The organism is Pseudarthrobacter sp. MOO14 (assembly GCF_058267675.1).
In genome coordinates this window covers 2,773,799-2,829,160 of sequence record NZ_CM177849.1, presented here as the reverse complement: position 1 = coordinate 2,829,160, position 55,362 = coordinate 2,773,799, and the positions used below count along the sequence as shown (strand labels likewise).

The 55,362-nt window shown below is 66.5% G+C and carries 51 protein-coding genes and 3 pseudogenes (2 of these 54 only partly in view); 16 read left to right on the top strand and 38 right to left on the bottom strand.

The features are described from left to right. Together AC4EEV_RS13235 and AC4EEV_RS13230 are read right to left on the bottom strand one after the other, a co-directional pair. On the bottom strand, nt 1-529 hold the 5' portion of the coding sequence (locus AC4EEV_RS13235) for a 4-carboxy-4-hydroxy-2-oxoadipate aldolase/oxaloacetate decarboxylase (protein WP_491329167.1). The gene continues 167 nt to the left of window position 1, outside the view; the window shows 529 of its 696 coding nt (coding positions 1-529); its start codon is at nt 527-529; its stop codon lies off the left edge, out of view. Nucleotides 530-575: 46 nt separating this feature from the next. Further along, nucleotides 576-1,784, bottom strand: a complete 1,209-nt coding sequence (locus AC4EEV_RS13230) for an aspartate transaminase (protein ID WP_491329166.1) — start codon at nt 1,782-1,784, stop codon at nt 576-578. 332 nt (nt 1,785-2,116) lie between these two features. Here AC4EEV_RS13230 and AC4EEV_RS13225 point away from each other — a divergent pair, with 332 nt between their 5' ends. From AC4EEV_RS13225 to AC4EEV_RS13205, 5 genes are all read left to right on the top strand, one after another. Next, nucleotides 2,117-2,680 carry a hypothetical protein gene (locus tag AC4EEV_RS13225; protein ID WP_240617826.1) on the top strand — a complete coding sequence of 188 codons (564 nt, stop codon included), beginning with the start codon at nt 2,117-2,119 and terminating at the stop codon, nt 2,678-2,680. A 322-nt stretch (nt 2,681-3,002) separates the two neighbouring features. Continuing rightward, nucleotides 3,003-4,382, top strand: a complete 1,380-nt coding sequence (locus tag AC4EEV_RS13220; RefSeq protein ID WP_133831227.1) for an MFS transporter — start codon at nt 3,003-3,005, stop codon at nt 4,380-4,382. 253 nt (nt 4,383-4,635) lie between these two features. Beyond that, nucleotides 4,636-5,496, top strand: coding sequence for an SDR family NAD(P)-dependent oxidoreductase (locus tag AC4EEV_RS13215; protein WP_491329165.1), 861 nt, complete (start codon nt 4,636-4,638; stop codon nt 5,494-5,496). 123 nt (nt 5,497-5,619) lie between these two features. Beyond that, entirely contained in the window at nt 5,620-5,919 is a 300-nt protein-coding gene (locus AC4EEV_RS13210) for a DUF4193 domain-containing protein (protein ID WP_018763281.1), read from the top strand. A 125-nt stretch (nt 5,920-6,044) separates the two neighbouring features. Continuing rightward, nucleotides 6,045-7,115, top strand: a complete 1,071-nt coding sequence (locus AC4EEV_RS13205; protein WP_491329164.1) for a quercetin 2,3-dioxygenase — start codon at nt 6,045-6,047, stop codon at nt 7,113-7,115. A 53-nt stretch (nt 7,116-7,168) separates the two neighbouring features. Here the strand turns inward: AC4EEV_RS13205 and AC4EEV_RS13200 are convergent, their stop codons facing one another. Genes AC4EEV_RS13200 through AC4EEV_RS13185 form a run of 4 tightly spaced genes read right to left on the bottom strand, consistent with a single transcriptional unit; the run spans nt 7,169 to nt 11,955 of the window. Next, nucleotides 7,169-8,404 carry a DUF3500 domain-containing protein gene (locus AC4EEV_RS13200; protein ID WP_491329163.1) on the bottom strand — a complete coding sequence of 412 codons (1,236 nt, stop codon included), beginning with the start codon at nt 8,402-8,404 and terminating at the stop codon, nt 7,169-7,171. Then, complete coding sequence (locus AC4EEV_RS13195; protein ID WP_491329162.1) at nt 8,382-10,115, bottom strand: FAD-dependent monooxygenase; 1,734 nt, start codon at nt 10,113-10,115, stop codon at nt 8,382-8,384. The genes AC4EEV_RS13200 and AC4EEV_RS13195 overlap by 23 nt, the downstream gene beginning before the upstream one ends. After that, nucleotides 10,115-10,996, bottom strand: coding sequence for a fumarylacetoacetate hydrolase family protein (locus AC4EEV_RS13190; RefSeq protein ID WP_491329161.1), 882 nt, complete (start codon nt 10,994-10,996; stop codon nt 10,115-10,117). The genes AC4EEV_RS13195 and AC4EEV_RS13190 overlap by 1 nt, the downstream gene beginning before the upstream one ends. Before the next feature lie 59 nt (nt 10,997-11,055). Beyond that, on the bottom strand, nt 11,056-11,955 hold the full coding sequence (locus AC4EEV_RS13185; RefSeq protein WP_491329160.1) for an alpha/beta hydrolase fold domain-containing protein: 900 nt from the start codon (nt 11,953-11,955) through the stop codon (nt 11,056-11,058). A 234-nt stretch (nt 11,956-12,189) separates the two neighbouring features. Between AC4EEV_RS13185 and AC4EEV_RS13180 the strand changes: the two genes are divergently transcribed. Then, nucleotides 12,190-12,942 (top strand): MerR family transcriptional regulator, encoded by a 753-nt coding sequence (locus AC4EEV_RS13180; RefSeq protein ID WP_491329159.1) that lies wholly within the window; start codon nt 12,190-12,192, stop codon nt 12,940-12,942. Nucleotides 12,943-13,003: 61 nt separating this feature from the next. Here the strand turns inward: AC4EEV_RS13180 and AC4EEV_RS13175 are convergent, their stop codons facing one another. The 4 genes from AC4EEV_RS13175 to AC4EEV_RS13160 all read right to left on the bottom strand — a co-directional run bounded on the left by AC4EEV_RS13175 (nt 13,004) and on the right by AC4EEV_RS13160 (nt 16,789). Further along, nucleotides 13,004-14,017: a bile acid:sodium symporter family protein gene (locus AC4EEV_RS13175; RefSeq protein WP_133831233.1), complete on the bottom strand. Its 1,014-nt coding sequence runs from the start codon at nt 14,015-14,017 to the stop codon at nt 13,004-13,006. Nucleotides 14,018-14,146: 129 nt separating this feature from the next. Then, nucleotides 14,147-14,734 carry a P-loop nucleotide/nucleoside kinase family protein gene (locus AC4EEV_RS13170; RefSeq protein WP_491329158.1) on the bottom strand — a complete coding sequence of 196 codons (588 nt, stop codon included), beginning with the start codon at nt 14,732-14,734 and terminating at the stop codon, nt 14,147-14,149. Between the two features lie 55 nt (nt 14,735-14,789). Then, the gene (locus AC4EEV_RS13165; RefSeq protein WP_491329157.1) at nt 14,790-16,085 is read right to left on the bottom strand and encodes an MFS transporter; all 1,296 of its coding nucleotides are present in this window, start codon (nt 16,083-16,085) and stop codon (nt 14,790-14,792) included. A 56-nt stretch (nt 16,086-16,141) separates the two neighbouring features. Then, entirely contained in the window at nt 16,142-16,789 is a 648-nt protein-coding gene (locus AC4EEV_RS13160; protein WP_491329156.1) for a bifunctional 4-hydroxy-2-oxoglutarate aldolase/2-dehydro-3-deoxy-phosphogluconate aldolase, read from the bottom strand. Between the two features lie 91 nt (nt 16,790-16,880). On the opposite strand from AC4EEV_RS13160, the gene AC4EEV_RS13155 reads away from it, so the two are divergent. Continuing rightward, the gene (locus AC4EEV_RS13155) at nt 16,881-17,693 is read left to right on the top strand and encodes a DeoR/GlpR family DNA-binding transcription regulator (protein WP_491329155.1); all 813 of its coding nucleotides are present in this window, start codon (nt 16,881-16,883) and stop codon (nt 17,691-17,693) included. A 99-nt stretch (nt 17,694-17,792) separates the two neighbouring features. Here the strand turns inward: AC4EEV_RS13155 and AC4EEV_RS13150 are convergent, their stop codons facing one another. The 6 genes from AC4EEV_RS13150 to AC4EEV_RS13125 all read right to left on the bottom strand — a co-directional run bounded on the left by AC4EEV_RS13150 (nt 17,793) and on the right by AC4EEV_RS13125 (nt 24,345). Next, nucleotides 17,793-19,352: an acyl-CoA synthetase gene (locus tag AC4EEV_RS13150; RefSeq protein WP_491329154.1), complete on the bottom strand. Its 1,560-nt coding sequence runs from the start codon at nt 19,350-19,352 to the stop codon at nt 17,793-17,795. A 7-nt stretch (nt 19,353-19,359) separates the two neighbouring features. Further along, nucleotides 19,360-20,688 carry an MFS transporter gene (locus tag AC4EEV_RS13145; protein ID WP_491329153.1) on the bottom strand — a complete coding sequence of 443 codons (1,329 nt, stop codon included), beginning with the start codon at nt 20,686-20,688 and terminating at the stop codon, nt 19,360-19,362. Between the two features lie 107 nt (nt 20,689-20,795). Further along, entirely contained in the window at nt 20,796-21,251 is a 456-nt protein-coding gene (locus AC4EEV_RS13140) for a MaoC family dehydratase (RefSeq protein WP_018763272.1), read from the bottom strand. 43 nt (nt 21,252-21,294) lie between these two features. Then, complete coding sequence (locus AC4EEV_RS13135; protein ID WP_491329152.1) at nt 21,295-22,509, bottom strand: acyl-CoA dehydrogenase family protein; 1,215 nt, start codon at nt 22,507-22,509, stop codon at nt 21,295-21,297. A 1-nt stretch (nt 22,510) separates the two neighbouring features. Next, complete coding sequence (locus AC4EEV_RS13130; RefSeq protein WP_491329151.1) at nt 22,511-23,404, bottom strand: amidohydrolase family protein; 894 nt, start codon at nt 23,402-23,404, stop codon at nt 22,511-22,513. 2 nt (nt 23,405-23,406) lie between these two features. Next, a complete protein-coding gene (locus AC4EEV_RS13125) occupies nt 23,407-24,345 on the bottom strand; it encodes an SDR family NAD(P)-dependent oxidoreductase (protein WP_491329150.1) in 939 nt (312 codons plus the stop codon). 131 nt (nt 24,346-24,476) lie between these two features. Between AC4EEV_RS13125 and AC4EEV_RS13120 the strand changes: the two genes are divergently transcribed. Further along, nucleotides 24,477-24,944, top strand: coding sequence for a MarR family winged helix-turn-helix transcriptional regulator (locus AC4EEV_RS13120; protein WP_133831446.1), 468 nt, complete (start codon nt 24,477-24,479; stop codon nt 24,942-24,944). A 686-nt stretch (nt 24,945-25,630) separates the two neighbouring features. Here AC4EEV_RS13120 and AC4EEV_RS13115 read toward each other — a convergent pair. The 4 genes from AC4EEV_RS13115 to AC4EEV_RS13100 form a co-directional block, all read right to left on the bottom strand. Continuing rightward, nucleotides 25,631-25,840 (bottom strand): hypothetical protein, encoded by a 210-nt coding sequence (locus AC4EEV_RS13115; protein ID WP_133831239.1) that lies wholly within the window; start codon nt 25,838-25,840, stop codon nt 25,631-25,633. Nucleotides 25,841-26,685: 845 nt separating this feature from the next. Then, nucleotides 26,686-27,258, bottom strand: coding sequence for a hypothetical protein (locus AC4EEV_RS13110; protein ID WP_491329149.1), 573 nt, complete (start codon nt 27,256-27,258; stop codon nt 26,686-26,688). Nucleotides 27,259-27,323: 65 nt separating this feature from the next. Next, nucleotides 27,324-27,692, bottom strand: a complete 369-nt coding sequence (locus AC4EEV_RS13105; protein ID WP_491329148.1) for a hypothetical protein — start codon at nt 27,690-27,692, stop codon at nt 27,324-27,326. 124 nt (nt 27,693-27,816) lie between these two features. Continuing rightward, complete coding sequence (locus AC4EEV_RS13100; RefSeq protein ID WP_285246854.1) at nt 27,817-28,152, bottom strand: hypothetical protein; 336 nt, start codon at nt 28,150-28,152, stop codon at nt 27,817-27,819. Nucleotides 28,153-28,326: 174 nt separating this feature from the next. Here AC4EEV_RS13100 and AC4EEV_RS13095 point away from each other — a divergent pair, with 174 nt between their 5' ends. Further along, complete coding sequence (locus tag AC4EEV_RS13095) at nt 28,327-29,037, top strand: DUF2625 family protein (RefSeq protein ID WP_491329147.1); 711 nt, start codon at nt 28,327-28,329, stop codon at nt 29,035-29,037. A 22-nt stretch (nt 29,038-29,059) separates the two neighbouring features. Here the strand turns inward: AC4EEV_RS13095 and AC4EEV_RS13090 are convergent, their stop codons facing one another. Beyond that, complete coding sequence (locus AC4EEV_RS13090; protein WP_491330886.1) at nt 29,060-29,308, bottom strand: hypothetical protein; 249 nt, start codon at nt 29,306-29,308, stop codon at nt 29,060-29,062. 610 nt (nt 29,309-29,918) lie between these two features. Here AC4EEV_RS13090 and AC4EEV_RS13085 point away from each other — a divergent pair. Continuing rightward, a pseudogene (locus tag AC4EEV_RS13085) lies at nt 29,919-30,317 on the top strand (recombinase family protein); the annotation flags it as partial. A 335-nt stretch (nt 30,318-30,652) separates the two neighbouring features. After that, nucleotides 30,653-30,757, top strand: a pseudogene (locus AC4EEV_RS13080) (hypothetical protein); the annotation flags it as partial. A gap of 72 nt (nt 30,758-30,829) precedes the next feature. On the opposite strand, the gene AC4EEV_RS13075 reads toward AC4EEV_RS13080, so the two are convergent. Genes AC4EEV_RS13075 through AC4EEV_RS13065 form a run of 3 tightly spaced genes read right to left on the bottom strand, consistent with a single transcriptional unit; the run spans nt 30,830 to nt 35,513 of the window. Then, nucleotides 30,830-31,798, bottom strand: coding sequence for an alpha/beta hydrolase (locus tag AC4EEV_RS13075; RefSeq protein ID WP_491329146.1), 969 nt, complete (start codon nt 31,796-31,798; stop codon nt 30,830-30,832). Continuing rightward, nucleotides 31,795-32,787 carry an alpha/beta hydrolase fold domain-containing protein gene (locus tag AC4EEV_RS13070; RefSeq protein ID WP_491329145.1) on the bottom strand — a complete coding sequence of 331 codons (993 nt, stop codon included), beginning with the start codon at nt 32,785-32,787 and terminating at the stop codon, nt 31,795-31,797. The genes AC4EEV_RS13075 and AC4EEV_RS13070 overlap by 4 nt, the downstream gene beginning before the upstream one ends. Next, nucleotides 32,784-35,513, bottom strand: coding sequence for an alpha-L-rhamnosidase (locus AC4EEV_RS13065; RefSeq protein ID WP_491329144.1), 2,730 nt, complete (start codon nt 35,511-35,513; stop codon nt 32,784-32,786). Before AC4EEV_RS13065 ends, AC4EEV_RS13070 begins: the two co-directional genes overlap by 4 nt. A gap of 151 nt (nt 35,514-35,664) precedes the next feature. Between AC4EEV_RS13065 and AC4EEV_RS13060 the strand changes: the two genes are divergently transcribed. Beyond that, complete coding sequence (locus AC4EEV_RS13060; RefSeq protein ID WP_018763253.1) at nt 35,665-36,495, top strand: IclR family transcriptional regulator; 831 nt, start codon at nt 35,665-35,667, stop codon at nt 36,493-36,495. A 23-nt stretch (nt 36,496-36,518) separates the two neighbouring features. On the opposite strand, the gene AC4EEV_RS13055 is transcribed toward AC4EEV_RS13060, so the two are convergent. The 9 genes and pseudogenes from AC4EEV_RS13055 to AC4EEV_RS13015 form a co-directional block, all read right to left on the bottom strand. Next, nucleotides 36,519-38,018, bottom strand: coding sequence for a glycoside hydrolase family 43 protein (locus tag AC4EEV_RS13055; protein ID WP_491329143.1), 1,500 nt, complete (start codon nt 38,016-38,018; stop codon nt 36,519-36,521). Between the two features lie 85 nt (nt 38,019-38,103). Next, entirely contained in the window at nt 38,104-40,458 is a 2,355-nt protein-coding gene (locus AC4EEV_RS13050) for a glycoside hydrolase family 95 protein (RefSeq protein WP_491329142.1), read from the bottom strand. A 68-nt stretch (nt 40,459-40,526) separates the two neighbouring features. Continuing rightward, entirely contained in the window at nt 40,527-40,991 is a 465-nt protein-coding gene (locus AC4EEV_RS13045; protein WP_491330885.1) for a DUF8821 family protein, read from the bottom strand. A gap of 216 nt (nt 40,992-41,207) precedes the next feature. Beyond that, nucleotides 41,208-41,714, bottom strand: a pseudogene (locus tag AC4EEV_RS13040) (family 43 glycosylhydrolase); the annotation flags it as partial. A gap of 50 nt (nt 41,715-41,764) precedes the next feature. Next, on the bottom strand, nt 41,765-44,056 hold the full coding sequence (locus tag AC4EEV_RS13035) for a family 78 glycoside hydrolase catalytic domain (protein WP_491329141.1): 2,292 nt from the start codon (nt 44,054-44,056) through the stop codon (nt 41,765-41,767). Between the two features lie 37 nt (nt 44,057-44,093). Next, nucleotides 44,094-45,101 carry an oligopeptide/dipeptide ABC transporter ATP-binding protein gene (locus AC4EEV_RS13030; protein WP_491329140.1) on the bottom strand — a complete coding sequence of 336 codons (1,008 nt, stop codon included), beginning with the start codon at nt 45,099-45,101 and terminating at the stop codon, nt 44,094-44,096. Continuing rightward, complete coding sequence (locus tag AC4EEV_RS13025; RefSeq protein WP_491329139.1) at nt 45,098-47,203, bottom strand: dipeptide/oligopeptide/nickel ABC transporter permease/ATP-binding protein; 2,106 nt, start codon at nt 47,201-47,203, stop codon at nt 45,098-45,100. The genes AC4EEV_RS13030 and AC4EEV_RS13025 overlap by 4 nt, the downstream gene beginning before the upstream one ends. Then, nucleotides 47,200-48,153 (bottom strand): ABC transporter permease, encoded by a 954-nt coding sequence (locus AC4EEV_RS13020; protein WP_133831258.1) that lies wholly within the window; start codon nt 48,151-48,153, stop codon nt 47,200-47,202. Before AC4EEV_RS13020 ends, AC4EEV_RS13025 begins: the two co-directional genes overlap by 4 nt. 65 nt (nt 48,154-48,218) lie before the next feature. After that, on the bottom strand, nt 48,219-49,775 hold the full coding sequence (locus AC4EEV_RS13015) for an ABC transporter substrate-binding protein (protein WP_491329138.1): 1,557 nt from the start codon (nt 49,773-49,775) through the stop codon (nt 48,219-48,221). Between the two features lie 218 nt (nt 49,776-49,993). Between AC4EEV_RS13015 and AC4EEV_RS13010 the strand changes: the two genes are divergently transcribed. Continuing rightward, a complete protein-coding gene (locus tag AC4EEV_RS13010) occupies nt 49,994-51,253 on the top strand; it encodes a glycoside hydrolase family 1 protein (RefSeq protein ID WP_491329137.1) in 1,260 nt (419 codons plus the stop codon). 62 nt (nt 51,254-51,315) lie between these two features. Here the strand turns inward: AC4EEV_RS13010 and AC4EEV_RS13005 are convergent, their stop codons facing one another. Then, nucleotides 51,316-51,612, bottom strand: a complete 297-nt coding sequence (locus AC4EEV_RS13005) for a hypothetical protein (RefSeq protein WP_491329136.1) — start codon at nt 51,610-51,612, stop codon at nt 51,316-51,318. Then, nucleotides 51,612-51,983, bottom strand: coding sequence for a hypothetical protein (locus AC4EEV_RS13000; protein WP_491329135.1), 372 nt, complete (start codon nt 51,981-51,983; stop codon nt 51,612-51,614). Before AC4EEV_RS13000 ends, AC4EEV_RS13005 begins: the two co-directional genes overlap by 1 nt. Before the next feature lie 203 nt (nt 51,984-52,186). Between AC4EEV_RS13000 and AC4EEV_RS12995 the strand changes: the two genes are divergently transcribed. Then, nucleotides 52,187-53,125, top strand: a complete 939-nt coding sequence (locus AC4EEV_RS12995; RefSeq protein ID WP_491329134.1) for a methyltransferase family protein — start codon at nt 52,187-52,189, stop codon at nt 53,123-53,125. On the opposite strand, the gene AC4EEV_RS12990 is transcribed toward AC4EEV_RS12995, so the two are convergent. The 3 genes from AC4EEV_RS12990 to AC4EEV_RS12980 form a co-directional block, all read right to left on the bottom strand. Then, entirely contained in the window at nt 53,100-53,537 is a 438-nt protein-coding gene (locus AC4EEV_RS12990) for a universal stress protein (RefSeq protein WP_109044011.1), read from the bottom strand. The genes AC4EEV_RS12995 and AC4EEV_RS12990 overlap by 26 nt on opposite strands. Before the next feature lie 34 nt (nt 53,538-53,571). Beyond that, nucleotides 53,572-53,856, bottom strand: coding sequence for a hypothetical protein (locus tag AC4EEV_RS12985; protein ID WP_133831263.1), 285 nt, complete (start codon nt 53,854-53,856; stop codon nt 53,572-53,574). Nucleotides 53,857-53,948: 92 nt separating this feature from the next. Next, nucleotides 53,949-54,671 (bottom strand): AAA family ATPase, encoded by a 723-nt coding sequence (locus AC4EEV_RS12980; RefSeq protein WP_491329133.1) that lies wholly within the window; start codon nt 54,669-54,671, stop codon nt 53,949-53,951. 104 nt (nt 54,672-54,775) lie between these two features. Between AC4EEV_RS12980 and AC4EEV_RS12975 the strand changes: the two genes are divergently transcribed. Then, entirely contained in the window at nt 54,776-55,072 is a 297-nt protein-coding gene (locus AC4EEV_RS12975) for a hypothetical protein (RefSeq protein ID WP_018763239.1), read from the top strand. A 51-nt stretch (nt 55,073-55,123) separates the two neighbouring features. Continuing rightward, nucleotides 55,124-55,362, top strand: partial view of a carboxylesterase/lipase family protein gene (locus AC4EEV_RS12970; RefSeq protein ID WP_491329132.1) — the start only. Its footprint extends 1,309 nt past the window's final position; the window shows 239 of its 1,548 coding nt (coding positions 1-239); the start codon lies at nt 55,124-55,126; its stop codon lies beyond the right edge, outside the window.

Here is a 55,362-nt window from a genome sequence, read left to right as displayed (position 1 = left end):
CATCCTTGCGGACCACCACCACGCCGTCGGCATCACCCAGCAGGACATCGCCCGGGTAGACAATTTCGTCGCCGAACACCAGGGGATGGTTGATCGGGCCAATGGTTTCCTTGACAGTCCCCTTGATGCAGACACTGCCGGAGAACACCGGCAATCCGAGTTCAACCAGGTCCTTGGTGTCGCGGACACCTGAATCCGTGACCATACCCGCCAGGCCTTTCGCCTTCATGGCGTTGCCCAGCACGTCGCCGAATGTCCCGGCTTCCTCGTACTCACCTGCTGCCACCAGGACAACGTCACCCTTCCGGGCGTAGTGAATGGCCACCTGAAGCATCAGATTGTCCCGCGGTGCACAGACCACGGTGACGGCGGGGCCACAGAAGGACATGCTGCGGTCGATCGGCTTGATCTTCGAACTCAGCGCACCTTTGCGGCCCTGTGCTTCATGCACTGTGGCAGAGGAGAACTTGGAAAGTCGCTGAACGGCATCTTCGGAAGGGCGGTCGAATTTCGTTTTGACATGGATCATGGGGTACTCCTGTTTTGTAGAAAGCGTGGGCAGAGTAGTGGTTGGGTCAGGCCAGCGCCCTGACGGCCTTTTCGATGGCAGCGATGGCATCGTCGATCACCGGCAGCCCGGTGGCATAGGAAATCCGGAAGTAGGGGCTTAGTCCGTACGCCGATCCCTGGATGACGGCAACTGACGCCGCTTCCAGCAGGTACAGCGTGAAGTCCTCGTCGTTGCTGATCTGCCTGCCATCGGGCGTCGTCTTGCCGATGACACCGGCGCAGTTGACGTACGCGTAAAAGGCGCCTTCCGGCGTCGCGCACTGCAGGCCATTGACCGCGTTCAGCCCGGAGACTGCCGCATCACGCCGTTCGCGGTACACCTCCACGCTTTCGCGGACGAATGCGTGGTCTCCGGTGAGTGCCGCGGCGGCAGCCGCCTGGCTGATCGAGGACGGGCAGGAGGACATCTGGGACTGCAGCTTGTTGATGGCAGCCACCAGGGGCGCCGGTCCGCCGGCGTAACCCAGCCGCCATCCGGTCATCGCGTAGGCCTTGGAGACCCCGTTGGTGACCAGCACACGGTCCTTAAGCTCAGGGGCAACAGCCACGAGACTGGTTATGGGCTCTTCGCCGAAGTGGATCTCGTCGTAGATCTCATCGGTGAGGACATAGACGCCAGGGTGGTCCTTGAGGACCGCGGCGAGGCCTTCCAGTTCTTCGCGGGAGTAGACGGCTCCTGTGGGGTTGGATGGCGTGTTGAGGATGACCCACTTGGTGTGCTCCGTCAGTGCGCCTGCCAGCGTCTCAGGGGTTAGTTTGAAACCGGAGTCCTCACCACAGGAAACGATGACGGGGGTGCCTTCGTTGGCGAGCACCATGTCCGGGTAGGAGACCCAGTACGGCGCGGGAATGACGACCTCGTCGCCCGGATTGAGGGTGGCCATGAACGCGGTGAAGATGACCTGCTTGCCGCCTCCCCCGATGGTGATTTCGCCGGCGGTGTAGTGCTGCCCGGTTTTGCGGTGCAGCGTCTGCAGGATGGCCTTTTGCAGTTCGGGCGTCCCGGTGACCGAGGTGTACTTGGTTTCACCACGGTCGATGGCCGCGACGGCAGCGTCCTTGATGTGCTGCGGCGTGTCGAAATCCGGCTCGCCGACCGTCAGGTCCAGGATCCGGCGGCCCTCGGCCTTGAGCTCCCTGACACGGGCCGCCGCGGCAACGCTGGGTGAGGATTTGATACGGGTTACGCGTGATGCGGGCACGAATTCAGGCATGGTGTCTTCCAGGCTTCCGGTACGGATGGGGGTGGTTCATTTGAGCCTAGGGAAGGAGCCGCCCCCTTGGATAAGACCTAAAGTGCGTGGACAGATAAGCAGCCCTTATGACGGAGCACTTAGAACTTTCGCCTATTGCTCCACGCACTTTCGGTATTGCCCTGCCGGCTTGCCTGGGGCGTAGCCTGCAGGGTGGATAACGGGCCCACCGAACGCAACGCGTCGCTCCCTCCCGCGACGCCTTCAATGCGATGGGCCGAACCGCAGGAGAGGTACGCCTGCCGCCGGGAGGCCGCGCGGCATGCAAACTCAAACGGAGACAAGGAGCAGAGGTGCCCGGCAGAGAAATTCACGATCGGATACCTCCGCGTACAGCCGGCACCGGAACGGGCGCGGCCGGCGTGGCAGCGTACCGGTACCGCGGCGTCCCGAAGCCGGACCCCGCGACGGCCCGAGCCCAACAAGCCTTGGCCGTGCTGGCCCAGCTGAGGACGACCCTCGCACTTCGGTCCAGCAGGGTACGTGCCCTCACCGCCGAGTTGGGTGATTGCCTTGCCCAGGCCGTGTGCGATGGCGTGAAGGTTGCCGCGGTTGCGAAGGCCGCCGGACAGCCTGCAGCCAGTATCCGGTCTGCCGCCCTGGCACGCGGCGAACTGTACCCGTCCGGCCAGACCCGAAGCGGGCATCTTCATCTCATTGCGGGATTGGCGTCGGAGCTTGCGGCAGCCGAGGGCGCCCGGAGTGCAGCGGAAGACGAACGAACGCGGGTACTGGCTTTGGCCAGGAAATCCCGGCTCCTCGACGACTACCAACTTGCCGGGGCAAGCGGGCTCAAGTCCGACGAAATCCGCAAAATGACCAGGGGCGTCGGCTTGCGTGTGGCCCAGCCGCAGTAATCGTCCCGCCTGATCCCCGGCCGGCGGGCCGGCGGGCCTTCCGCTCTCCCATCCCCATTCCACGGCGGGCTTCCGTGTTGTCCAAGGTCTCCGGCTCGTCGACTCCAAGCCATAACGAATCGCTATGTAGGTACATAAAAGCCGACTTTGTGTGACCCATACCGCAAACGTTAACTTGATGTTTGAGGCCGGTCCGCAAAGCCGTCAACACGATTTGCGAGAGAGCTCACAGCAGGACCAACAGGACATTCCATTCAAGATCTCTTTCCGAGAGCCCAGGTTTAGCGGCAACCGGTGTTCACCCATCACCCACGGAGACGAAATGACAGAAACCACACTTCCCAGGAAGACCCCGGTCAAGGCCGCAATCGCGGCCTGGATCGGCACGACGTTGGAGTACTACGACTTCGCGGTGTATGGCACCTCGTCGGCGTTGGTTTTGAACGTGCTCTTCTTTTCACCCGATCTTCCCCAGGGCCTCAGCGTGCTGCTCGCCATGATCACCTTCGCGGTCGGCTACGCGGTACGCCCCCTCGGCGCCCTCATCCTGGGACCGCTGGGCGATCGTCGCGGCCGCAAGTTCGTCATGATGATCACACTGTTCGGCATCGGCGGCTGCACCTTCCTGATCGGGTGCCTGCCCACGTACGCCCAAATCGGTCCTCTTGCTCCGATCTTGCTCGTGCTGATCCGCGTCATCCAAGGACTGTGCCTTTCCGGTGAGCAGCCCAGTGCCATCACCATGAGCCTGGAGCATGCTTCCGAAGGCCGGCGCGGGTTCCTCGCGAGCTTCACCACCTTGGGTTCCTCCTCCGGCACGCTGCTCACCCTGCTGGTGTTCATCCCGATCGCCGCCATGCCCTCGGAGCAGTTGCTGAGCTGGGGTTGGCGGCTGCCGTTCTGGGCCTCCGCCCTCGTCGTCGTCGCTGCCTACCTGATCCGCCGCCACATCGAGGAGCCGCCGGAGTTCGTAAAGGCCCAGGCCGCCAAGGTGAACGCTGCTCCCCTCCGGCATCTTCTGCGCTTCCACTGGCGTGCTGTGCTGCGGATCGTGTTCTGTGCCCTCATCGCGGGCACCAGCTACATGATGCAGACCTTCTCGGTGGCGTTCGGTACCGCCGGATACAAGCTGGATAAGCCGACCATGCTCCTGACGACTACCGTCTCGGCCGTGATCGCGCTCGGCATCACACCCCTGGCTGGATTCCTTGTGGACAAGATCGGCCGCAAGACGATGTTCCTCATCGCAACGGGCGGCGTGGGCGTCACGATGGCGCCCTATCTGTGGTCAATCACGACCGGCAACTGGTCGCTGATCTTCCTGTTTGGCATCATCAACTACTCCCTTTTCTACTCGATGGTGAACGCGTCCTGGCCGTCATTCTTCGCAGAGATGTTCCCCGGCCGGCTGCGCGTCTCCGGACTCGCCCTTGGGACCCAGGTCGGCTTTGCCATCTCGGGCGTCATCGGCCCCGTTCTCTCGACAGCACTCGCTGGCCCCGACCTGAAGGATTGGGTCGGACCGTCCATGGTGGCGCTCGGGTTCATGGTCCTGGCAGGAGCCTCAGCCCTCACCGCCAAGGAGACCAAAAAGTACACCCTCAAGGAGCTCGACGAGGTGCAGCAGAGCGAACGGGAAACGTCCGTCCTCACGGCCGCGGCCATGTCCCCAACCTCAGCTGCCCGCGGCCTCGCCGGTTAGACCGAAAAGCAGGATGACGGGATATCTCCCTTGAGATGATCACGGACTCGCTGTACGTCCCACAACGTTGATTCCGTTGTGAGCAAGTGAAGACCTCTTAGTGACGGCACCGACAGCCAACCACTAAGGGGTCTTCCTGTTGCCAGGGCCGCCGCACCACAAATACCCGCGTACCCTGGTTCCAGTCCGGAAGACCCTGGCCCGCCGCCCCAATAAGTGCTGGGATAGTGCTGGCGATGTGGAGGCGATGGCGATGGCACGGTTGGACGGGCGGATTGCGGTAGTGACCGGGGCGGCCGGCGGTATTGGACGGGCGGTTGCTGCCGGCCTTGCCCGCGACGGGGCCGCCGTCGTGGTGGTGGCCCGCAGCCAGGCCCGCGCCCTGGCGGCCATGGCGGATATCCGGACGCGCGTCCCGGCCGCGGAGCTGGAGCCCCTGGCCTGTGACCTGTCGCTGCAATCGTCCATCCGTGAGGCCATGGCCGAGCTGAAATCCCGTCACGGCCGGGTGGACGTCCTGGTGAACACCGCCGGCGTATTCCGGAAGGAACGCCAGGAAACCGCGGAAGGGCTGGAGCTCACCTTTGCCACGAACGTGATGTCCTATTTCCTGGTGACCGGACTCCTCCTGGATGCCCTCAAGAAGGGTGCCACAGCTGCCCTGCCGTCACGCATCATCAATATCGCCTCCAAATACGGCAACGTCAGGCTCCCGTTCGATGACCTGCAGACCGCCACGGGCAAATACAGTTTCCTCCGTTCCACGCCGCCCACCATGCTGGCCCGGATCCTGCTGACGCAGGAGTTCGCCGAACGGCTGCGCGGCACGGGCGTGGTGGCCAATGCGGTGCACCCGGGACTGGTGCGGAATACGGGGCTGCTGCAGGACGTGGGCGGTCCGTTGCGCCGGCTGACCAACACGCTGGGCAAATCGGCGGAACGGGCCGCGGACACGCCGCTGTGGCTGGCAACCTCGCCCGAGGCTGCAGCCGTGACCGGCAAGTTGTGGGCGAAGCGGAAACAGCTTCCCACCCCGGGCATGGGCTCGGACCCGGAAGCCAGGCGGCGGTTGTGGGAGGCGTGCGTGCGCCTGGCCGGTACGGATTTCGCGTGAACGGCTCCCGGACGGCAACGGACGGGCCAACGTAGCGGGCAGGGAATTTGTTGACGCGCCCCTGCGTTGTCGATCTGTCCAGAACAATCTGGACAACTGCAGCTCGACAGGAGAAAACACCACATGTCAGTTGACTACGACGCTCCGCGGGTTACTCCCGAGGAAGAGCCGAACGTCGCTTTGGAGGAGCTGAAGTCCGATAAGTCCGGCCGCCGGGAGGCCAGTCCCGACATGGACGAGACGGACCTCGCGGACAGCTTCGAGCTGCCCGGCGCGGATCTTTCCAACGAGGAACTCCTTATCCAGGTGGTCCCGGTGCAGGCCGATGAGTTCACCTGCATGTCCTGCTTCCTGGTCCACCACCGCAGCCAGCTGGCCCGGGAAAAGGACGGCAAGAAGTACTGCAAGGAATGTGAGGGATAGCCGGCAGGCAGGCCGGCCAGGTACGGATTCCAACCATTGGAATCCGGGCTCGTGGACGGAGCGTGTGGAAGCCATGATGTAGGTCACGCTCCGGCAAGGGCCGGCCGACTGGAAAGAAGGAAACCATGTCCCTCAGCGTTGAGGAAATGAACAAGCAACTCCCGGTGGCCAACGCGCTGCCCGGCGAGGCAGTCCCGTATTACATGGCGTCCGGTGAGGGCGCACGCTACGAGATCAACGGCCAGCTGGTGACAGTCATCGCCCGCGCCGCCGATACCGGAGGGATCTTCAGCGCAGCCTACGTTTCCGGCGGCATGGGAGCCGAATCCCCCTTTGTCAGCCACAGCATCGAGCACAAGACGCTCTACGTGTTCGATGGAATCCTGCACGTCTGGCTGCCTGGCGAGAGCCGGATCCTCACGCCGGGCGACTCGGTGGTCATCCCCCCGAACACTCCGCACGCCTACCGGATGGCGAGCCACTACACCCGGTTCCTGAACTGGATGACTCCCGGCGGCGGCGAAAAGTACTACGAGCGGGTGGGAACGCCCATCGATTCGCACGTCCCGCCGGCCAGGCCCGGACACAAGGCCAGCCTGCAGGAGCAGGCCGAGGTGGGCGCCGAGTTCGGCATCACGTTCCCCGACGTTGAGCGCGTGGCGGCGTCGTTCAAGCACGACGCCGGCCTGCCGCCCACGCAGAGCCCCTACTTCCTTAGCGCCGGCGAGGGTGAGCGGCTGGCCAGCTACCAGACGATGTTCACCTACCTGTCCCGGCCCGCCAACACCGGCTCGAACTACTTCGCCGTGCACACCAAGGGCGCCAAATCCCCCTACATTCCGCTGCACTTCCACTCACAGCACACGGAGAACTTCCTCTGCACCGAAGGCCGGATGTGGCTCTACGCCAACGGCCGCGAGATGCTGCTGACCAAGGGTGACTTTGTGCACGCCCCCGCGGGCACCGTCCACTCGTTCGCCCTCGACGCCCACAACACCCAGATGGTGGGGTTCCTGACGCCCTCGGTCTTCAACGGGTTCTTCGAGTACTTCAACCAGCCCACCGAGGACTACATGTACACCGAGGGCGGCGAACCCTACATGGACATGGAGGGTTTCGGCCGCGCCCAAGCCGAAATGGACCTGACGGTGGTGGGGCCGCCGCCCCAGCGCCGCGCAGCCCTGGACATCCCCTAAGCCGCACCACAGAAGGCCCGGACTTCCGAGAGGAAATCCGGGCCTTCCCTGTGTTACCGGGTGGTTTGCCTGACGAGTTCCCGGCCGTAGTCGTTGCCGTTGGGCGTGCGGACCACGGTGTGCATGTGGAACGGGGCAGGTTCGTCGTTGCTGAGGAACACGCCGGTGTGGTGGTCCAGTTCCAGCACCACCACAGGGCTTTGCAGGCGGAAGTAGAAGGCCTCCCCGCCTTCCCAGCCGCCGATCCAGCTGAAGTACGTTTCGCCGTAGTGCTCGCGGATTTCGCGGCGACGGGCTGCGCGCGGGCCTTCCGGGAGGTACGCGATGAAATCATCCACCACCGCGTCCAGCAAGGCGCGCGCCCCGGAGGGCATATCAGCAGCCCGGATGCCCTCGTACGGGATCACCCGGTTGTCCTGGAAACAGCCGCCCAGGTGCCGTTCGTCCCCGGGGTGAAGGCGGCCTTCCGGCATGGCAGGGTCCACCATTGCCCCGTAGACAACGGCGCGGGAGCGCAGCTCGGCGGGCAGGGCGCCCATCAGTTCCCGGGCCAGGGCGATGCGGTCCTTGAATACTTTGACGCCCCGGTGCGGGCCGGCGTCGATCATGTCCGGCTCGGCGCCCATGAACACCGGCGAGATGACCAGCTGGGTGCCTGCTACCAGGCAGTTCAGCGCCGCATGGTGGCCAAAGAGCTGCCACCCCCACGGTTCGGTTTCTGACGGCCCGCCGTAGAGGGCGAAGTTGTAGCTGAACTCGTTCATCAGCAGCGGTAGCTCCACCAGGTCGCCCAGGAAGCCGTTGATGCGCATCAGGTTCCGCACCAGTTCGAACCCTTCGGCGCTCAGGCTGGCTTCCACCACGCCAAGCACGGCGTCGCGCACCGCGGGTTCCAGTTCATCGAGCCGGAGGCCGGTGTCGTGCTGCATGAACTCCGGGTTGGCCCAGCTCTGCCATTCGGGGGCGTCCACGGCGTGGCTGAGCTTCCGGGCCCGGTCAGCGTCCAGGGTGCCCAGGAGCTTGCGGGCTGCCGCCACCATCTGCGCGGTGGGCGCTTCTTCGCCGGGCCGCGCCGGTGCGAGCGGGTACAGGCCTTCCCGCCGGACGCCGTCGCTGGTGATCCCGGTGAAGGGCTGCGGGTAGAGTTGCTGCCACCCTTCGATCATGGGCCCGGCGAACGAATCGGTCTTGGCGGCTTCCGCGTACGCGCGGGCGTCCAGTCCGCGGATCCCAGCGACGCGCGGGTGGTCCGGGGAGAACAGGTAGTCACGGAAGGACGGCGTCTGCACGGATGCTCCTGGTGGTCTCGAGGGAAGTGGGCGACCAGCCGGCCGCCACGGACAAGGCGGCGCCTGCGGCCGCGGCGGAATTGCCCCGCCACGCCACGTGCTGGTCCGGGCGGACCAGCAGGGTGCCGGCACCCCATACCTGCGAAAGGTGCGTGCCGTCGTCGGCTGGTCCGACGACGGCGATGGTCACCGGGCAGCCGGTGCGGGCAGCCGCCGCCAGCACCGGCTGGAAGGCTTCCGCCGCCGGCACCCCGGCCAGCGCGCCGGCGTCGGCCAGCAGCGTGAAGCCGATTCCCAAGTGGCTGTACAGGGAGGTGCCGTCCGCCAGCCAGGCGTGCGGCAGCAGGGCGCCGGGGGTGGCTGAGGGAAGGTAGTGGATGGGGTCCTCGGCGGGGGCTGGCAGGGCGTCCGGCACCACCAGGGTTGAGTCCGCGTACGAATAGCCGAGCACCAGGCCCAGTGAGTCGAACTCGCTCTGCTTTATGGCCAGTGCCGCATTGGCGGCCCGCCGCGCCGCGTCGCCCCGTGCCCCTGGGGCCGCGAGGTGGGTGTCCGCGAAGTGGTACGCCAGGGCCTTGCCGTTTTCGGCGGCGTCCCGGATGGTGCGGGCGGCCACCGGTCGGCGCTCCTCCCCATAGCTGGGCAGGAGTCCGGGGCCGGCCCATCCGTTGATGGCGGCGGCGAGCTTCCAGGCCAGGTTGGCGGCGTCGCCGATGCAGGTGTTGAAGCCGTGGCCGCCCCACGGTGGGTTCAGGTGTGCGGCGTCGCCCACCAGGAAGATGCTGCCGTGGCTGTACTCCGGGGCCAGCAGCATCCGGGCGGTCCACGGGTCGGTGGCCACCACGTCAATGTCCACCTCCGCGCCCACGAGGGAGCGGACCATCGCGGCGGCATCTTCCGTGGTGACGTTGACGGCGGGATCCACGCCCTGGACGATCGCCCACCAGGTGCCTTCCAGGTCCATGGGCCCCACCATGCCGGAGGTTTCGGACCCCACCACCCAGTACTGGACGGCCGGGTCCAGTGCGATGGCGGATGCCAGGGACTGCGAGCGGAACAGGATGCTGACGTTGGACAAGGCCGCGGAGCCGCCTTCCAGCCGCAGCCCCAGGCTGCGGCGGACGGTGGAGGACCCGCCGTCGGCTCCGATCAGGTATTGTGCCCACAGCGTGCGGGAGGTGCCCACCGCATCGGTGACGACGACGGCGTGCGGCCCGGTGGCATCGCCGCCGGCGGGGCCGGCATCGGTGACAGACCACCCGGTGACGAAGGTGACCAGGGGGTTGTCCGTTGCGGCGTTGCGGAGGACTTCCTCAAGGACCGGCTGCGGCACCTGCTGGCCGCACTCGGGTTGCGGGCCGTACCGGCCGGGGACCAGTTGGAAGGCGTTGCGGAACCGGCGCAGTTCGTGGGCGGCGGAGCCGGTGAGCCCGGTGCAGAAGATCACGTCCTGCCCGTGGTCCACCGGCAGCGGCGCCGCGTCCCGAAGCAGGTCCGCGAGCCCAAGCCGACGCAGGTGGGTCATGGTGCGGGCGTTGGTGGTCTTGGCCCGCGGCCTGGTGTGGTCCACGGCGGTGCGGGGTTCGATGACGGTGCTGGCGATGCCGCGGGAGGCGAGGTCCAATGCCAGGAAGAGCCCGCTGGGGCCGCCGCCGGCGATGAGGACCTGCACCTCCGCCGGAAGGTCTGCAGCGTGATGGGATGCGGTCATCAGGCACGGCTCCGCAGGGAAAGGTCCCCCACCGGTGTGGTCAGTGTGCCAAGCTTCTCGATCTCCACTTCCACGGTGTCGCCGGGCTGGAGGAGCCACTGCGGGGTGCGGGCATAGCCAACGCCGTCGGGGGTGCCGGTGGCGATGACGTCGCCGGGGTGCAGCGTGAACGTCTGGCTGATGAGGGCAATGATGGCGGGGACGGAGAAGATCATGTCCCGGGTGTTGCCGTTCTGGGCCTCGATGCCGTTGACGCGGGTGCGGACCTGCAGGCCTTCGCGGAGGTCCCCCACCTCATCGCGGCTGACCAGGGGACCCAGCGGCCCGCTGAAATCGCCGTTCTTGCCCAGGGTCCACTGCGAGGTGAGCTTCTGGGCCCTGCGGGAGGTGATGTCGTTGAACGTGGAGTAGCCAAAGACGGCGTCGCCGGCGGCGGATTCGTCCACTGACTCGACCCGGCGGCCGATGTAGGCGGCCACTTCGCCCTCCCAGTCCAGCCCGTCTTCACCGGCGGGGACGGGGACCGGGACGTTGCCCACCGACAGGGACGCCGTCCAGCGGGCGAACAGGGTGGGGTACGGGGGCAGTTCCTGGTCCTTGAAGCTGCCTTCGGCAACGTGTGCCTTGTAGTTCAGCCCGACGCAGATAACCCGGGCCGAGGCCGGGACCAGCGGCACCTCGGTGACGCTGGCGCGCTCCAGCCAGGCGCCGGCGTCGGACGCTTCACTGCCTGCCGCGCCGGCAACCAGGCCCGCGGCCTTGTCCTGCCAGCCCTCGGCGTCGGCCCAGAATCCGGGGACGGGTACGAGCGGGAGGAGCCGGGAACCGGCGAGGGCGGCTGCCCAAGGTTCGCCGTGGTGGGTGGTGCCGATGAACTGCATGGAGGCCTTTCAGGTCCGGTTCCCGGAGTGCGCGTACACACCGGGCAAGGGTTGGGAAATCAGTGCAGGTCCGCCTGGCGGCGGAAGAACTCGATGGTGGCGGCGGTGGCCTGTTCCGCGGCCGTGGTGCTGCGGTCCGGGAGCTGCCACATGTGGTCCGCGTCCTCCAGCAGGAGGAGGTCGACGACGTTTCCGGCGGCTTCCAGCGCGGCGGCGAAGGTGGTGGACTGTTCCACGGGGACGAAGCGGTCGGCCGTGCCATGGATCAGCAGGAACGGCGGCGCGGCCGGGTGTACGTAGGTGGCCGGACTGGCGGCGCGTGCTGTGGCGGGGGCATCCGCCGGCTGGGCACCGATCAGGAGGGATTCACGGGAGCCGGGGTCGTCGGCGCTTGCAACGGCGTCAGGCCGCGCCTGGGACCCCATGGCCACTAGGTCCGTGGGCGGGTACCAGGCCACGACGCCGGCCACGCGGCTGTCCCCGTCAGCGTCGGGGCTATGGGTAGGGTCCACAAAATCCGCGCCTTCTGCCGTCAGGCCGAGGAGACTGGCCAGGTGGCCGCCGGCGGAGTCACCCCAGGCGTAGATCCGGTCCGGGTCCACCCCGTACCCGGCAGCGTGGGCCCGGAGCCAGCGGACGGCTGCTTTGGCGTCCAGCAGTTGCGCCGGGAAGGTGGCGGTGTCCGTCAGGCGGTAGTCGGCCGAAGCCACCACGAAGCCGGCGGCCGCGAGCTGCTCGATAGGGCTGAGCCCGAACCCGTCCACGCCAGGTCCCAGGGAGGACCGCTCCCCCGTCCGCCAGCCGCCGCCGTGGAAATGGACGACGGCGGGCAGGCCGGCCTGGCGGCTGCCCCCGCCTCCCGGGGGCGCCGCCGCCGGAAGGTAAAGGTCCAGCAGCAGCGGGTCCGCGTTCTGTGGCCGGCCGAACTCGATCCCCCGGAGGATCCGCAGTGCCGTCATCGTTGACTCCATGTGTGCCGCGCCGTTTCTGTCCTGTTGCCTCTGTCCCGGCGTTGCCGGGCGCCGGACCAAGGTGTGGTCCGCGTTCATGGACTCAACTGTGGGGCATGGGCGGGTCCGGATGCGCGGGTGGTTTCACTGAATGAAACTGGTTCGGGGCCGGAGCCCGTTGTCACGAAATTTTGGCATGGCCGGGGTTGAACCTGACGTGGCGTCAGGTCCTACGGTGGCGGTATGGAACAGCTGGACGAACCGCTCTGGAGCATTGGGAAGCTGGCCGCGGCAACGGGCGTAACCGTGCGGGCACTGCACCATTACGACAGCATCGGCTTGCTCCAGGCGAGCGCCAGGACCAGCGCAGGCCACCGCCGGTACACGGAGCAGGACCTGCGGCGCCTTTACAGCATCAGGACGCTGCGTTCGTTGGGGGTTCCACTCGGCGGGATCGCTGCGGCACTGGACCGTTCCGGCGGCCCGGACGCCCTGCAGGGCCTGCTGTTGCGGCAACTTGAAGCTTTGGCCGGCCAGGCCGCGCAGCTGGAGCAGCTCCAGCGGACCATCAGGGAACTGTTGGAACGCATCAACAGCCACGGGCACGTCGGCCCCGGCAACTTCACCACCATTTTGGAAAGGATGACCATGTTTGAGAACTACTTCACCAGCGACCAGCGCCGGGAGCTCGATGAGCGCCGCGCACAGTTGGGGCAGCAGGGGACGGATGACTCACGGAACGAGTGGGTGGGCCTGGTGGAGGAGGGTCTGCGGCAGGTGTCCGCCGGCGTCGCCGCGGATGCCCCGGAAGCCCGGGAGCTGGTGCGCCGCTGGGATGAGCTGGGTTCGCGTTTCCACAGCAGCGAGGGCACCAAGGCGGCCGCCCGCAGCATGTGGAACGAGAACAGTGACGAACTGAGCCAGGCACTGCCCTGGACCGCGGGGCAGATGCAGTCGCTGGTTGCCTACCTGCAGGAGGTCCGCGATGCCGGGTAAGCCTGCGCAGGGTTGCCCACCGGACGGTTGCAGCTGACCGGGAGCCGGCCCGACGATTCGGTCAGCGTGTTTCCTGCGCCGGTGCCTGGTCCTTCAACGGACGCCTGGCGAGCCAGGCGGCCACGATGGCGCCGGAGATGTTGTGCCACAGGGAGAAAACGGCGGACGGGAGTGCAGCGAGCGGGGTGAAGTGCGCGATGGCCAGCGTCGATGCAAGGCCGGAGTTTTGCATCCCCACTTCGAACGCCAGGGCACGGCGGGCCTTGTCGTCCAGGCGGCCCAGCTTGCCGGCCAGGTAGCCCAGGCCCAGGCCGAAACCGTTGTGGAGCACCACGGCAAGGAACACGATGGCCCCGGCGTCGAGGATCTTGTTGGCGCTGCCGGCCATCACGATGGCCACGATCAGGGAGATCACGACGGCGGAGGCCCAGGGCAGCGCCGGCAGCACCTTCGCGACGAGCTTCTTGAGGAACAGCCGGGCCAGCAGTCCGGCGACCACGGGCAGGAGCACCGTCTTGACGATGTCCAGCACCATGCCGGCGGCGTCGATCTGCAGGTACGACCCGGCCAGGAACAGGACCAGCAGCGGCGTGACGATCGGGGCGATCAGGGTTGAAACGGAGGCGACGGCGACCGAGAGGGCAACGTCGCCCTTAGCCAGGAACGCCATCACATTGGAAGCGGTTCCGGAGGGTGCGCAGCCCACCAGGATGACGCCGACGGCGAGTTCGGGGTTGAGGTTGAGGGCTCCGGCGATGAGCCAGCCGGCACCGGGCATGATGACGTAGTGCGCCACGATTCCCAGCGCCACCGCCCACGGCCGCTTGGCCACCGCCGCGAAATCCGGCGGGGTCAGGGTCAGGCCCATGCAGAACATGATGATGCCCAGCAGGTAGGGCACGCCCTGTCCCATGGGCTTGAAGACTCCGGGGAGCAGGAAACCGGCGATGCCTGCGGCCACCACCAGGAGCGGGAACACCGTCACCGCGATGCGGGCGATCCGGCTTTCCGCTTCCAGCGCAGGGTTGGCGGGTGCCCCGTCCGGGGAATTCTGGGGTTTAGTTGCCTCAAGCATCCAATCATGGTGACACCGGCCGGCCAGGCTCCGCCAATTGATGACCGGGAAGGGTAACAACGGCGGAGCCGGGCACGAAAAAGGGAAAGCGGACGACGGCGGTCGTCCGCTTTCCCTTGCCCCTCGGCTTCAGGCCGCCCCTACCTCCAGCGCAGCGGCGAAGGCAGTGACGTCAACGGCAGCGCCGCTGTTGTCAAAGTCCAGGTGGCGGGCGCCCTTCCATCGGCAGGAATCGCCCTGGGCACCAGCCCAGAACGTTTCCCAGTTGGAAAGTTTCCACTCATCGCGCGGGGACCCCCGGGCAATCAGCCTCCGGCGGAGGGCCTCTCCTGCCAGCCGGACGTGCACCACGACAAGATCCGCCTCGGGCCAGTCGTGGTCGACCCGCACCTTGGACAGGTAGTCGTCGTCCGGAAAGAACTTTCCAAAGGGCGCGTCGAGCACCACGGAATTGCCTGCCCTCAGGTTGTCGCGGGTGAGGTCCAGGATGGACGCGTATTCCAACGGCATGATGGTGTTTTGGTAGAAGTCGCTGTTGTCCCGCTCGTGGGGATCGGAGCCGTTGAGGGTCAACAGCAACTCAGTGAAGCGGATGGTTGCGGTGTCCTTGTCGATGTGGGCGGCACCGAAACGCTCTGCGAGGTGCCGGCTGACACTGGACTTGCCTGAGCCTGCGGGACCGATCACAAAGAACACTTTGGGGATGGTACTGGTCAACTGCCTGTTCTTCCTTGAACTGTGGAACGTGGCTTTGGAACCCGAAAGATCCGGTCTACGCCACCGGGGCGGGACGTCGGTCCTTGACGAAGAAGCCGTATGACACGGCGCCCACGATCAGCAACACGCCGCCGATCAGGAACACCAGGGTGTAATTGCCGCCTGTCGCATCAAGGATAAGGCCGGTGACGATTGGCGCCACGGCAGCTCCAAGGAAACCACCGAAATTCTGGATGGCGCCCAGGGAAGCCACCTGGTTGGGTTCCGCGATATCAGAGGCCAGTGTCCACAGCACGCCGATGGGAACCTGGGCAGCAAAGTAGCCCAGGGACAGCAGGACGATCGCCAGTGTGGTGTTCTCCACGTACGCCACCGGCAGCACCGCAGCTGCCGCCAGAAGGGCGCCGCCAACAATCGGGATCTTGCGGGCACGGACTACGGGGACTCCGCGGGCAATTGCCTTACCGGAGAAGATACCGCCGGCAAGCACGCCGGCAATACCGCACAGGAACGGCAGGCCGGCCAGCCAGCCGATTTGGCTGAGGCTGAAACCGCGGGCGGTCTGCAGGTAGCTGGGCAGCCACGTGAGGTAGACCCACACCGTGTAGAAGATGCCAAATGCGCCAATGACCATGAACCAGGTGTTCTTCTTCGTGAGCAGCTCACCCCACCCGGCCGGCTTCTCCTTGGGCTGCAGCCGCTCCTCGAACTCTTCACCCTTGATGATGAACTGCTCCTTCATGGTGGGATCGCGGTAGATCCGCAGCCACACCAGGGCAACGACGACGCCGAGGGCGCCGATGACCAGGAACATGCCCCGCCAGCTCATGGTCAGCATGAGGAAGGTCAGCAGTGGCGGGGCAATGGCGTTGGCAATCTGTGAACCCGTGTTAACGATCGAGACGGGCAGTGCGCGCTCAGTTTTGTTGAACCACTTGTCGGCCACCTTGAGGCCGGAGGTGAAGAACGGCGATTCTGCCACACCCAGAGCGACTCGGGCCGCATAAAGAAAGCCGAAGGAGTTGGCCATGGAGGAAAGCATGGAGACGATGGACCACAGGCCCGCGGCCCAGGCGAACATTTTCTTGGGACCGAACCGGTCGACAAGGTAGCCGGCCGGCAGGTTGGCAATGGCGTAGGGCCATGAGAAGGCAGAAAGCAGCAGCCCCATCTGGAGGGCGTTTAGGCCGAACTCCTTGGCGATGGTGGTGTTGGCGATACTGAGGTTGTTGCGGTCCAGGTAGTTGACGATGCCGCCAATGACGAGCAGTGCGATCAGGTACCACCTGATCCGCACGTTTCGCCCTGGCTTTTCCCTGGACGGGCGGATTTCTGCTGAAGCTTGGCTCATGCAGCTCACTCCTTTGTGTTCTGTCGGCAACGGGCTGCCGGTGCTGGGGTGCCGCCCTAGTGGCGGGCTTGTTCGATTGCTGCGAGGAAGGTGCGCGCGGCTTCCGCCACCTTGCCGTAGTCGCCATCCTGCTGGGCCGCCTTGGTGACAAAGCTGCCAACACCGACGGCGGTGACCCCGGCCGCGAACCATGACGCCACATTGGCGGGGCTGACGCCGCCGGACGGCATGATTGGCGCTTGGGGCAGGGGCGCCAGAATGGTCTTGACGAAGGACGGGCCGCCGAGTTCGGCCGGGAACAGCTTCACAATGTCTGCACCCGCCTCCAGCGTGTTGAGTACTTCGGTGGGGGTGAAGGCACCGCTGGCGCTTACGGCTTGGTAGCGGTTTGCCGTCGCAATCATCCGCGGGTTGAGCTGCGGGCTGACCAGCAGCCGGGCCCCGGCCGAGACGGAAGCGTACGCGGCTTCCGCGTCCAGAACTGTCCCCGCCCCAACTACGATCCCTTGGTCGCCGTACTTGTCCGCCAGGCGCTCGATGACACCAAGTGCGCCCGGGACGGTCAGCGGAACTTCTACGGCGCGGATGCCGCCTTCGATGGCCGCCTCGGCAACGCGGTACGCCTCGTCTGCCGAATCGAGGCGCGCGATGAGCAGGGCGCCTGTACGGACGATGGTCTCTAGGGTCTCAAATTTGTTTAACATCGATTAATAGATTAGCCCAAAGATTCACAAATGGGAACAGTCTGTGAAAACTTGTTAAGCTGAAGCCACGCCATCCCAAGGAGGGAATTCCGTGAGCCCCACCGCACGACCCCTGATCCCCGAGCAGCGTCACCAGGAAATCCTGCGCCTTCTCCGGCGTGAAGGCGTCTTGAGTATCCGGAGCCTCACGGACTACATGAACGTGTCCCATATGACCGTCCGCCGGGACATCACGGCACTGGAGGAACAGGGCCAGGTGATTTCCGTCCAAGGCGGAGTGCGCCTGGCGGAGTGGACCAGCCAGGAACCGCCCCGGGAACGGGAGTTCAGGGCGCAACTGGAACTTCCCCGCAAACAGGCCATCGCCGAACTCGCCGCCGCATCCGTGGAGGACGGCATGGTGGTCTTCCTGGACGCGGGGACCACCTGCCAGTCCGTGGTGCCGTACCTCGCCGGCAGACAGGGAATCACCGTTGTCACCAACGATTTCTATGTAGTCACCAGCCTGTTCGCCCACCCGCACGTCGAAACCATCCACACCGGCGGGGCGGTGGACCCGTCGAGCGCCTCGAGCTGTGGACGAATTGCCGCCGACGTGGTCAAGTCGGTCAACATCGACCTGTGCTTCCTCAGTACCGGCACCTGGAATATGGCCCGGGGCATCACCACGCCGTCCATGGACAAGGTGGAAGTAAAGCTGGCAGCCCTCGAATCCTCGTCCTCGTGCTTCCTCCTGGCCGACAGCACAAAGTTCGGCACAGTGTCGCGTTTCAATGTGGCGCCGCTTGAAAGGCTGGACGGCGTGGTCACGGATGACCAGTTGCCGCAGGAAATGCAGGAAAATATCCGCGACCTGGGGGTCGCCGTCCAGGTCGCCAGGCTCAGCAACGCCGCGTCCGCTTAGTTCGGATAGCCCGCAACCGCCAAGTCCGGGGACGGTGACGTTAAAAGGGGCAGGTGCCCGGCCCGGATGTTCCGTGGCGGGCACCTGCCCCTTTGGTGCTCAGAGCTGTTTGCGGAGCTCCATCTTGCGGATCTTCCCGCTGGCCGTGCGGGGCATCTCGGCCACCACCACCAGGGACTTGGGGATCTTGTACCGGGCCAGCCGGCCGTCGAGGAAGCTCCGCAGCCCGTCCGCCGTCAGGGATTCGCCCTCGCGCAGGGTCACGATCGCCTGCGGAACCTCGCCCCATTTGTCATCCGGAACGCCGATGACGGCCACGCTCCCCACGGCGCTGTGCTCGGCGATGACAGCCTCCACCTCGGCCGGGTAGATGTTCTCCCCGCCGGAGATGATCATGTCCTTGAGCCGATCGGAGACAAACAGGAAGCCTTCCCCGTCCCGGTAGCCCATGTCCCCGGAGCGGAACCAGACCGAATCGGCGTAGCTTGCGGCCGTCGCCTCAGGCCGGTTCCAGTACTCCTTGATCACGTTGGGCCCGGAGATCTGGATCTCCCCCACCTCCCCGGGAGCCACGGCGCCGCCCATGGGATCGGCGATCCGGACGTCGGTGAAGAAGTGCGGAAGGCCTGCCGAACCGGCCTTCTCCCGTGACCGCGCCACGGGAAGCATGGTGACTCCCGGCGCTGTTTCGGTCATGCCGTAGCAGCTGGTGAACCCGATGCCGCGGTCCTCGTACGCATCCAGGACCCGGCGGGGAATGGCGGAGCCGCCGCACGTGAGCTTGTCCAGGGAGCCGAGGTCCGCCCCCTCCCAGCCCGGGTGTTCGCAGAGCAGCTGGAACGTGGTGGGCACCCCGTTAAGGGTGGTCACCTTGTGCTCCTGGATGAGTTCCAGGACCCTGGCGGGATCGAACTTCGCCTCAAGCACCACGGTGGCACCCTTCAGCAGCATCGGCAGCAGGCCCATGTCCAGCGACGCCACATGGAACAGCGGCGAGATCATCAGCGCCACATCGTTGCGGTTCAGGTCCATGTCCACGATGGTGTTGATGCAGTTCCACGTGATGTTCCCGTGGGTCAGGAGCGCACCCTTGGGTTTCCCGGTGGTCCCCGAGGTGTAGAGGATCATTGCCCCGTCATCGAGCCCCACCGGCACGTCGGCGGGACCCGGTGCCGCAGCCTGCAGCGCCTCCTCGTAGGGTGCCACCTCACAGGGAACGACGGCGGCGGGTGAGGTGCCGGCGGAAGGTTCGGTCCCGCCGTCGGCCGCTACAACCAGCCGGTGGGTGACGCCCGTACCTTCCAGGGCAGCAGCGGCAGACGCCCCCAGGGCGCCGGCGTTGACCAGGAGCCGGGCCCCGGAATCCTCCAGCTGGAACTGAAGTTCAGGCGGAGCCAGCCGGGTGTTGAGCGGGACGAAGATGGCGCCCAGCAGGCCGCAGGCGAAGAAGGTCTCCACGAAGGACGGGTGGTTCTCGCCCAGGTAGGCCACCCGGTCGCCCTTTGCCACTCCCCTGTCCCGGAGCGCGCTGGCCAGGCGGTCGGCCCGCTCGGCCAGTTCCTCGTAGCCAAGGGTGCTGGTTCCGGAAATGAGGGCTGCCTTGGAACCTGATTTGTGCCGGCGGCGCTGCAGCCAGGATCCAACTCCGTTGTTGTCCATGGTTCTCCTAACGGACCGTGGTGAGGTCGTTGTTCTTAGATTCCCGCGTCAGGGCGATGAAGACAATCGACACGAGGGCCATGACGGACAGGAACACCACCACCGGAACGATGCTCTGGCCGGAATCCTTATAGAGACCGGCGATGATGCCCGGGGTGAACCCTGCGCCGATGAGGGTGGCCAGCTGGTACCCCACCGCGGCACCGGTGTAGCGGGACGTGGTGCCGAACTGTTCGGACACGAACGCTGCCAGCGGCCCGTACAGGGATGAGTGCAGGACCAGCGCCACGGTAAATGCCACGAAGACCAAGCCGACATTGCCGGAGCCCAGCATGCCGAACATCGGGAACAGGTAGGCGATGAACAGGGCCAGGCCGGAAATCATCACGGGCCGGCGGCCGAACCGGTCTGACAGGCGGCCGCCCAGGAGGACGAAGACGATGGAGATGGCCGAGGCCCCGGCGAACGCGTACAGCACACCTTGCTGCGGCGCTCCCTTGGAGACGGCATAGGTGACCGAGAAGGTGGGCAGCACCACCTGCAGGCCGAACCCGGCGGCGCCGGCGAACATGATCATGATCAGCGCTTTGGGCCGGCGCAGCACCTCAAGGAGCGGGATCTTGCGCTTGGCGCCGGCCTGGGCCTCCTCCTTGGCCACCGCTTCGGCGAAAATGGGGCTTTCCGAGACCCGGAGGCGGACGAACATGCCCACGATCAGGAGCACGAAGGACAGCAGGAACGGCACCCGCCAGCCCCAGGCAAGGAAGGCGTCCTGCGGAAGGGCCGAGAAGGCACCCATCACCAGGGTGCCCAGCACGGCGCCGGTGGGCGCGCCGGCGTTGACGAAGGACGCTGCGAAGCCGCGCCGCCTGGGATCGGCGTGTTCCAGCGCCATGAGGGCGGCGCCGCCCCATTCACCGCCGACGGCGATGCCCTGGCAGACCCGCAGGAGCACCAGGATCACGGCGCCCCACGGCCCGATGACGCCGGCACCCGGGATCAGGCCGATGAGGGTGGAGGCGATGCCCATCATGGCCATCGAGATGATCAGCATCCCCTTGCGGCCCACCTTGTCACCGAAGTGGCCGAAGATGATGCCGCCCAGCGGCCTGGCCACGTACCCGGCGGCGAAGGTGGCGTAGGCCGCCACCACGCCCACCCATTCGTCCGTGCCGGCGAAGAAGACCTTGGGGAAGGCCACCGCTGCGGCCGTGGCGTACAGCAGGAAGTCGTAGAACTCAATGGTGCTGCCCAGATAGCTGGACAGGATGACCGTGCGCGCTTCCTTGCGCTTGGCGGCCGTGCCCGCGGGTGCGAGCGTGGTGTGTCCGGACATGGCTGTTCCTAAAGACGGAGGAATGTGGGGTTTTTGGGGTTGCCTGAGGCGGCGGCGCCGGAGGGCGCAGCCTAGGTTTTGGAACTGCTGTTACTGGTTGAAGCGGCTTACTTGTAGAAGCGGGCCAGGAATTCGGCGACGACGGCGGGCCGTTCCTGGCCTTCGATCTCGATGGTGGCGTTGACCTTGATCTGGGCGCCGCCTTTGACCTCGGTGACGTCGGCGATGGTGGCCTGCATGCGGACCTTGGAGCCGACCTTCACCGGGGAGGTGAAGCGGACCTTGTCCAGGCCGTAGTTGACCTTGGTGGTGACGCCGTCGACGTCGAACAGCTCACCCCAGAACGGGATGATCAGCGACAGGGTGAGGAAGCCGTGCGCGATGGGGGCGCCGAACGGGCCGTCTTTGGCGCGTTCGGGGTCGGTGTGGATCCACTGCTGGTCGTCGGTGGCGTCCGCGAACTGGTTGATCTGGTCCTGGGTGATCTGGCGGTAGTCGGTGGTGCCGAGGTCCTTGCCGGACAGGGTGAGCAGGGTGTCGAAATCGACGACGAGATTGGGCATCGTTGCCTCCTGGGAGTTGTTGGTTGGGTGGGGAAGTAGTGGTTCAGCGGGTGAAGGCGCTTTGGCCCGTGAGGACGCGGCCGATGATGAGGGCGTTGATCTCGTGGGTGCCTTCGTAGGAGTAGACGGCCTCGGCGTCGGCGTGGAAACGCGCGACGTCGGCGGCGAGGGTGATGCCGTTTCCGCCCACCACTTCCCGGGCCAGCGCTACGGCGTCGCGCATGAACAGGGAGGTCTGCATCTTGGCCAGGGCCGAGTCCTGGTCGCGGTAGATGCCTTTGGCCTGCTGCTCGGTGAGCCTGACCACCAGGGACAGGCTGGCCGTGACGTTCCCCAGCATGCGGGCCAGTTTCTCCTGGACCAGCTGGAAGGAACCCAGGGTGCGTCCGAACTGACGGCGTTCGTTGACGTAGGCGAGGGCTGCCTCGAAGGCACCTGCGGCTATTCCGGTGGCGATCCAGGCGACGTCCGAGCGCATGGCCCGGAGCATCGCCGCGACGTCCCTGAACGAGTCCACGTTGTGCAGCCGCATGGACTCGTGAACACGGACGCCTTCCAACGTGATGTGGGCGTTCTGCATCATCCGCAGGGCCGTCTTCCCGTGGATCTTCTCCAGCGTGACCCCGTCGGCCTCCCGGTCCACGAGGAAGGCCTTGACCTGCCCGTCGGCTGCATCCCTGGCGAAGACGGCCAGGACGTCCGCGGTGGCGGCGCCACCGATCCAGCGCTTGGTCCCGTCAAGGATCCAGCCGTCCCCTTCACGGCGTGCGGTGGTGGAGAGACCGCCGGCGATGTCCGATCCATGCTCAGGCTCGGTCAGGGAGAAGACGCCCTTGAGCGAGAAGTCGATGACCCGGGGCATCCACTCGCGCTGCTGCTCCGCCGAGGCGCCGACCCGGATGGTGGTGCGGAACAGGCCGGCCTGGGCGGTGTACCAGGTGGCCAGCGAGGCATCGGTGCGGGCAAGTTCGAAGATCCGGAAGCCCTGGTAGATTCCGCGGGCGGGCCCGTCTTCGGTGAGTTCAGCCGGCTCCATCAGGTCCAGGTCGATCAGCGGCCGGGCGAGCTGCTCCGGGAATTCGCCGCGTTCCCAGTACTCGGCCAGCAGGGGTTTTGCTTTCCGCTCCAGGAACTCCCGCAGCCGGGCCAGGACCCGGCGCTCGTCCTGTGTGAGCAGGGACTCGGCGTCGTACCAGTCCGCTGCCTCGTAGAGCCGGGCACCCACGCCCGCAGCCGTCGTCGTGCTGCTGGTGCCCATCTCAGCCACCCAGCCCGAGGAGGCGCACCGCGTTGTCCTTGAGGATCTTGGGCCGGACCTCGTCCTTCAGGGACAGCCCCGCGAAGGCACCGAGCCATTTCTGCGGGGTGATCAGCGGGAAGTCGGTGCCGAACAGCACTTTGTCCTGGAGATAGGAGTTGGAAGCCTTCACGAGGGACTCCGGAAAGTACTTGGGCGACCAGCCGGAGAGGTCGATGAACACATTGGCCTTGTGCGTGGCGATCGAGTTTGCCTCGTCCTGCCACGGCACCGAGGGGTGGGCCATGATGATCTGCAGGCCCGGGAAGTCCGCGGCCACGGCGTCCAGCAGCAACGGGTTGGAGTAGGCGAGCTTGATACCGTACCCGCCGGGCAGGCCCGCTCCCATGCCGTTCTGACCCGTGTGGAAGATGGCCGGCAGGCCCAGTTCCTGGAGGGTCTCCCACAGCGGGTAGAAGCGTTCGCTGGACGGGTCGAAACCCTGCAGGGACGGGTGGAACTTGAAGCCGCGGGCGCCGAGTTCAACGGCCTGGTGCTTTGCTCCGGCGATGGCGTCTTCGCCGGTGCGTGGATCGACGCTGCCGAACGGGATCAGGACGTCGTTGTTCCGGGCGGCGCCGGCGATGAGCTCCGGGATGCTGTTGGGTTCGTGCTTGAGCTGGGTGCGGGCGTCCACGGTGAAGACGACGGCGGCCATGTTCAGTTCGCGGTACACCTCGGCGATGCGGTCCAGGGAGGGGGTGCGGTCCTCGGCCTTGAAGTATTTGGCGGAGGCCTCGGTCAGTTCCTCCGGCAGGGAGCCGTGGCCGCAGCTGTCCACCTCGAGGTGGACGTGCATGTCGATGGCGTCCAGCGTGCTGGCGTCGACGCCCAGCTCGTAGCGGTCCGTTGCCATGATCAGCGGGCCTGCGCCGGCTCGGGCTTGAGGTCCTCCGGCAGGGGCAGGAATTCCTCGCCGTAGCTCTGCAGCGTTTCCGGGGTGAACAGCTGGCCGGCGTTTTCCTGCAGCGCCTCATAGCTCCAGCCGCCGTCGCGGTACTCGGTGGTGGCCGCTTCCGGGTGGGTCCAGACCTGCAGCCGGTCACCGCCGGCGCCGATGGCCTGGCCGGTGATGGCGGCGGCCTCGTCGGAGGCGAGGAAGGCGACCAGCCCGGCGACGTCGTCGGCCGTTCCAAATCCCAGGTCATGGCGGAAGAAGGACGGCATGGCCTCGCCGCGCTCGTCCGCCTCCACTGCCTTCTGGAAGTAGGGGACGGTCTTGGTCATGGCGGTGGCTGCCACGGGAATGACGCTGTTGACCGTGACGCCTGCCTTCTTCATTTCCAGCGCCCAGGTCCGGACCATGCCCACGATCCCGGCCTTCGCCGCGGCATAGTTGGTCTGGCCGAAGTTGCCGCGCTGCCCGGTGGGCGACCCGATGGTGATGATGCGGCCCTGCACGTTGTTTTCCTTGAAGTACGCGAAGGCCTCCCGGACGCAGGTGAAGGTGCCCTTGAGGTGGACGTTGATGACCACGTCGAAGTCCTCGTCCGTCATCTTCAGCAGGGACTTGTCCCGCAGGATTCCGGCGTTGGTGACCAGGATGTCCAGCCGTCCGAACGTGTCGACTGCTCCGGCCACCAGCGCCTTGGCGGCGTCCGTCGTCCCTACCGGAACCACCACCGCGGCGGCCCGGCCGCCGTCGGCCTCGATCTGCGCCACAGCCCGGGCGGCAGTCTCGGCGTTCACGTCGTTGATGACGACGGCGGCGCCCTGGCGGGCCAGTTCCCGTGCGTAGGCAAGGCCAAGGCCCTGCCCGCTGCCGGTGACGATTGCAACCTTGCCGTTCAAGCTCATTGGCCTGCTCCTTCGCATGCGCCGGCCGAAGCCGTTGGGGTGGTCCCACTGCGGTGTGAGATCCTTGTTGGGATCAATGAAATTACGGATCATTGAAAAAGTCAACGATTGTTTTTTACACCGGAGTTGTGATGGCCACCTTGGGCACCGAAGTTCAGACCCCCCGCCTTGCGGCAGCGAGGATCGGCAGTGATGTGGGCCTGCTGCTGGCCAAACTGCACGCCGCCGGCTCGGTGCTGAACAACAAGGCCCTGGCTGACTTTGGCCTGCGGGAGCGATCCTTCTCGGTCCTGACGCTGGCGTGCAGCGGGCTGGAGCCCACGCAGCGGGAACTGGCGGACTTCCTCAGCCTGGACCCGAGCCAGGTGGTCACCTTGGTGGACGACCTGGAGCGCCGCGGGCTGGTGGAAAGGGCGCAGGGGAAGCAGGACCGGCGCGCCAAGATCATCGTCTCCACGGCCGAGGGCCGCAGGATGCATACCAAGGCCCGGGCAGCCCTGGACGCCGCGGAACTTCACCAGCTGGCCGGACTGACCGACGGTGAGTCCCAGGAACTGAAGCGGCTTTTGCGCAAGGCCCTGTGGGGCGCGGCGGAGTAGGCGTCCGGCTGGATTTCTGTAATTCTCACCGTCCCGCTGTGGCTACCACGACCCCGAAGTTTCTTCGACAGAGGTTTCGGACGACCCAGAATCCCCTGACGCCTCCCGTCAAACGCCGGGTCCCCACGGCAGATGCGCCTAGTCACGGCCTCTGCACTACACGTCATCCGAGCGTCCGCTGAAGCATCGTCTAACGGACGTTTGTCGGGGTGGCTGAGCACCCGAGGCCCCCAGATCTGGCCTCGATCTCGACCCGCGGGTCCTGACTGCCCACGGGAACTCACACAGCCCCTGCCCTACCTTTCTGACGCCGAGTCGCTTTGGTTTTGGCGACGTTCCTTGAGTCCTGAGCGCAGGGTAGATAAAATCGCGATTCCCATGGCCACTGCGGTGAACCACAGGCCCGCAGATCCCTGCAGGGCAAGTGTTGCGGAGACGAGCAGGAGCACTACGGCAAGCATGAGAAATGCCCATCGTCCGGCGGCCATCATTTTCCCCGTTCGGTGGAGTGGTCGAGCTCGCGGGCTGCGCGGGATTTTTGATCGTGCCGGCGAAACATAAAAGCGACCGCCAACATGGCAATGACGCCGATTAGCACGGACGGCACGAAGCCGATGGAACGCCAAAAAAGAGCGAACGGCAAGAACCCGGCCGCGTAGACGGCCAAGCTACGGAGCGCTCGGGTCCTAGTGGTCATCGGCCGGGGTCATCTTGTGCTCGCGTTTCGCGGGTCGGCGGCCGATGAAGTACTTGACGATCAGTGCCAGGCCGATTGGCACGAAGATAATGCCAGTGGCCAGACGGAGCATGTCAGCGGGGACCCACATGAGAAAGATTGCCGCCCAGATGAGGAAAAATACTCCGGCAATTAGTACTGGCAATGCGGGACTGCTCATTGAGTTCCCCCTCGGTGCTGAGCCCGGACCGAGCTTTGCTTAGTCAGACCGACCTCGTGATATGCCGCGAGCCTACCCACGGGGCCAGCGAACGCAAGTCAATTTACCGGCGCCGTCCCTAATCATCAAAAGCACCATCTCGTCGCGCAGACGTCCGTAAGGGGATCCTTCAACGGGCACCCCTTGTCAGACCTCAGCGCAAGCTCCGCTAGGTACTGAAGGGTGTCCAAACAGGACGAAGGTTGTGCCGTCATCCTCCAATACCGAGACATATCTTGGGCCGAAAAGCGTTACGACCGACTCGCAGATAGCCATCGCGCTCTTCGCCTCCTCACTACCGGTGGCACCGTGAGGGTCCACGAAGTTGGTTTCGACGCGAATCCTGCCCGGCTCAGTTTCTGCCACTGACTTGATCGTGTTCAACCATGGTGCGTCCTTTTTAGCTGTTTTGAAGTCAGCTGTCTTGTCCCGGCTGTAGGTCGTGGTGGGGATGGAGCTAGGCGCTATTGCGGCCTGACTGGCCATCAGGGGCGGCGTCGAGGTCTCGGGGCTCGCTTGGGGAGCGGACGCTGAGCACCCACAGAGCAACGGGGAAACCGCAACCGCGATCAACGCGAGGACAGGGAAAGCAAGCCCGTGCGAACCTGATTGTTTTGTGAACTTCGACTTATTGCCTGGCATGATGTTCCCCCAATTTATGCATCGTCTATAGAAGCTACTCGCCATCAGAATGGCATCTGAGTATTCCTCTGTGAAGATCTCGAGTGAGCGAGGGGGCTTCTAATCTCAACAGGCTGCAATGCGTTCGATTGAGGATCCTTTACCGTGCACCCTGGGGGGATCACCTATCGGGGAAGGTCAATAGGCCCTGGTTCTGTTGACGACGTCGCGGTTTCGGATGTCTGCCACGACCTGATGAACTCCGGAATGCTTTTGCCATGTTCTGACCGGGACGAAATAGTAATTGGCGGGGATGCTGATTCTTTCCAGACCTGGACCAGGTGCTGCTCGGTCGGGGCGTCCACAACGAGGTCAAAAGCTGCATCGCGGCCGGTACTGTGGACCCTTGCACGGTAGCTGCCCTTTTCGTCACCGGTTACGTTGCCAATGTCCTTCATTTCCCAATCCGTGGGGGTATTGAAGTAGGCCCGCCCTTCCGGCAGCGTTAGGGACACTTCGTGGACGTCTTCCCACACAGGAGCCGCGGCTTCCGGACGTTCTTGCAAAACCTCGATCGCCAATTCGACTGGTCCCGAATGCACTCCGGTGAACACTAGAGGCACTCGAAGGGCTTCCGGTTCTTGGCCCCGTCTGGCAGCTTGCAGCGCCGCTATAGGGTCTAAAGGAGGGAACGGCTCGACAACGAAATCCACGGCGTGGCCAACGGCGCGTATGGCAAAGGCGGCTGACTCGATCACAACCTCAGCCTAGCGTCGGCTGCTTGTGCCGTAAGTGGATCCCTTATCGGGCGGCGTATCGACGGTCAGGAGCAGATGTTGAGAAAGCCTGTGGCACCGGGACGAGCAAGGAAGGTGACGATGTGGCCATTGTCGTCCCGGAATATAGCCTTTGAACCGGACACGGTCACGGCGCCGTCCTGATAGGGGTTTCCCCATCCCGGAGGTGGATTGCCCTGACCGTCGTCCAATGGTGTTTCGGCAACGAAGAATGTGTCCTCCACGCGCAATTCCTTGATTCCGCAGTGGGTATAAAGCCGGCTTGGCATGCCCGAAGCAGCGGGGGTCAGTGTTTCCGGGGAGGCTTTGGTCATCGGCGCGGCAGGAACAGCGCACGCAACCAGGACGGCCGATAGCGCAAGGGCCAATGATGAGCGTCTGATTTTTTCGGCCATGCGACCGCCCCCAATTCCCGATCAGGCTCAAAGAGTATGCCGTGGGAAAGAGCGTGACAATGCTAGGGCTGGTCACATTTTCCTCACGGCCTCCGGTACTGGATCCTCAATCGCGCCGTTTGCGTCAGAGTTGAAAGGTCACTTCGGCGTTCTCGGATTTGAGGGTCAGTGGAGTGCCTAGATCGAACTGGCCATCTGACGGGAAGGCCAGGTAGAGGATTCCTCCGAAGGGGCCGTCTGAAAGCGAGTTGCTTTGCGCGGTCATTAGCGCCGTGCCGTGTCCATCTGTGAGCGTAAATCGCTCATGCACCGCTGCCAAAGTTGTTGCTGCCCTATGGCTGGATGGAATTCGGGCCTCTGATCGGAGGCGAATGAGGAGATGGGTCTCTGTGGTCTCCAAGGTCTGGACCGTGAGATCCATGCCGCTCTTACGGACGATGGTCAAGTTGGACGTGAACATGGTTGCATTCTAGGCACTGAGGAATGAGTGCGATATTGCTTGATGGGCGCTAAGTGTCCGGTGAAGGATCCCTCAGCGGACACTGAAGGGATCGGCGCCGCCGGAAAGTCCGGGTGGCATTGCGTTCCTGGAGTCGCGGCAACTGGGCAATCGGACCTATGACAGGATCTGATTATGACTCCAACACGATCTGCTGACGAGCTTCTTGGCGTCGATTCTCCCGCGTGGCCGTGGCTGGTGGAGCTCTTGGCTGGCGCGGTGGTCGACTTCAAAGTGTTGTCAGCGGACGACGCGTCCAAAAGGAACGTTCTCTTCCGCCTGCAGGTGACAGCCGCGTCGACGCTGGGAGCAATTGCGTCGAACTGCGCGGCTATCGTCATCGACCACGGATGGGTCCGCATTCTCGGCGCTGGCGCCAATGGAATCGAGGACATCGCTACAGTAAACGCTTTAGGTGATCCCGATCCTCGTGCAGTGCCCCCAAGGCATCTCGTCATTGCTTACGACGTCCTGGGTGGCATTTTCGCTATCAATCACGATGATCTTCGTGCCGAGCCCGGTGAAGTCTGCTACTGGGGTCCGGACACTCTGGAGTGGACGCCCCTCGGAGCCGGCCACACGGCATTCGTCGAGTGGCTCGTAGGGGGCGGAACAACGGAGTTCTACCGCGAACTGAGATGGCCGGGATGGGAAGAAGAGGTCGCAGCGCTGTCCCTCGACGAAGGCATAAGCGTCTACCCGTTCCTCTTCACGAAGGAGGGCCAGAACATCGCAACGGCGGCAAGAAAAACCGTTCCCTTCCATGAACTGCTCTATTTAAATGAACACATGGCCAACAGCCTCAGCGCGAATCAGAATGGAGGACCTCCGCCTGGCGTTCGGTGAGGGATCCCTGACCGGACATCGCTCACTCGTTCTTGTTGTCCTCCGCCCGACTCGTAAGTGAGGGGATCGGCCCATCCGGCTGCTCCGGCACGTCGCTTCGGGCTTGACCGTCTTGAACGAAAGTAATCCTGACTTGGCTCCCCCGCTCAAGGACGGACCCAGCGGGCGGATCTTGGGAGGTCACCCAGAACAGCCCTGGCCACGTACGCGAACGCAGCCCTGGCCCGTCAGGGTCGCCAGCGGCAAGACCAAAGCCAATGCTCGCCGCCATCTCCTGGGCAATGTGCACAGGCTGCCCAACGAGATCTGGAACAGTCAGCTTCTGACGTTCATCCATCTCTGCAACTCCACGGCGGGTTAGGAGGATGCTGTTGTGAGAGCACCCACGAGCGCGTAGATGAAAAGACCCAAAGAGGCGATTGTTAGCACCATTATGGTTCGGCGTCCCAGGAACGGGCTTCCATCACCTTCGGGTCTATTGCGTCTGACATAAAAGAAGCAAAAGCCTAAAATAGCAAATCCGAGGACGGAAGGAATTAGTGGCCAGTACATAATTCTCTGATCCTCTCTCTCCATATGCTTTCACCATAATCGTCCTAAACCCGAAATTCCGGAAGTGCGCGGCGTTCGCGCACCGTGCAGCTGGCGATACCCAGACTTAGGAGTATTGATACGGCCCGCGACCGGGAATGCATGTATTCCTATACTTGACGCCCCCTGGCTGACAGGCGACGGGTGTCCGTAAGCCGGTCGTCCCCCGGACGTGCCGGCGCTGCCCATCGACTCGTTCCAAATCCGCGTGCATCCGCCAAGTTCGGATTCTCGTATACCCCGCCCGAATTAATGCCCGGTGAAGGGGCCTTATACGCTACAGCCCAATCATGCTCATCGGTAATGCCCGCTGCTCGACCAGCAACCAGGACCTCACCGCCCAGCGTCATGCCCTCCACGGCCTGGGAGCCGACGACGACATGGTCCACGTCGACCACGGATTTGCCGGCACTAAGCGTGACCGGCCCGGCCTGAAAAAGAACCTGGCGGCGTGCCGCAACGGCGACACCTTCGTTGTCACCAAACTTGACCGGTTGGCAAGGTCCCTGCCGGACGCAAGGGATATTGCCGACGAACTCACACGCAAGGGCGTAATCCTCAACATCGGAGGCAGCATCTACGATCCCCATGACCCGGTTGGAAAGCTGCTGTTCAACGTCCCTGGCATGGTCGCGGAATTTGAATCCGACCTTATTCGCGCCCGGACCCGCGAAGGCATGGCGGTGGCGAACGTGATCGCTTCCCGGCAGTGAGGGCACGGCCTTGGAGCTTTCGTGCAGAAGACTCTCGACCAAAACAGGGGACTTTGAACACTCCGATTTCCATACCCGTCTGCACGCGTCCCGTACTTTCGGGGCAGCGTGTGCAGACGACTTCGGAAAATGAAAGCCACTTTGATTGCCAGCCATCGAGACGGATCGTCACTTTTTCGAAGCCGGCATAGTTGGCGTCGCCCTACGCTCTGGCAGTCGCCACCCATCTTTAGATCTGGGTCCGCCGCTCTGCGCGGCCGGCCGCTGCTTGAGGCGTGGGATCCTGACGACGTCCGCCGGCAGTACACGCCATACGTCGATACCTACGGCCCGGCCCCCTGGACCCGCACCAGCTCAGCGGCGAAGAGGCCTTCTGGCTGCGGACCGGGGTCATTGACGCGAGGCGGGCGTTCCCCTGGGAGGACCCCGGCCTGCCGCCGGAACTCCTCACCCGCGAATTTCCGGGTCAGGGCGTAGGACCTCACCGCCTATGCCGCCCGAACCGCCGCCAGTTCCCGGGCCAGGAAGTCCAGGGCGGGCTGCCCCTCGGGAAGCCCCGCCGTGTGGTTGAGGTGGCCGTGGACGGCACCCCGGGCCAGGAAGGAAGACACCGGAACCCCGGCCCGCTCCAACGAGGAAGCAAAAAGCTCGGTCGAGCCGCGGGCGTCGTCGTATTCGCAGGCCAGGAGCGCTGTGGGCGGAAGGCCGGCAGGATCGGCATACCCGGGCATCGCATAGGACGGCGCCATGCTGACAGGTCCGCCCACGTAGTTCTCCGCCGTGCGGATGCAGTCCTCCAGGGTGAACCGTAAATGCCGGGGCAGGCCGGCCATGACCGCCTCGTCCAGGCCGCCGGCCGGCGGCGGGAGTTCGGCATGCAGGAAGGGGTAGGCCAGCAGGAGCTTGGCCGGCAGCGGCTTGCCCGCGTCAATCAGGTAGAGCGCGGCGCCCACGGCCAGGTTGCCGCCGGCACCGGCACCGCCCAAACAGAGCAGGTCCGGATCCAGTCCCAGGGATGCGGCGTTCTTCCGCGCCCAGAACCATCCGGTCAGGGCATCGTCATGCGGAATGGGGTAGGAGACCCCGTCCCGTGCCAGCCGGTAGTCAACGGACAGCACCGGCGTCCCCCGGTCCGCAAGCACCCGGGCCAGGTAATCAGACTCGGGAATGTCCACGCTGCCGCTGACGAAGCCGCCGCCGTGCAGCCACACCAGGGCCGGGCTTCCGGTTCCGGCTGCTTCGCCGTAGATCCGGAGCGCCACCGGCCCGTGCCGCCCGTCCGCAGTGACCGTGTGGATGGGGACGTCGGGGCCAGGCGTCCGGACGGCGTCGGGATTCAGGAACCGCGGGCCTTCAGGGCTGGCAAGATATTCGGCGAAACCGTCGGCGGTTCCCCCCGGGCCGCCGGCCGTGGGAGCCTCCGCGGCAACCGCCGCCGGGTCTGTCCGTGGTGTCATGGCGTGCCCAGCTTCCTGGAGAAGTAGCGGACGGCAGAGTCGAGGATGTCCGCCATCCTGTCCTCCGCGCCGAAGAAGCAGTGGTCGGCGCCCTCAATGGTCACCACCTCATGCTCCACCCTAGCCTCGGCGAGCGCGGCGGCCAGCAGGTCGGTCTGCGAATGCGGCACCAGCCCGTCGGAGTCACCGTGCACCAGGAGGAACGGGGCGGCGCCGGCGTCCACGTAGCTGACCGGGCTGGCCGCAGCCAGCAGCTCCGGATCATCCGAGCCGCCCACCAGCATGTACTCAGGCTGCAGGGACATGCCCGGCGGCACCGCCGCGGTCAGGGCAGCGGGAAAAAGACCCTCAGGCATGGACATGGGAGGGATGTCCACCAGCGAGGAAACACCGTAAAAGTCGACGACGGCGCTGACGCCACTGGAGTGCCCTTGCGCACCAAGTCCGCCTTCAAGGCCGCCGTGGTTGCCGGTCAGTCCAAGGAGGGCCACCAGGTGGCCGCCGGCAGATTCACCCCAGGCGCCGAACCGGTCCGGGTCGACGTTCAGCTCTGCGGCAAATTCGCGCAGGTACCGGACGGCGGCTTTGAGGTCGTGGAGCTGGGCGGGGAAGGGTGCCTCAAGGGAGTGCCGGTAGTCAGCCGTGGCACAGGCAATGCCGGCCTCGTTGAGCAGCCGGAACACCGAGTTGGGTGCGAACGTGGGCGGCAGTTCCCGGCGGTCGCCCAGCTGGAACGCGCCACCGTGCACCCAGAGCACCAGCGGTGTGGGGCCGGACGCCTGGCGCGGCAGCCAGATGTCCAGCTTCAGCGGCCGGAACCCGATGGCCCGGGCATACGTGATTTCCCGGTGCACGGCGGACACGTCCGAGACCTGCTCCGGTGTTCCGGGCGCGTCAAAGACGGGGAACGCCGGAACGTCCCTGCCGCCCGGCCGGGAAACGTCAGGACGGGCGGGGTCGAGTATGGCCGTAGCGTCTTCCACTGTCATAGTGTGCTCCTCATCAGTTCGGGTGTAGCAGCGTCCCCACCGGTGGCGGCAACGAAAGTATGGATTCCCGGCCCGACGACGACGGCCGGTTCGCCGGGCAGCAGCACCTCCGCGGTGGTGCCGGCGGGGATCGTGGCAGTGAGCGTCAGCCCGGCGTCGTGCTGTTTCCCCGGGGACGCTGCCCCCTCCGCCACGGCCCACTCCACCTGGATCAGGCCGCGCGGCCCCAGGTGGGAGGTGGAGGCGGAGGCCAGTCCGGCGCCGGGGCGTGGCTCGATGATGATCCGTTCCCAGCCGGCGCTTCCCGGTGCCTGGCGCAGCCCGGCCGTATACCGGTGCAGGAAGGTCACCACGGCCCCCTTGCTGTAGTGGTTGAGGGATTGGTGTGCGGTGCCCGCGGCGTCGATGCCGTTCCACAGCTCCCACACGGTGGTGGCGCCGCGGTCCACCATGGCCAGCCAGGACGGTTCCGTGTCCTGCATAAGCAGCTGGTAGGCCAGGTCCAGTTCACCGTTGTCGGCCAGGACGGGGAGCAGGTAGGGCGTGGCCAGGAATCCCGTGCCCAGGTGCGTGCCGGCGTCCCGGATCAGCTCCGCCAGCTGCGCGGTGACCCCGGCGCGGCGGTCGGGGCCGACCAGGCCGAAGGCCAGGGCACGGACGCAGTTGGCCTGACTCGGTTGGGTGACGCGGCCGTCCGGGCCGAGGTATTCCGTTTCCCAGGCGTCCCGGATCCGGCCCGAGAGTTCTGCCAGCTCGGCAGCCTCGTCGTTGCGGCCCAAAACACTCACGATGCGTGCCATCAGGTCCGTGGTGTGGCGGTAGTAGGCGGTGGCCACGATGCCGTTGTCGGCGCTGCGGGCGGCGAAGAGGTCCGGCTCGGGACCGTCCGGTTCCATCCATTCGCCGAAATGGAAGCCCGTGTCCCACAGGTATTGTTCGTGCGGTGCCGGGGTGGGGTGTGCGGCGGCCCTGGCGGGGTGCCGCCGGGTTTCGGCGGAGGTCTGGACGAAGCCGTGCCAGCGCTTCATCGCATCATAGTTTTCGGCCAGGATCGATGCGTCACCGGTGGCCAGGTAGACCTCCCACGGCACCATGACGATCGCGTCGCCCCACCCGGCGGAGCCGTTGGTGAAGCCCATGAAGTCGGCCGAGGTGACGGCGGGCCCGGCCGACGGTGAAATGTTGGCGATGACGCCGTTCTCCCATTGGTCCGCCCGGACGTCCCGCAGCCACTTGCGGGAGAACCCGGTGACGTCGTACAGGTAGGCGGCGGCGGGGACGAACAGCTGCCAGTCTCCGGTCCAGCCGGCTTTCTCGCGCTGGGGACAATCGGTAGGGACTTCGCAGGAGTTCCCCAGGAAGCTCCATTCCGCGATGTCGTGGAGCGTGTTCAGCCGCTCGTCGCTGCACCGGAAGGTGCCGATGCGTTCCAGGTCCGTCCGGACCAGGCAGCCGGTGACGTCCTCGGGATGCAGGTCCCGGCGAAGGCCCTGCACGGACACGTACTGGAAGCCATGGGTGGTGTGGCGGGGTTCGAAGACCTCGCCGGGCGCGCCGGAGGAGATGACCGTGTCCACCTGGCCGGCGTCGAGGAACGCCCCAGGTGAGCGGAAATCATGCGGGCGCAGGTGGTCCCGGGTGACGTCGCCGTCACCGCCGAGCGCCTCGGCGTATTCCAGCGTGACGATTTCGCCCGGCGCCCCCAGCTGGGTGAGGCGGATCCAGCCGTGGATGTTCTGGCCGAAGTCCACCACCTGGTTGCCATTTGGAAGGCGGGTGATGGAAACGGGGGCGAGCTCGCGGGTGACCCGGGTGGGCGGAGCGAGGGGTCCGGCCAGTGCGTCCATACTGCCGGGACGGACGACGGCGGGACGGGGCCCTGGTGCCGTGCCTCCGGCAGGTGCGCGGCCGGCGTCGCCCGATCGAAAATCGACGCGCTGGCCTGCCACGAGGTCCGCGCTGGTGATCTCCGTGGCCGACACCTGCCACGTCGCGTCCGTGCCGATGACCTGCCTGCCCGCCCCGGACTCCAGCTCGAGCTGCGCCAGGAGGGCCGTGTGCGTGCCGTATATGTCGGCGTCGCGCGTGTAGCCGAAGCTGCCGCGGTACCAGCCGTCGGTGAGGACGGCGCGGATGGTGTTGACGCCTTCGCGGAGCAGGCCGGTGACGTCGTGGGCCTGGACCTGGAGGGTGGTGTTGTAGCTGGTGGAGCCGGGGGTGAGCTGCTGGTCTCCGACGCGGCCGCCGTTGATGAAGAGCTCGTAGATGCCGTGGGCAGTGGCGTAGGCGCGGGCCTGCTCCGGGGCGGTCTGCAGGGTGAAGGTTTTTGTGAGGGCCCAGCCGGGCCGCTCCCCGGGGGCGGGGACGTCCTCATCGCCGGGCCCGATCCACTGCGCCGCCCAGTCGGAGGCGTGCAGGAGGCCGAGCTCTACGGACATCGGTTCGGACCAGCCGCTGGCCGTTTCGGTGCCGGCGGGGTCGATGTTCCAGGTGCGGACCCGCCACTCGAACCGGCTGCGGGAATCCAGCGCGGGGCCGCTGTAGGGGATGCCGCTGCTTTCAGCCGACTCCACCCTGCCGGTATCCCAGCCGTTGCCGGCCGTGATCCGGTACGCGGCCTGGCGGACGGTTCCGGCGGGCGGTGTCCAGCCGAGCCGCGGTTCGCGGATGGTCAGGCCCATCGCCTCGGACAGGTGTTCGGCCCGAAGCCGGGTGGGGGCGGTCATGCGGCGGGACTCCTGGAGTGCGGTTGCTGGGAGTTCCAGCATCGTGTGCCGCCACCGGTCCCCCACAGGGTGCTTTCAATGGTTGGAATAGTATTGTGGTTCAGCTCACTGCGGGCCACCGCAACAATCCACGGCGCTAGGAACCACTGCCATGACTGCCACCCCGGAAACGGATACCCCGCCGGCCCGCGGCAAGCGGCCGAAACAGGGCGAACCGGTCATTGACCGGGCGCTGAGCCTGCTCGCCGTCTTCTCGGACCGGCGCCGGGCACTGACCCTGTCCGAGTTGGCCCGGTACGCGGAGATGCCGGCGCCCACGGCGCTGCGGCTGATCGCCCGGCTGGTGGCGTGGGGTGCATTGGAACGGCTGGACGACGGCCGCTATGTGGTGGGGGTCCGGCTGTGGGAGGTCGCGTCCCTGTCGCCGCGCGGGCACGGGGTGCGGGAGATCGCGCTCCCCTACCTTGAGGACCTCTTCGAGGTCACCCGGCACCACGTCCTGCTGGCGGTGCGGGACAACGAGCAGGCGGTGCTGATCGAGCGGCTGTCCGCGAAGGACGCCACCGAGGTGGCGTACCGGGTGGGCGGCCGGGCACCGCTCCGGTCCACGGCCATCGGCCTGGTGCTCCTGGCCGGAGCGGACCAGCAGTTCCAGGAAACCATCCTGAAGCGGCCGCCGGAGATCGAACCCGGCGTATCCGAGATGCCCGAGGGCCAGCTGCGCCGGACCTTGTCCGATGTGCGGCGGACCGGCATCGCCATGATCCGCCGCAGCCTGCCCTCCCGGACCGTGTCCGTGGCATCGCCCATCTTCGACGCCCAGGGTGCCGTGGTGGCGTCCCTGTCCATCGTGGTTCCGGACGGCTCCACGCCGCCGAACGTCCTGGCCCCGGCGGTCCGCGCCGCCGCCAGGGCGGTGTCCCGCAACCTCGGCTTCCAAGCACAGGCAAGCGCGGACGTCAGGACGCACTCCCAGGGGTAACGGCCGCGTCAGTCCTGGCCGCCTCAGTCCTTGCCGCAATAGTCCAGGCGGCGAACCACGACGTCTCCTTCCACGGCGTAGGCGCCGAAGGCCCGCCCGGTAAACGCCTTGGCGGTTTCAAACGCCCAGTGCCTGCCGTCCAGTTCGGTGAGCAGCACCTCGCCGGCACGGCCATCCGGGGCAGCATCAGGTGCCGCAGGCCGGGCGAGGAGGCGGATCCTGTCGCCGCCCACGGCCCCGGCCGTGAAATCGCGCGACGGCGGCTCGGCCAGGATCGCCAGTTCAACGTCACCGTGCGGGAGCGTTGCCTCCCAGGTACGGTCAAAGCCTGCGACGACGGCCCGCGCGGTGACCGTCACACCTGCGCTGCTGCTGCCGGCTTCGACGCCGAACCAGTTGTCCTCCGCGTTGCGCACGACGATGCCGCCGCTCCCGGCAGTGACGTCCAGGACGGCCCGCACTTCGATGCCCTGATGGCGCTGCCGCTGGGCGACGAAGGCGGGCCGGGCCGCGCCGAGGGTGTTTCCGTCTCCACTGATGACCAGCCCGCGGTCCGTTGGCGTGGTGAAGTCCGCAGGTGTCCGCCGGACTCCAATCCAGTGCAGGTGGTCCAGGCCGGCACCCCCGGTGAAGTCATATTCGGTCCGTTCCGGCAGGACGGCGGACGGCACCGGCAGGCTCGCGTACGGCCAGTCGTCATCCCAGTCCACCGTGGTCAGGAAGGTTTCGCGGCCCAGCGGGGAAAACGCCTGGGTGAGGCCCACCGGACGGACGCCCAGCAGCCCCATGGCGGTGCCGCCGTCGGGAAGCTCCACCAAGTCTGCGTGCCCGGTGTTCTGGATGGGCCAGCCCGTGCCGGCCGCGGTGAGGATGGGGTTGTGCGGCGCCGCCTCGAAGGGTCCGTCCGGCTGGCGCGAACGGGCCACGGTGACGGCATGGCCCCTGTCCGTCCCGCCCTCGGCCGCCAGCAGGTACCACCAGTTGCCGCGCCGGTAGAGGTGCGGACCCTCAGGCGAGTAGAGTCCGCTGCCCTGCCAGAGCGGCCTGGGCTCCTCCAGGGCCGTCCCGGTCTCCAGGTCCACGCGGACCTGCTGGATCGCGTCCGGGTGCCGGGCGAAGGTCACGTACGCGGTTCCGTCCTCATCCCAGGCCAGGTCCGGGTCGATGCCGTCCACCGCGTCGATGACAATCCCGTCGCTCCAGGGGCCGGCGGGGTCTGTGGCAGTGAACAGCACGCAGCCGCGGCCCCCGAGGAAGACCGAAACAATCAGGTGGAACACGCCGTCCCGGTACCGGAGCGTCGGCGCCCAGACCCCTCCGGGCGTCGGGACGTTGGCAACGTGGACCTGCTCCTCACGCGTGGCCACATGCCCGATCAGCTCCCAGCTTTGCAGGTCCTGGCTGTGATAAACCGGCAGTCCGGGGAGGTATCCGAACGATGACGTCACCACGTAGTAACCGTCCGGGGTACTGACAATGGTCGGGTCCGGGTTGAAGCCGGGAAGGATGGGGTTGGAGTGCATCCAGCCATCCTTTCGCCTGGCCCGGTCCACCGTGTGGCCTTATTTCATTCGTTGAAACGCGTTCCGGGGCCGGCGGGGCGGGCCGCTACGCGAAGTTGCCGCGGCGGAGCTCAACATCCTGGATGCCGGACAGGCGCACGGTGGTCCGGTGGCCGTTCCAGATGACCTCCCGGTGGACGGGCGCGGCAGACCGCAGCACGGCGCTGTCCAGGACGCCCCCGGACCAGCGGATGTCCACCTCGATTCCACCCACCGCCCGCAGGCCGGTCACCGATCCCTCGCGCCATGATTCCGGCAGGGCAGGCAGCAGCCGGATGGCGGCCGGGTCCGACTGGAGCAGCATCTCGGCGATGCCGGCGGTGGCACCGAAGTTCGCATCGATCTGGAACGGCGGGTGGGCGGTGAAGAGGTTGGGATAGACCCCGCCGCGCCCGTCGAAGCCCTCCCCCGCCACCCGGAGTGCCAGGTTCAGGCTCTCCTCAGCTTTTGCCGCGTTGCCAAGCCGCGCCCAAAGAGCGATGCGCCAGGCCATGGCCCAGCCGGTGGACTCGGGGCCGCGGAGTTCCAGGGTCCTGGCAGCGGCGGCGGCGAGCGCCGGCGTGGCCTCCGGGTTCCACTGCAGCAGGGGATAGACGGCCGCCAGGTGGGAGGTGTGCCGGTGGTCCGGTGCATGCTCAGTGGCCGGAAACGACCATTCCCGGATTTCTCCCCGGTCACCGGTGGCCGGCCCGGGAAGGGCGTGCACCTTGTCCGCAAGGTCCGCCCGCCAGGGTGGGTCCTCCGCCAAGGCTGCGGCGGCGTGCCGTGCCGCATCGAGGAGCCCGCGGAGGAGGGAAACATCCATGGTGGAGGACCGGCTCACCGACGCCGGCGCGCCGTCCGGGGCGACGTACTGGTTCTCGGGAGAGGTGGACGGTGACGTGTGCGTTCCGGTCTCCGTATCCCCAATGATCCAGTCCAGTGCGAAGAGGCATGCCCCTTCGATGGCCGGCCAGGAAGCCCGCAACCGGCCGGCATCCCCGGTGTAGGCGTAGTGCTGCCAGGCTGACTGGACCAGCCAGGTGCCTCCCATGGCCCAGCTGGCCCACATGGAGTCGCCTTCGCCGGCGCCGGCGGCAAACGGGTAGCCCCAGGGATCCGTGTTGTGGTGGACCGCCCATCCCCGCGCACCGTACAGGGCGGCAGCGGCCGGGCCGGTGCGGGCAAGCGTGTCCACCAGCTGCAGCAGTGGTTCGTGGCATTCGGCGAGGTTGGCGGGCAGTGCCGGCCAATAGTTCATTTCCGTGTTGATGTTCACGGTGTAGTTGCTGCTCCACGGTGGCGGCAGTTCCTCGTTCCAGATGCCTTGGAGGTTGGCCGGGAACCCACCGGCGCGGGAGGAGGCAATCAACAGGTACCGGCCGTAGTGGAACAGGAGGGAGATCAGTGCGGTATCGGTCTTGTCCACTTCGAAGTCGCGGATGCGCTGGTCCGTTGGCTTCCCCGGATCGGAGCCTGCGCCGGCGTCCGGGCCGAGACCCAGGCGGACCCTGCCGTAAAGCCCGGCGTGGTCGGCCAGGTGGCGTTCCAGCACGGCCTCCGCGGAGTCCTGGAGGGCCCGCGCCACCCGGCCGGTGAGGAGCACGGCAAGGTCGCCAGGGGAACCGGCGGTGTTCGCGTGCCGGCCGGCGTGCGGACGGGCCAGCACCGTTCCTGTGGCAATGGCCAGCCGCACGGAACGTGCGCCCGTGACCGCGAGGACCCCCGCGGTGACGTCCGCAGCCCCGTCCGTGGCGATGCCGGCATGGACTGCTCCGGCGCGGGAGTCGCCGTCGTAATGGATATGCTCGGCAGTCCGCTCAAAGGCGGGCGCCACGTCGCTGGGCAGCAGCACCCGCAGGCGGAGCTCGTTCCCCCACTCATGCTCTGCGGCGTCCTGTCCAAGGGGCCGGATGCCGTCGGGGTGCAACCCGATCCGGACGGTGATGGGAGCGTCGGCGGTGATCTCGTGGATGATGACGGCGTCCGGGTGGGAGGCGAAGGTCCGGTGCCGGACCTCGGCGCCGTCAACCACGTATCGGTGCCCCGCGGTACCGGTCCGGAGGTCGAGCCACCGGGCGGGCCCACCGTCAACAGCTGCGGCGGACCCGGCAACGTCCACTGCCAGGACAGCGAACGGCAGGTATGCCTGCGAATGAGTGCCCTGGAATGCCAGCAGCAGCTCTTCCGCCCGGCGCACATTCCCGGCATCCACCGCCGAACGGACAGCGTGGAGCGTGGCCGGTCCGGCGGATGGGTCCAGTGCCGGTGCGGACCGGCTGGTTGGCCCGGACCACGCCGAACCTTCATTGAGTTGGAGGCGCTCGCCACCCACCAGGCCGCGAACCGTGGCCCCTGCGAGTCCGTTGCCTACCGGCAGGGACTCGACGAACCGTTCCGCCGGGCCCCGGTACCAGAGCATGTGGGCGGGATCCGTGCCGGGCACTTCAACCGGCCCCGCGGATCCAGGCGATGCCCCCGCTTCAGCGCTCAGTACTCGCCCTTGATGACGAAGTAGGAACCGCGGATGGTGCCCGCAAGCTTGGACTTCTGGCGGGCGAACTTGAAGCTGGACGCCAGTTCCTCCGGAACGTCCATGCCGTCCGAGAGTTTGAACCCGACCGCCCGCTTGCCGCCTTCCGCAATGCCGTACATGACGTTGATGGACAGCCCGGACTCATAGAACACGTACGCCATCCGCAGCCCGTCCACCTCGAAAGAGGACACCTCAAGCGGCTTGGAGGTGATCACCAGGTTCCGCTCGGTGGAGAGGATGTTGTGGACATAATCAACCGTTTCCGGCGCCTCGTCCGCGGGGACCACGGTGAAGTCGTGGTCGTATTTGTTCTTGTAGTAACGTGCCTCGTTGGCCCGCAGCCCGGCCAGCGCGTCGGCAACGGGCGACGATTCCAAACCAACGGTGGACACGTTCTTGAAATCCACGGTGTACGGCATGAGTCCTCCTGGGAATGGTCTTGTGCCACATCGTTGCAGATCAGCGCCTCCACTGCACCTCACTGATGCAGGCGGAGGCTGTTTCCGTCGATTCTTACAGCTGTGAGCCGGACCCGTTCGTTCGGTGTGTCGTTCGGCCCCCGGCGGAGGTTCTGCACCGTCCGGGAGACGCAGCGGCCTGGCCCAGGGGGCCGAGGAGGCCGTGAACAGCAGGACCGGCTCACCAACGGCGGCGCGAAGATCATGGGCCAGGCGGACCGCGCACATGTGGCCGTCGGCGGTCCCCGGTTCCTCCTGTGTCCCTTCCGCCCCGCGGCTGTAGACCAGCCACCGGGCGCCGGCGTCGTCAACGTAGAGTGTTCCATCCAGGCAGGGCTGCGCGGCCGGGGTGACCGGTCCGTCGCTCCACGGCCGGTAGGGGCCGATCGCCGCATCGGCAACGAGCACCACAACGCCCCGAGGGCGGGCCCGGGACGATGTTGCGAGCGTGGCAAACATGAAGAACCGCCCGTCCAGCGCGTACACCTCCGGAGCCCAGAACTGGGTGTCCGCCCAGAAATCCGCCGGCGGCCGGAAGGCGGCAAAAGGGCCATCCCAATGTTCCAGGTCCTCGCTGGTGTAGCAGTCAAAGCCGGTGGCCGGTCCGCCCCACACATTTTCATCGCTGGTCCCGAACAGGACGAACCCGCCGGGAGCGGACTCCAGGATGAACGGGTCCCGCATCCTGATGGCGTCGAGGCGCAGGGCAGGTTCCGCCCGGGCAGCGGCCCCCATCAGCGGGCCACCGTCGGTTCCCGCACCGCAACAGGGCAGTCAAAGCGGCGCGTCCCGCCCTCCATGGCGTGCCGGGAACCGTCCGGAAGCACGACGTCGGCCGCCACCCCGGCAGGGACGGCCGCCTCCAGGCGGAACGCACCGCCGTCGAGCGTCCATTCCACCCGGACCTCACCGTGCGGAGTCTTCAGGGAGGTTTTGGCCCAGTTGATCCCGTCCCCCGGCTGCGGTGCGATGAGCACCCGGGCGTAACCGGGTTCCAGCGGCCGGATGCCGCCGATGGCTTTGTGCATCCAGTCGGCCACCGCGCCCAGGGCGTAGTGGTTGAAGCTGGTCATTTCACCGGGGTTGATGGTGCCGTCCGGGAGCATGGAATCCCAGCGTTCCCAGACCGTGGTGGCGCCCATCGTCACCGGGTACAGCCAGGACGGGCAGCCCTCCTCCAGCAGCAGCCGGTAGGCCTCGTCCGCGTGGCCGGTGTCCGTCAGCGCGTGGGTGATGAACGGGGTGCCGGCGAACCCGGTGGACACGCGGTAGTTGTTGGCCCTGACGAGTTCGGCCAGGCGGTTCCCGGCGAATTCCCGCAGCTCCGGGGTGGGCAGGATGCCGAAGGCGATGGCCAGCGCGTAGACGGTGGTGCAGTCGCTGCGGATGGTGCCGCCGGCTGCCACGTAGTGTTCAGCGAAGGCGGTCCGCACCCGGGCGGCGAGCGCCTCGAAGTACGCTTCGTCGTCGTGCTTTCCCAGCAGCCCGGCAGCCTGCGCTGTGAGGCGCGCGGTGCGGTACATGCAGGCGGTGGCCACCACGCCGGTGTCCGCCTTGGCCGCCCATGGCTGGTCCGGCGCGGCGTCCGGGTCCAGCCAGTCGCCGAACTGGAAGCCGGAGTCCCACAGGCCGGTGGGCGAGAGCAGCCCCTCCACGCGGCGGGTGTGCGAGGCCATTGACTCGTACTGGTTCCGCAGCACGCTGATGTCCCCGTAGGCCTCCCAGAGTGCCCACGGCACCCACACGGAGGCTTCGCTCCAGAGCGCCGAGGATTCCGGGGCCGGGAATTCCGGCGGTTGCGGGCAGTACTTCAGGGCATCGGGCACGGTGATGGGTACCAGGCCGTTTGCCGCCTTTTGCTCGGCGGCGAGGTCCAGCAGCCAGTCCTGCAGGAAGCCCTTGACGTCGTACAGGTAGGCGGCGGTGGGGGCGAAGACCGCGATGTCGCCGGTCCAGCCCAGGCGCTCATCGCGCTGCGGGCAGTCGGTGGGCAGGTCCAGGAAGTTCCCGCGGAGGCCCCAGACGATGTTGCGGTGCAGCTGATTGACGAGCTCGTTGGAGCATTCGAAGGTGCCGGTGCGCTCAAGGTCGGAGTGGACCACCACGGCCTCGACGTCATCCGCGGTCAGCGTTCCCGGCCAGCCGGCGATTTCGGCGTAGCGGAAGCCGTGGAAGGTCTTGGTGGGTTCAAAGACGTCTTCCCCGCCGGAGAGGATGAACGTGTCCGTGGCCTTCGCGGACCGCAGGGGCCGGACACCGAGTTCGCCGTTTTCCAGCACCTCGGCGTGCCGGACGGTGATGGCCTGCCCGGCCTCGCCCCGAACGGTGAACCGGAGCCAGCCCACCAGGTTCTGGCCGAAGTCCACCAGTGTCCGGCCGCCGGGTGAGGTGAAGATTTCCACGGGACGGATGACGCCGGCACGCACCACCGGCGGGCCGACAGGCTCAGCGAGCCGGCCGCCGTCGAACGCCAGTTCACGCACGCCCGTCCAGCCAGCGCCGGGCACATAGCCGGGCTCCGCCCAGCCCTTCTGATAAAGGCGGGCGTCGATGGTCTGCCCGTCGTAGAGGTCGTTGAAGGTGGTGGCGGAGGGGCCTGCGTGCCAGGTGGTGTCCGAGGCGATCGACTGGGCGTGGCCGTCCTCGAACTCGATGTCCAGCTGGCCGAAGAACCCCAGCTCGCTGCCGTACAGGTTGGACATGCCGTGCCAGGCCAGCCGGCCGCGGTACCAGCCGTTGCCCAGCTCCACCCCCAGCACGCTGGTGGGCGCCACCAGGGACGTGACGTCATAGCTGCGGTAGCGAAGCCGCCACTCGTAGGAGCTCCAGCCCGGGCTCAGGACGTCATCCCCCACCGGTGAGCCGTTGATGAACGCCTCATAGACGCCGAAAGCGGTGGCCCGCAGCGTCGCCCTCACCACGCCGCCGTGGCCCTCCTCGAGCGCAAATTCCTTGCGGAGCAGCGGGGCGCCGTCGAAGTCCTGCTCGGGCGAAATCATGGCGGCGAGCCAGGGAGTGGAAGTCATGGAAGAAGGGGTCCGTTCTGAAGTTGAGGCAAGGGGTTCAGGCGTAGTGGCAGGCGACGTCGGCCGTCCCCACCCGGCGCAGCGCCGGCCGCTCGGTGGCGCACAGGTCGGTGGCCAGGGGGCAGCGGAGCCGGAAGGGGCAGCCGCCGGGTGCGGGCACGGCAGCCGCCCCGGTGCGGACGCCCAGTGATTCGCGGGCTTCGCGGCGCGCCGCCTGCTCCGCCGGACGCGGCACCGGGGAGGCGGCCACGAGTGCCTGGGTGAACGGGTGCCTGGGGTTTTCAGTAACGGCCGCGGCAGGTCCGCTTTCCATCACCTGGCCGCGGTACAGCACCACCACGCGCTGGGCCAGGAATTGGACCACGGCGATGTCGTGGGCGATGAACAGGTAGCTCAGGCCCCGCTCGTCGCGGAGGTCGGCCAGCAGGTTGAGCACCTGCGCCTGGGTGGAGAGGTCCAGGGCGCTGACGGCTTCGTCGCAGACCACCAGCTGTGGATCGCAGATCAGGGCCCGCGCCACGGAAATGCGCTGGCGCTGGCCGCCGGAGAACTGGCTGGGGTACCGGTCCACGGCGTCCCGCGGCAGGCCCACGCGTTCCAGCATGTCCCCGGCCTTGGCGCGTGCCTCTGCCGCTGAAACCCCTCGCAGGCGCAGCGGTTCGGCCAGGGACGTGCCGATGGTGTTCCGCGGGTTCAGCGATGAGTTGGGGTCCTGGAAGACGGCACGCAGTTCCCCGCCCAGAGCCCGGCGCTCCGCGGCGCCGGCGGAGGTGATGTCCTTGCCCTGGTAGCTGATGGTGCCGCCAGAGACCTTTTGCAGGCCCAGGATTGCCTTGCCGATGGTGGACTTTCCGGATCCGGACTCCCCCACCAGTCCCACGGTCTCGCCGGGGGCGATGCTGAAGCTGACATGGTCGACGGCGGCGGGGGCCGCGGCTGCCTTCCGGCCCCGGCCGTAGCGGACCACCAGGTCCTTGACCTCCAGCATGGGGGTGGCGGCGGAAGGCGGCGTGGAGTCGCGGCGTTCGGTGACTGCGGTGCTCATGCCAGGTCCTTTTCGACGATGGTCTGCAAAGTGCGCGGGTTCTGCGTGGGGGTGATCTCCAGGGTGCGGGCGGCGGGTACGTCCGTGGCCAGCCAGTCCATGCCCTCGACGGCGAGCTGGTCCGCCTTGACGCACCGCACCAGCCCTTCGCCGGCGCCGGAGGGCAGCAGCGGCACGGGGTCCGCGCAGGCTGAGCCGGCGAACTGGCAGCGGGCCGCGAACCGGCATCCGGTGGGCCAGTCCTTGGGCTGGGGTACCTGCCCTTGAATCGTGGCGAGGCGTTCCGGCATGTCGCTTGCGTGGTTGGAGTGCGGGTCTGCGGCAAGCAAGGCCAGGGTGTAGGGATGCCGGGGATTGTCCAGGATGCTGTCCGTCCTGCCGTTCTCCACCACCTGGCCGGCGTACATGACGGCAACCTGGTCACAGATGTCCGCCACCACGCCGAGGTCGTGCGTCACCATCACCACGGACATACCGGTCTCCCTCACCAGGGCACGCAGCAGGGACAGGATTTCGGCCTGCACCGTGACGTCCAGGGCGGTGGTTGGTTCGTCAGCCACCAGCAGTTTCGGCTGCCCGGCGAGCGCCAGGGCGATGGCCACGCGCTGGGCCATGCCGCCGCTGATCTGGTGCGGATAGGTCTTGAGGATGCGTGCAGCGTCCACGATCCCCACCTTCTCCAGAAGGTTCCGGGCTTCCTCCCGCCCCTCCGCCTTGCCCATGCCGCGGAGCCGCCGGATGGTGGCGGTGAGCTGGTAGCCCACCGTGAACATGGGATCCAGGGCGCGCATGGGTTCCTGGCTGATCAGGGCGATGTCCCGGCCCCGGACGGTTTCCATGGCTTTGTCGGTGGTGGCGGCAAGGTTCCTGCCGTTCCAGAGGATCTGGCCGCCCGTGACGGACACCCCGGACGGCAGCAGCCCGAGGAGGGACAGCGCGGTCATCGTCTTGCCGCAGCCGGACTCCCCCACCAGCCCCAGGACCGTGCCTTGTTCGACGTCGAAGGAGACATCGGTGACCAGGGGGACGCCGCTGCCCGCACCGGTACTGTCGACGCCGACGGAGAGGTTGCGGACGCTGAGCGTCCCCTTCGCCACGCCATCCTGCGTGACGGGAGCGGGGGCTGCTGAAGCGATGGTGGCGACTGCCTTGGCGCGCTGGCGCCGGGCGGCGGCGGAAGGCAGATGTGAAGCGGTGGCGTTGGGCGCCTTGCCGAGGGCGTTGCCGATGGCGTTGGCGGACAGGACGGTCAGGGCAAGTACGGCGCCGGTGGGCACCATCATCCAGGGTGCGTCATAGACGTGCTGGGAGGCGCCTTGGATCATTCCGCCCCAGCTGGGCTGCGGAATGGGCGGCCCGAAGCCGATGAACGCCAGGCCTGCCTGGATCAGCATGCCGACGGCGAAGATCAGCGCGGCCTGGACGACGATCGTGTTGGTCAGGCCGGGCAGCACATGGCGCAGGCTGATGCCGGCGGTGCTGACACCGTCCACTTTGGCGGCGTCCACGTACAGCTGCGACTGAAGGGATTTGGCCTGCCCGAGCATCACGCGGTAGATACCGGCCGAGATCAGGACGCCCAGGATTCCCATGATCATCGGAATATTGGTTCCCACAGCTCCGATCACGGCCAGGATGATCACGGTGCCGGGAAGCGACATCATGATCTCGGTGATGCGGCTGACCGCGTTCTCCACCCTCTCGCCGGCGGCTGCGGCCAGCATCGCAAGGAGCGTTCCGAGTCCGACGGCGACAATCACCGTGATCATTGACGTTCCGAGGGTACCGGCTGCTGAGGCGAAGATCCGGCTCAGGAGGTCACGGCCCAGTTCATCCGTGCCAAGCCAGTGCGCGGCGGTTGGGCCGGAGAGCACGGCGGTGAAGTCCTGGTCCTCGGTCTTGAACGGCAGCCACAGCGGGGCAGTCAGGGAGGCGGCCACGAGGACGGCCAGCCAGGCCACCCCTGCGATGCTCCCCGGCGAGCCGAACAGCTTGCTGCCGGTGAACTTCTTCGGCGCGCCCTGGCGACGTGTCTTGCGAAGGTCCGCGGCCGTCGTCGGCTGTGCTTGGTCTGCGGGCGCGGGGGCAACGTTGGGAATCATGAGGCACGCAACTTCGGGTCGAGGAACTTGGTGGCGAGTTCCAGCACCAGGTTCACGGCGACCACCACCACGGTGGCGATCACCACCACGCCCTGCACGGACGGGGCGTCGTGGGTGCTGACGGAGTTCTGGACTGCCTGGCCCAGGCCGGGCATGGCGAACAGTTGCTCCGCGATGACCGAACCGCCGAACAGCTGGATGAACTGCAGGGCGATGCCGGCCACAATCGGGAGGCTGGCATAGCGCAGGGCATGGACGTAGAGGATTTTCCAGGTGGGTGTGGCCGTGGCACGCAGCGTGCGGATGTGTTCCTGCTGCAGAGCTTCGAGCATGGAGGCACGGGTCTGCCGGGCGATGAATGCCCCTCCGCCCACCGCCAGGGTGATCACGGGCAACGCCAAGGACAGGGCCCAGTCCTGTGGGGAGGATTCGAAGGGGACATAACCGGTTGCCGGGAAGACGGAGGACTGGACTGCCAGCAGGTAGACGAAGATGATGCCGATCCAGAAAGCGGGCAGGGCAACGGCCATGCCTGCCACTCCGCCAATGATCCGGTCCACGACGCCGCCGCGGACCGCTGCGGTGACGCCCAGGCCGATGCCAAGGACCGCGCTGAGGATGGTGGCGCCGGCAGCCAGCGAGGCGGTGACGGGCAGCCGGCTGGCGAGGTCGGCGCTGACCGAGCGGCCGTCGATGAGCGAGACGCCCAGGTCGCCCTGGACCGCGGAACCAAGCCAGGTGAAGAACTGCGCCGGCAGCGGATCGTTCCAGCCCATCCGCTGGTTGACCTCGTCGATCGCCTGCTGGGAGGCGCCTGCGCCGAGGGACACGGCCCCGGGGCTGCCCGGCATTGCGTGCACCAGCAGGAATGCCAGTACGGCAACCACCAGCACGGTGGCAAGCGCCATCAGCAGGCGCTTGGTAATGAATAGTGCCATGGTGACCTCCATCGGTCAGGCCCTCCCCGGGCGGCCGTTGCCCTGGTGGACAAGGGCCGCCCGGGACGGTGCGGGTATCAGCTGGCCGGCGTGTAGGACGAGAGGAGCGGGTAGGCGTTGGTGCCGGCGAACTTCACCTGCGCCACCTTCTTGGTGTTGTAGCCCTGGTTGGTCAAGGCCTCGTACAGCGGGATCATCCAACCGGATTCCACCAGCCGGGTGTTCAGCTTCGTGGCGGCGGTCTTTACGGCGGCGTCGTCCTTCGCTGCGGCCAGCTCGCCGGTGGCGGCGCTGAGCTGGTCATCGGTGGCCTTTTGGACGTTGGTGAATCCGTTGAGGATGGCGCCGTACATCACGCCGACGGGGTTGTCCCAGTTCAGCGGCGCGTAGCCCAGGGGCGTGGTGGCGACGGCGGCGAAGGCTTCGTCGGTGGAGGCGGCCATCTTCACGTTCATGGTGATGCCGACGGCGGCGAGGTCCTTCTGGACTGCCTGCAGGTCCGTCTGGGTCTGCGCGCCGGCGATGATGGTGAACTCGAACCCGTTGGGGTAGCCGGCCTCGGCCAGCAGGCTCTTGGCCTTGTCCGGGTTGTACGCGAACTTGGTTTCGAGGTCCTTGGTGAAGCCTGCCGAATCCTTGGGGAGGGCATTCCAGGCGGGGATGTCGCCCTTGTGCAGGGCGTCCACCAGGGCCTGGCGGTTGATGGCGTACTGGATGGCCTGACGGACCTTCTCCTGGGCGAACGCCGGGGCGGTCTTGCCGATCTTATCGAAGGAGATCATGGTGTTGACCGTGCCGCCGATCTGGGAAACGCCGACGCCCTTGGACTTCGCGAAGTCAACGGTGTTCGAGGTCAGCATGGCCACGTCGGCCTGGCCGGAGACCAGGGCGTTGGCGCGGGCCTGGGGGTCCAGGACAACGCTGAAGACCACCTTCTTGTAGGCGTACTTGGAAGCGTCAGCGCTCTTGTCGTTCTTCACCAGGACGTACTTGTTGCCCTTCACGGTGGAGGGGTCAAGGGTGTACGGGCCGGAACCGTCAGGGGTTGCCGCGAGGCTGGAGGTGTCGGTGACACCGTTCTTGCCCACGATCATGCCGGTGGTGGAGGCCAGGTTCTTCTCGAATCCGGGCTGCGGCTTGGCGAAGGTCAGGGCCACCTGGGTGGGGCTGACCACGTCCACGGAGGTGATTTCCTGGGCGCCGCCCTTGGCGACGGCGGAGTAGGCGCTCAGTGCGGGATCGGACCGGCGGTCCAGGTTGGCCTTGACCAGGGCGGCATCCAGTTTGGAGCCGTCGGTGAACGTGACGTCATCCTTGAGGTTCAGCGTCAGGACGGTGTTGTCCGCGTTGTAGCTGAAGTCCTTGGCCAGGCCCGGACCTGCGGAACCGTCCGGCTGAAGGGTCATCAGGCTGTCGTAGAGGCCTTCGAAGAACTGGCGCTGGGCTGCGGAGACGCGCAACGGGTCGAAACCGAAGGAGGCTGAGTCGCTGTCGATGGCCAGGGTGAGGCTGCTGGTATCAGCCTTTGCGGCGGCCTGGCTGGACCCGCCGCCGCAGGCGGCCAAGGAACCCATCAGCAGGGCACCGACCAGAACGGCGGAGCTCGCACGGGCGGTGGAGTTCGGAAGTTTCATGTAGTGCGCCTTTGCATTCTGATGTGATGACGGAGGAACGGATGTGGGGGCTGGCTGCTCGCCGGCTCCCTTCAAGAATCAGCCGGGGCCACAGGCGCCAAACATGACAATGTCATTGATTGAAAAAGTATTGTGGCGGCGGTCACGCCGGGCGGAAGGATGGATGGAAGGCAGCGAAGCCTCGGATGCCTGCACGCGTCCATCACGAAAGGAACCTCATGACCAACCCGTTCCCCCGCGACTTCCTTTGGGGCGTGGCCACCGCCGGCCACCAGGTGGAAGGCAACAACGTCAACAGCGATACTTGGTTCCTGGAGCACCTTCCCGGAACCATTTTCGCGGAGCCGTCCGGGGATGCCGTGGACCATTACCACCGTTACCGCGAGGACATCGCACTGATCGCCGGCCTCGGTTTTACCAGCTACCGTTTCTCCGTGGAATGGGCCCGGATCGAACCGGAGGAAGGCCAGTTTTCGGTGGCTGCGCTGGACCACTACAAGCGGGTACTGGAAGCCTGCCATGAACACGGGCTCACCCCCGTGGTCACGTTCCACCACTTCACGTCACCGCTGTGGCTCCTTCGGATCGGCGGTTGGGAGGGCAGCCGGACGCCCGAACTCTTTGCCCGCTACTGCGACCGGGTCATGGCCCACCTGGGTGATCTGATCGGCGTCGCCTGCACCCTGAACGAGCCCAACCTCCCTTGGCTGCTGGAGTCATTCGGCATCGGCGGGGAAGCCCCTGAGAACCGCGGCATGGTGCCCATCTGGGCCGCCGCCGCCGAGCGCCTGGGCGTGGAGGCCGCCACCCTCGCGCCGTTCCAGTTCTGCTCCACCGAAGCCGGTTTCGAGGTTAAGGTGGCCGCGCACCGGGCCGCCACCAAGGCCATCAAGGCCCGCCGCCCGGACCTCCAGGTGGGGTGGACCCTCGCAAACTCCGATATCCAGGCGCTGCCCGGTGGCGAAGGGATTGCAGACCAGGTACGCCGCGACGTCAACGAACGCTTCCTCGAGGCCTCCCGCGGCGACGACTTCGTGGGCATCCAAACCTACGGCCGCACCGTGTACGGCCCGGACGGCCATGCCCCGGCGCCGGAGGGTGTGCCCACCAACCAGATGGGCGAGGAAATCTATCCCCAGGCGCTGGAGGCCACCATCCGCGAGGCCAACAGGATCGCCGGCATCCCGGTGATTGTCACCGAGAACGGCCTGGCCACCGGGGATGACACGCAGCGGGTAGCGTACCTGCGGACGGCCGTCGACGGCGTAGCTTCCTGCCTCGCGCACGGCATAGATGTCCGCGGGTACATCGCCTGGACCGCGTTCGACAACTTCGAGTGGATCTTCGGCTACGGGCCCAAGTTCGGCCTGATCGCCGTCGACCGCTCCACCCAGGAACGGACCCCCAAGGAGAGCGCACGCTGGTTGGGGAACCTGGCCAGGGAGCACGCCCGGGCCGGGGCACCGCAGCCCGCCTAGCACCAAGGGCAATGGTCCGGGTTTCCACGGTAAGCCCGGACCATTTGCCTTTCGCGTTGCGCCTACCCAAGCATGCGCAGCCTTGCGACCAGGTCCGCCACGACAAGCCTCGAATCCACTGAAGTGTAGGTCCGCCGCTGCGGTACGGTTCCCGTCTCCGTAAAAGTGCTCGTGGCGCCGTCCAATCCGGTGACTGCCAAAGGTGCGCTGTCTCCCAGGCACCACAGCGGTCCGAACTGCACGAAGTCCGGCACCTCCAGGCTGTTGAAGTGTCCCCACAGCCACCTTCCGGCGGGCCCGGCATTCCGCAGGGCATGGTCGAGTTCGGCCACCGAGGCCCGGATCCAGCAGGAGTGCATCAGCCACGTTCGTGAGGGGGGCCGGCGCAGACAAGGATTAACGGGAGGTCCCCACCGGTTGCGGCCGCCTCCACGATGGCCTGCGCGGCTGGATTCCCTCGCCGCTTCCCGGTGAAGGTGGTGTCCGGTCCGGAACATACGTCGGCGAGGTCCGCCAAAGTCAGGGCCTGGAGCAGGCTGCCCGCCAGCTCCGAGCCCCACTGTGCCATGCCGGCGGTCGGGCCGAACATGGGGTTGGTCAGCGAGCTCGTGACGGCGACAATCCGGTTGGCGGGGGACAGCGCATGGTGGGCCAGGGCCACCAGCCCGTCGGGATCACCGGCCCAGTCGTTGTCGATAATCACCCTGCAGCGGGTTGCAACGCGGATCATGTCCATCCTGGTCCATTCTCTTGGGTCCGGGTCAGCCAGGCGCCGGCATGGACGCGGATCCCGGCACAACGGGTAGTCTCAGGAGCAAGTCTTGCCGCCAGGCGGATGGCGGAGGACGCAGCTTTCATTCACCGGAACGCTGCCTCCGAAAAGACAGACCAGGCCGCTCAGTCCTTGTGCCTGCTAGAGATTCGGGGGGATCTGTGCCGCGGTCAGGCCAGTGGGGCAGGGCGTACTTTGCCGTTCAAGCTGTCGCCGGGTGTTTGTGGTGGATTGCGGTATTCCTGGACCCGGCGGTGCGCCGGGCAACGCTGGGAGGCCTGGACCCGGCCCTTGTTGCCGTATTCGACGTTCCGCTGTTTGTCCTTGCCTCTGCGGCCGCAGCCTGCGGAGTGCGGTCCGCAGCGTTTGCCGGCACCGTGTGGACCACCGTTGTTGCCGTCGCCCTGGCCGTCTATGCCACGGTGAGCACCCAGGCGGGCCTCGGTGTGCTGGCCATGGGCGCCGCCACTGCGGGGTCGGTTGCCGGACTGTGCCTGGTGCTGTTAGGCCGCATCCCCACGGCGTGGATTGTCCGGGGCCCTTTTGCGTTCCGTCCGGCCCCGAAACGCACCAAGGCAAGAGTCCATGTTGCCGCCACGTTCGGACAGATTGTCGTGTTCTGGGGTTTCTTCCTCGGGCTGGTACCGGCCTGCCTGGCCTTTCTCGAGCAGCGCTGGGGGTTGGGCCTGGACATCCCTGCCGTTGCCGTCCCGGCCAGCGTCGCCATCCTCATCCTTGCGAGCGCTTTGGGGATCTGGTCTGCCGCCGTCATGTCCACCCTCGGGGACGGGACACCGTTGCCGTCCGTGATGGCAAACCGCCTGGTGGTTGCCGGGCCGTACCGCTGGATCCGCAATCCGATGGCGGCGGCGGGCATTGTGCAGGGGGCCGCCGTCGGGCTCATCCTGCAGTCGTGGCTGGTGGTTGGCTATGCGGCGCTGGGCTCACTGGTGTGGAACTATGCCGTCAGGCCACTGGAAGAAGCAGACCTCTCGAAGCGTTTTTGCCAGGAATTCCAGCGCTACCGCGAAACCGTCCGGTGCTGGATCCCGACTTTTCCAGGCAGCCACACCGCTAATCAACGGCCGGTTCGCGGATAACCAGCACCGGGCAGTGTGCGTGGTGGATGGTCTGGTGCGAAACGGAGCCAAGCATCATGCCGGTGAATCCGCCGTGGCCGCGGGAGCCCACCACTATAAGGTTGGCATCTTTGGACGCCTCGATGAGCGCCGAAGCCGGGTTCCCCTCCACGACGCGGCCGGTGATGGCAACGTCCTGGTCCTTGACGCGTTCCAGCTCCGCCTCCAGGATCGCCTGCGCGTCCTTCTCGAAGATTTCATAGTCCCAGGCGGTGCCCAGTGCGTCACTGACGTAGGGGAAGTTCCAGGCGGTTACGGCCTGCACCTCACCGTGCCGCAGCCTGGCTTCCTGCACGGCCCAGTCCATGGCGGCCCGTGACTGTTCCGATCCGTCCGTTCCCACCACGATCTTGTACTTTCCGTTACCGGCCATGGCTCCCCTTTTCCGTTCCAGGCTTCCAGCCGGGTCACCCCTGGCCGGCGGCGGCGCCCTGGGCCGGAACGGCCACGGTGGAGTGCTCGGCTTTGGGGGCCTGGTGCGGATTTCCCGCTTCCTTGGCACAGTGGAGGCAGCAGTAGATGCCTGCTTCGCTTTCCACCGGATGGCCCAGGATCCGGCAGCCGCAGTGCTCACAGGCGGGAGCCATCATGTGGATTGCACACTCAAAGCTGTCGAACGTGCCGGTCTGGTTTCCCATACTGACGGTGAACATGCGGCCCTCGCTGCTGCCGCAGACATCGCACGCGCCCATGGTCCCTGCCTCCTGATATTGCTGCCTGTTCCGGACAATCAAGTTGACCGCTTGGAGCCTTTTCCTGCCTAGGGGCGAAGGTCCTCCGGCAGCTAGAGGTGGCGGAGGTAGCGTTCGGGCGAGTCCATGAACCGTTGCCAGTTCGCCACGAGCTCCAGCTCCGCCCAGGACCGGGACCGCAAACCCCAAGGCCCCGCTTCCAGGATGGTCGCGCCGGGCAAGGCGGCCAGCAGCGGCGAATGGGTGGACATGATCACCTGGGACTGGCCGCCGGCCAACAGTTCCTTCAGGACGGACAGGAGGCTCAGGCAGCCCGAAAAGGACAGTGCGGATTCCGGTTCGTCAAGGACCCAGAGTCCGGCTCCGCGGAACCGGTCGGCTGCCAACTGCAGGAAGGACTCGCCATGGGACATGTCATGGAACGGGATGTCCGGCGTGAACGTGCTGGGATTCTTTTCCAGGTAGGTGTACAGCCCGTGCATTGTCTCGGCCCGGAGAAAGTAGCCCCGCCGGGTGGCGCCCGGGTTCCGGACCAGCTGCAAATGGTCGCCGAGGACGGACTCGGTAGGCCGGGTGGTGTGCCTGGCGCCTGTGGAACCGCCCTCCGGGGACAGCCCGTAGGCGAGCGCGATGCCTTCCACCAGCGTGGATTTACCCGAGCCGTTCTCACCCACCAGGATGGTGGCCGGGCCCAAGTCGAGCCCCTGGTCGAGGACTTGGGCCACTGGCGGCAGGACGGCCGGCCAGCGTCCGCGGTCAAGGACGTTCGAGGGGTCCTCTGCCAGCCGCCGGATCGGGTAGGAGCGCAGGGGCATGGGCCCATTCTTACAGGAAAAGATTCTTCTCCACTTCACCCATCCATCCCGGGTCCCGCTCCGAAGTCCAGTGGAACAGGTGTACCGAAGGCTAGGACGGGACAATGGATGCCGTGGACCAGCAAGCCCTGACGGGGGCCGTCATCAAGGAGCACCGGCTGGATATCTGGCAGCTGTGGATTGAGTTCGTGGGGCTGGGCGGCGACGCCTCGGAACAGCTCATCCGTGCGTACTGCGCCGGCGAAGCCACCCTGTCGGCGAAGGAACGGGACGCCCTGTCGTTGGCCGTCAATGAGCACTGCACTGCCAGGGGGCTGCCGCTCCGGGCACCACTGAGCAGTTCCGCCCTGCTCCTCGTGCACACCGGAAAGGACTCCCCGTCGGGAGGCCTGCAAAGCTAGGCAGGCCCCCGGGGAAGCCGTGGGCCTCCCCGGCGACGTAACCTGTCAACCATGACCCTCCTCTCCACCCCCGGCGGTTCCCTTCGCGGCACCTCCCTCGGAACTGACGGGACCACCGTCCACCGCTTCCTTGGCATCCCGTACGCCGGGCCGCCGTCGGGCGTGAACCGCTTCCGTCCGCCCGTGCCATTGGAGTCGTGGGACGGGGTGCTGGACTGCACCGCCGCCGGGCCGGCGGCACCGCAAAACCCCGAATCCCCGGCACCTCCAGGTGCCGTGCCGCGGAGGTG

Excerpts from the sequence above, each read along its gene's own strand:
- AC4EEV_RS13090 (WP_491330886.1), bottom strand. The coding sequence starts at position 29,308 with ATGGCGGCGAGCATTGGCTTTGGTCTTGCCGCTGGCGACCCTGACGGG.
- AC4EEV_RS13050 (WP_491329142.1), bottom strand. The coding sequence starts at position 40,458 with ATGCTCTGGTACCGGGGCCCGGCGGAACGGTTCGTCGAGTCCCTGCCG.
- AC4EEV_RS13060 (WP_018763253.1), top strand. The coding sequence starts at position 35,665 with ATGACTGCCACCCCGGAAACGGATACCCCGCCGGCCCGCGGCAAGCGG.
- AC4EEV_RS13075 (WP_491329146.1), bottom strand. The coding sequence starts at position 31,798 with ATGACACCACGGACAGACCCGGCGGCGGTTGCCGCGGAGGCTCCCACG.
- AC4EEV_RS13180 (WP_491329159.1), top strand. The coding sequence starts at position 12,190 with ATGGAACAGCTGGACGAACCGCTCTGGAGCATTGGGAAGCTGGCCGCG.
- AC4EEV_RS13215 (WP_491329165.1), top strand. The coding sequence starts at position 4,636 with ATGGCACGGTTGGACGGGCGGATTGCGGTAGTGACCGGGGCGGCCGGC.
- AC4EEV_RS12975 (WP_018763239.1), top strand. The coding sequence starts at position 54,776 with ATGGATGCCGTGGACCAGCAAGCCCTGACGGGGGCCGTCATCAAGGAG.
- AC4EEV_RS13230 (WP_491329166.1), bottom strand. The coding sequence starts at position 1,784 with ATGCCTGAATTCGTGCCCGCATCACGCGTAACCCGTATCAAATCCTCA.
- AC4EEV_RS13100 (WP_285246854.1), bottom strand. The coding sequence starts at position 28,152 with ATGTTCACGTCCAACTTGACCATCGTCCGTAAGAGCGGCATGGATCTC.
- AC4EEV_RS13000 (WP_491329135.1), bottom strand. The coding sequence starts at position 51,983 with ATGATCCGCGTTGCAACCCGCTGCAGGGTGATTATCGACAACGACTGG.
- AC4EEV_RS13195 (WP_491329162.1), bottom strand. The coding sequence starts at position 10,115 with ATGACCGCATCCCATCACGCTGCAGACCTTCCGGCGGAGGTGCAGGTC.
- AC4EEV_RS13025 (WP_491329139.1), bottom strand. The coding sequence starts at position 47,203 with ATGATTCCCAACGTTGCCCCCGCGCCCGCAGACCAAGCACAGCCGACG.
- AC4EEV_RS13065 (WP_491329144.1), bottom strand. The coding sequence starts at position 35,513 with ATGACCGCCCCCACCCGGCTTCGGGCCGAACACCTGTCCGAGGCGATG.
- AC4EEV_RS13135 (WP_491329152.1), bottom strand. The coding sequence starts at position 22,509 with ATGGGCACCAGCAGCACGACGACGGCTGCGGGCGTGGGTGCCCGGCTC.
- AC4EEV_RS13005 (WP_491329136.1), bottom strand. The coding sequence starts at position 51,612 with ATGCACTCCTGCTGGATCCGGGCCTCGGTGGCCGAACTCGACCATGCC.
- AC4EEV_RS13150 (WP_491329154.1), bottom strand. The coding sequence starts at position 19,352 with ATGGACAACAACGGAGTTGGATCCTGGCTGCAGCGCCGCCGGCACAAA.
- AC4EEV_RS13035 (WP_491329141.1), bottom strand. The coding sequence starts at position 44,056 with ATGACTTCCACTCCCTGGCTCGCCGCCATGATTTCGCCCGAGCAGGAC.
- AC4EEV_RS12980 (WP_491329133.1), bottom strand. The coding sequence starts at position 54,671 with ATGCCCCTGCGCTCCTACCCGATCCGGCGGCTGGCAGAGGACCCCTCG.
- AC4EEV_RS13205 (WP_491329164.1), top strand. The coding sequence starts at position 6,045 with ATGTCCCTCAGCGTTGAGGAAATGAACAAGCAACTCCCGGTGGCCAAC.
- AC4EEV_RS13130 (WP_491329151.1), bottom strand. The coding sequence starts at position 23,404 with ATGGCAACGGACCGCTACGAGCTGGGCGTCGACGCCAGCACGCTGGAC.
- AC4EEV_RS13105 (WP_491329148.1), bottom strand. The coding sequence starts at position 27,692 with ATGGCCGAAAAAATCAGACGCTCATCATTGGCCCTTGCGCTATCGGCC.
- AC4EEV_RS13070 (WP_491329145.1), bottom strand. The coding sequence starts at position 32,787 with ATGACAGTGGAAGACGCTACGGCCATACTCGACCCCGCCCGTCCTGAC.
- AC4EEV_RS13115 (WP_133831239.1), bottom strand. The coding sequence starts at position 25,840 with ATGAGCAGTCCCGCATTGCCAGTACTAATTGCCGGAGTATTTTTCCTC.
- AC4EEV_RS13030 (WP_491329140.1), bottom strand. The coding sequence starts at position 45,101 with ATGAGCACCGCAGTCACCGAACGCCGCGACTCCACGCCGCCTTCCGCC.
- AC4EEV_RS13145 (WP_491329153.1), bottom strand. The coding sequence starts at position 20,688 with ATGTCCGGACACACCACGCTCGCACCCGCGGGCACGGCCGCCAAGCGC.
- AC4EEV_RS13120 (WP_133831446.1), top strand. The coding sequence starts at position 24,477 with ATGGCCACCTTGGGCACCGAAGTTCAGACCCCCCGCCTTGCGGCAGCG.
- AC4EEV_RS13015 (WP_491329138.1), bottom strand. The coding sequence starts at position 49,775 with ATGAAACTTCCGAACTCCACCGCCCGTGCGAGCTCCGCCGTTCTGGTC.
- AC4EEV_RS13160 (WP_491329156.1), bottom strand. The coding sequence starts at position 16,789 with ATGTTAAACAAATTTGAGACCCTAGAGACCATCGTCCGTACAGGCGCC.
- AC4EEV_RS13045 (WP_491330885.1), bottom strand. The coding sequence starts at position 40,991 with ATGCCGTACACCGTGGATTTCAAGAACGTGTCCACCGTTGGTTTGGAA.
- AC4EEV_RS13010 (WP_491329137.1), top strand. The coding sequence starts at position 49,994 with ATGACCAACCCGTTCCCCCGCGACTTCCTTTGGGGCGTGGCCACCGCC.
- AC4EEV_RS13020 (WP_133831258.1), bottom strand. The coding sequence starts at position 48,153 with ATGGAGGTCACCATGGCACTATTCATTACCAAGCGCCTGCTGATGGCG.
- AC4EEV_RS12990 (WP_109044011.1), bottom strand. The coding sequence starts at position 53,537 with ATGGCCGGTAACGGAAAGTACAAGATCGTGGTGGGAACGGACGGATCG.
- AC4EEV_RS13140 (WP_018763272.1), bottom strand. The coding sequence starts at position 21,251 with ATGCCCAATCTCGTCGTCGATTTCGACACCCTGCTCACCCTGTCCGGC.
- AC4EEV_RS13190 (WP_491329161.1), bottom strand. The coding sequence starts at position 10,996 with ATGCAGTTCATCGGCACCACCCACCACGGCGAACCTTGGGCAGCCGCC.
- AC4EEV_RS13210 (WP_018763281.1), top strand. The coding sequence starts at position 5,620 with ATGTCAGTTGACTACGACGCTCCGCGGGTTACTCCCGAGGAAGAGCCG.
- AC4EEV_RS13095 (WP_491329147.1), top strand. The coding sequence starts at position 28,327 with ATGACTCCAACACGATCTGCTGACGAGCTTCTTGGCGTCGATTCTCCC.
- AC4EEV_RS12985 (WP_133831263.1), bottom strand. The coding sequence starts at position 53,856 with ATGGGCGCGTGCGATGTCTGCGGCAGCAGCGAGGGCCGCATGTTCACC.
- AC4EEV_RS13175 (WP_133831233.1), bottom strand. The coding sequence starts at position 14,017 with ATGCTTGAGGCAACTAAACCCCAGAATTCCCCGGACGGGGCACCCGCC.
- AC4EEV_RS13125 (WP_491329150.1), bottom strand. The coding sequence starts at position 24,345 with ATGAGCTTGAACGGCAAGGTTGCAATCGTCACCGGCAGCGGGCAGGGC.
- AC4EEV_RS13055 (WP_491329143.1), bottom strand. The coding sequence starts at position 38,018 with ATGCACTCCAACCCCATCCTTCCCGGCTTCAACCCGGACCCGACCATT.
- AC4EEV_RS13185 (WP_491329160.1), bottom strand. The coding sequence starts at position 11,955 with ATGACGGCACTGCGGATCCTCCGGGGGATCGAGTTCGGCCGGCCACAG.
- AC4EEV_RS13165 (WP_491329157.1), bottom strand. The coding sequence starts at position 16,085 with ATGAGCCAAGCTTCAGCAGAAATCCGCCCGTCCAGGGAAAAGCCAGGG.
- AC4EEV_RS13220 (WP_133831227.1), top strand. The coding sequence starts at position 3,003 with ATGACAGAAACCACACTTCCCAGGAAGACCCCGGTCAAGGCCGCAATC.